This is a genomic window from Homoserinibacter gongjuensis (genome assembly GCF_030161875.1).
GTDB lineage: Bacteria > Actinomycetota > Actinomycetes > Actinomycetales > Microbacteriaceae > Homoserinibacter > Homoserinibacter gongjuensis.
Genome location: NZ_BSVA01000001.1, coordinates 1,741,744 through 1,798,406 on the forward strand (window position 1 = coordinate 1,741,744; position 56,663 = coordinate 1,798,406).

At 70.5% G+C, this 56,663-nt stretch carries 48 protein-coding genes, 1 tRNA gene and 7 pseudogenes (3 of these 56 cut by a window edge); 34 read left to right on the plus strand and 22 right to left on the minus strand.

Annotated elements, in window-relative coordinates; translation table 11 throughout:
* Together QQK29_RS09440 and QQK29_RS09445 are read left to right on the plus strand one after the other, a co-directional pair.
* Window positions 1–767: the 3' portion of an RCC1 domain-containing protein gene (locus QQK29_RS09440; protein WP_284299771.1), read on the plus strand. The gene continues 571 nt to the left of window position 1, outside the view; 767 of the gene's 1,338 nt are visible here — the last part of the coding sequence; its start codon lies beyond the left edge, outside the window; the stop codon is at window positions 765–767.
* A 5-nt stretch (window positions 768–772) separates the two neighbouring features.
* Window positions 773–1,135, plus strand: a complete 363-nt coding sequence (locus QQK29_RS09445; RefSeq protein ID WP_284299774.1) for a hypothetical protein — start codon at window positions 773–775, stop codon at window positions 1,133–1,135.
* Between the two features lie 36 nt (window positions 1,136–1,171).
* On the opposite strand, the pseudogene QQK29_RS09450 reads toward QQK29_RS09445, so the two are convergent.
* Window positions 1,172–2,907: pseudogene (locus QQK29_RS09450) on the minus strand (FAD-binding protein).
* Between the two features lie 77 nt (window positions 2,908–2,984).
* Here QQK29_RS09450 and QQK29_RS09455 point away from each other — a divergent pair.
* From QQK29_RS09455 to QQK29_RS09470, 4 genes and pseudogenes are all read left to right on the plus strand, one after another.
* A pseudogene (locus QQK29_RS09455) lies at window positions 2,985–3,925 on the plus strand (LysR family transcriptional regulator).
* Window positions 3,926–3,980: 55 nt separating this feature from the next.
* The gene (locus QQK29_RS09460) at window positions 3,981–4,388 is read left to right on the plus strand and encodes a nitroreductase/quinone reductase family protein (protein WP_284299776.1); all 408 of its coding nucleotides are present in this window, start codon (window positions 3,981–3,983) and stop codon (window positions 4,386–4,388) included.
* A complete protein-coding gene (locus QQK29_RS09465; protein ID WP_284299778.1) occupies window positions 4,385–4,816 on the plus strand; it encodes a MarR family winged helix-turn-helix transcriptional regulator in 432 nt (143 codons plus the stop codon). Before QQK29_RS09460 ends, QQK29_RS09465 begins: the two co-directional genes overlap by 4 nt.
* A 23-nt stretch (window positions 4,817–4,839) precedes the next feature.
* A pseudogene (locus tag QQK29_RS09470) lies at window positions 4,840–5,286 on the plus strand (DUF3817 domain-containing protein); the annotation flags it as partial.
* A gap of 32 nt (window positions 5,287–5,318) precedes the next feature.
* Here the strand turns inward: QQK29_RS09470 and QQK29_RS09475 are convergent.
* From QQK29_RS09475 to QQK29_RS09490, 4 genes are read right to left on the minus strand one after another with little or no spacing between them, the layout of a single operon-like run.
* Window positions 5,319–5,756: a hypothetical protein gene (locus QQK29_RS09475; protein ID WP_284299780.1), complete on the minus strand. Its 438-nt coding sequence runs from the start codon at window positions 5,754–5,756 to the stop codon at window positions 5,319–5,321.
* A complete protein-coding gene (locus QQK29_RS09480; RefSeq protein ID WP_284299782.1) occupies window positions 5,696–6,751 on the minus strand; it encodes a hypothetical protein in 1,056 nt (351 codons plus the stop codon). The genes QQK29_RS09475 and QQK29_RS09480 overlap by 61 nt, the downstream gene beginning before the upstream one ends.
* Entirely contained in the window at window positions 6,741–7,505 is a 765-nt protein-coding gene (locus QQK29_RS09485; protein WP_284299784.1) for a TIGR03943 family putative permease subunit, read from the minus strand. Before QQK29_RS09485 ends, QQK29_RS09480 begins: the two co-directional genes overlap by 11 nt.
* Window positions 7,498–8,550, minus strand: a complete 1,053-nt coding sequence (locus tag QQK29_RS09490; protein ID WP_431308678.1) for a permease — start codon at window positions 8,548–8,550, stop codon at window positions 7,498–7,500. The genes QQK29_RS09485 and QQK29_RS09490 overlap by 8 nt, the downstream gene beginning before the upstream one ends.
* Before the next feature lie 253 nt (window positions 8,551–8,803).
* Between QQK29_RS09490 and QQK29_RS09495 the strand changes: the two genes are divergently transcribed.
* Entirely contained in the window at window positions 8,804–9,700 is an 897-nt protein-coding gene (locus QQK29_RS09495; protein ID WP_431308786.1) for a metal ABC transporter solute-binding protein, Zn/Mn family, read from the plus strand.
* A 48-nt stretch (window positions 9,701–9,748) separates the two neighbouring features.
* On the opposite strand, the gene QQK29_RS09500 is transcribed toward QQK29_RS09495, so the two are convergent.
* From QQK29_RS09500 to QQK29_RS09515, 4 genes are all read right to left on the minus strand, one after another.
* Window positions 9,749–10,378, minus strand: coding sequence for a hypothetical protein (locus QQK29_RS09500; RefSeq protein ID WP_284299787.1), 630 nt, complete (start codon window positions 10,376–10,378; stop codon window positions 9,749–9,751).
* Window positions 10,379–10,572: 194 nt separating this feature from the next.
* The gene (locus QQK29_RS09505; RefSeq protein ID WP_348533844.1) at window positions 10,573–11,157 is read right to left on the minus strand and encodes a carbohydrate kinase family protein; all 585 of its coding nucleotides are present in this window, start codon (window positions 11,155–11,157) and stop codon (window positions 10,573–10,575) included.
* Window positions 11,158–11,401: 244 nt separating this feature from the next.
* Window positions 11,402–12,139, minus strand: coding sequence for a FadR/GntR family transcriptional regulator (locus QQK29_RS09510; RefSeq protein WP_284299788.1), 738 nt, complete (start codon window positions 12,137–12,139; stop codon window positions 11,402–11,404).
* A 221-nt stretch (window positions 12,140–12,360) separates the two neighbouring features.
* The gene (locus tag QQK29_RS09515; protein WP_284299790.1) at window positions 12,361–12,870 is read right to left on the minus strand and encodes a hypothetical protein; all 510 of its coding nucleotides are present in this window, start codon (window positions 12,868–12,870) and stop codon (window positions 12,361–12,363) included.
* A gap of 115 nt (window positions 12,871–12,985) precedes the next feature.
* On the opposite strand from QQK29_RS09515, the gene QQK29_RS09520 reads away from it, so the two are divergent.
* The 10 genes from QQK29_RS09520 to QQK29_RS09565 all read left to right on the plus strand — a co-directional run bounded on the left by QQK29_RS09520 (window position 12,986) and on the right by QQK29_RS09565 (window position 26,371).
* Entirely contained in the window at window positions 12,986–13,987 is a 1,002-nt protein-coding gene (locus QQK29_RS09520) for a LacI family DNA-binding transcriptional regulator (protein ID WP_284299792.1), read from the plus strand.
* A 135-nt stretch (window positions 13,988–14,122) separates the two neighbouring features.
* Entirely contained in the window at window positions 14,123–15,073 is a 951-nt protein-coding gene (locus tag QQK29_RS09525) for a class II aldolase/adducin family protein (RefSeq protein ID WP_284299794.1), read from the plus strand.
* On the plus strand, window positions 14,973–16,103 hold the full coding sequence (gene chvE, locus QQK29_RS09530) for a multiple monosaccharide ABC transporter substrate-binding protein (protein WP_431308679.1): 1,131 nt from the start codon (window positions 14,973–14,975) through the stop codon (window positions 16,101–16,103). The genes QQK29_RS09525 and chvE overlap by 101 nt, the downstream gene beginning before the upstream one ends.
* 94 nt (window positions 16,104–16,197) lie before the next feature.
* On the plus strand, window positions 16,198–17,727 hold the full coding sequence (gene mmsA, locus QQK29_RS09535; RefSeq protein ID WP_284299799.1) for a multiple monosaccharide ABC transporter ATP-binding protein: 1,530 nt from the start codon (window positions 16,198–16,200) through the stop codon (window positions 17,725–17,727).
* 26 nt (window positions 17,728–17,753) lie between these two features.
* Window positions 17,754–18,998 (plus strand): multiple monosaccharide ABC transporter permease, encoded by a 1,245-nt coding sequence (gene mmsB / locus QQK29_RS09540; RefSeq protein ID WP_284299801.1) that lies wholly within the window; start codon window positions 17,754–17,756, stop codon window positions 18,996–18,998.
* Between the two features lie 19 nt (window positions 18,999–19,017).
* Window positions 19,018–19,992: a LacI family DNA-binding transcriptional regulator gene (locus QQK29_RS09545; protein WP_284299803.1), complete on the plus strand. Its 975-nt coding sequence runs from the start codon at window positions 19,018–19,020 to the stop codon at window positions 19,990–19,992.
* 92 nt (window positions 19,993–20,084) lie between these two features.
* Window positions 20,085–21,374 (plus strand): MFS transporter, encoded by a 1,290-nt coding sequence (locus QQK29_RS09550; protein ID WP_284299805.1) that lies wholly within the window; start codon window positions 20,085–20,087, stop codon window positions 21,372–21,374.
* Window positions 21,371–24,379 carry a glycoside hydrolase family 3 N-terminal domain-containing protein gene (locus tag QQK29_RS09555; protein WP_284299806.1) on the plus strand — a complete coding sequence of 1,003 codons (3,009 nt, stop codon included), beginning with the start codon at window positions 21,371–21,373 and terminating at the stop codon, window positions 24,377–24,379. Before QQK29_RS09550 ends, QQK29_RS09555 begins: the two co-directional genes overlap by 4 nt.
* Window positions 24,264–26,267, plus strand: coding sequence for an alpha-L-rhamnosidase (locus QQK29_RS09560; protein WP_284301941.1), 2,004 nt, complete (start codon window positions 24,264–24,266; stop codon window positions 26,265–26,267). The genes QQK29_RS09555 and QQK29_RS09560 overlap by 116 nt, the downstream gene beginning before the upstream one ends.
* A complete protein-coding gene (locus QQK29_RS09565; RefSeq protein ID WP_284299807.1) occupies window positions 26,258–26,371 on the plus strand; it encodes a hypothetical protein in 114 nt (37 codons plus the stop codon). Before QQK29_RS09560 ends, QQK29_RS09565 begins: the two co-directional genes overlap by 10 nt.
* Window positions 26,372–26,548: 177 nt before the next feature.
* On the opposite strand, the pseudogene QQK29_RS09570 reads toward QQK29_RS09565, so the two are convergent.
* The 4 genes and pseudogenes from QQK29_RS09570 to rhaI all read right to left on the minus strand — a co-directional run bounded on the left by QQK29_RS09570 (window position 26,549) and on the right by rhaI (window position 32,262).
* A pseudogene (locus tag QQK29_RS09570) lies at window positions 26,549–27,908 on the minus strand (rhamnulokinase).
* A gap of 196 nt (window positions 27,909–28,104) precedes the next feature.
* A pseudogene (locus QQK29_RS09575) lies at window positions 28,105–30,156 on the minus strand (bifunctional aldolase/short-chain dehydrogenase); the annotation flags it as partial.
* A gap of 80 nt (window positions 30,157–30,236) precedes the next feature.
* Window positions 30,237–30,878 (minus strand): dihydrofolate reductase family protein, encoded by a 642-nt coding sequence (locus tag QQK29_RS09580; RefSeq protein WP_284299809.1) that lies wholly within the window; start codon window positions 30,876–30,878, stop codon window positions 30,237–30,239.
* Between the two features lie 217 nt (window positions 30,879–31,095).
* Window positions 31,096–32,262, minus strand: a complete 1,167-nt coding sequence (rhaI, locus tag QQK29_RS09585) for an L-rhamnose isomerase (protein ID WP_284299811.1) — start codon at window positions 32,260–32,262, stop codon at window positions 31,096–31,098.
* 116 nt (window positions 32,263–32,378) lie between these two features.
* Here rhaI and QQK29_RS09590 point away from each other — a divergent pair, with 116 nt between their 5' ends.
* The 3 genes from QQK29_RS09590 (at window position 32,379) to QQK29_RS09600 (ending at window position 36,268) form a co-directional block, all read left to right on the plus strand.
* Window positions 32,379–33,383, plus strand: coding sequence for a LacI family DNA-binding transcriptional regulator (locus QQK29_RS09590; protein ID WP_284299813.1), 1,005 nt, complete (start codon window positions 32,379–32,381; stop codon window positions 33,381–33,383).
* A gap of 69 nt (window positions 33,384–33,452) precedes the next feature.
* Complete coding sequence (locus QQK29_RS09595; protein ID WP_284299816.1) at window positions 33,453–34,541, plus strand: hypothetical protein; 1,089 nt, start codon at window positions 33,453–33,455, stop codon at window positions 34,539–34,541.
* A gap of 8 nt (window positions 34,542–34,549) precedes the next feature.
* Window positions 34,550–36,268 carry an InlB B-repeat-containing protein gene (locus tag QQK29_RS09600; protein ID WP_284299818.1) on the plus strand — a complete coding sequence of 573 codons (1,719 nt, stop codon included), beginning with the start codon at window positions 34,550–34,552 and terminating at the stop codon, window positions 36,266–36,268.
* Window positions 36,269–36,614: 346 nt separating this feature from the next.
* Here QQK29_RS09600 and QQK29_RS09605 read toward each other — a convergent pair whose 3' ends face one another.
* Window positions 36,615–38,048 (minus strand): helix-turn-helix transcriptional regulator, encoded by a 1,434-nt coding sequence (locus tag QQK29_RS09605; RefSeq protein WP_284299821.1) that lies wholly within the window; start codon window positions 38,046–38,048, stop codon window positions 36,615–36,617.
* Between the two features lie 107 nt (window positions 38,049–38,155).
* Here QQK29_RS09605 and QQK29_RS09610 point away from each other — a divergent pair, with 107 nt between their 5' ends.
* From QQK29_RS09610 to QQK29_RS09625, 4 genes and pseudogenes are all read left to right on the plus strand, one after another.
* A complete protein-coding gene (locus QQK29_RS09610; RefSeq protein ID WP_284299823.1) occupies window positions 38,156–39,994 on the plus strand; it encodes a phosphoenolpyruvate carboxykinase (GTP) in 1,839 nt (612 codons plus the stop codon).
* A pseudogene (gene glpX, locus QQK29_RS09615) lies at window positions 39,991–40,967 on the plus strand (class II fructose-bisphosphatase). Before QQK29_RS09610 ends, glpX begins: the two are co-directional and overlap by 4 nt.
* 123 nt (window positions 40,968–41,090) lie before the next feature.
* Window positions 41,091–41,744 (plus strand): GntR family transcriptional regulator, encoded by a 654-nt coding sequence (locus QQK29_RS09620; RefSeq protein WP_284299825.1) that lies wholly within the window; start codon window positions 41,091–41,093, stop codon window positions 41,742–41,744.
* Window positions 41,745–41,793: 49 nt separating this feature from the next.
* Complete coding sequence (locus tag QQK29_RS09625) at window positions 41,794–42,984, plus strand: alpha-hydroxy acid oxidase (protein ID WP_284299827.1); 1,191 nt, start codon at window positions 41,794–41,796, stop codon at window positions 42,982–42,984.
* 12 nt (window positions 42,985–42,996) lie between these two features.
* Here the strand turns inward: QQK29_RS09625 and QQK29_RS09630 are convergent, their stop codons facing one another.
* The 3 genes and pseudogenes from QQK29_RS09630 to QQK29_RS09640 form a co-directional block, all read right to left on the minus strand.
* Entirely contained in the window at window positions 42,997–43,944 is a 948-nt protein-coding gene (locus tag QQK29_RS09630; protein WP_284299829.1) for a permease prefix domain 1-containing protein, read from the minus strand.
* On the minus strand, window positions 43,941–44,276 hold the full coding sequence (locus QQK29_RS09635; protein ID WP_284299831.1) for a PadR family transcriptional regulator: 336 nt from the start codon (window positions 44,274–44,276) through the stop codon (window positions 43,941–43,943). The genes QQK29_RS09630 and QQK29_RS09635 overlap by 4 nt, the downstream gene beginning before the upstream one ends.
* 53 nt (window positions 44,277–44,329) lie before the next feature.
* A pseudogene (locus tag QQK29_RS09640) lies at window positions 44,330–44,766 on the minus strand (MarR family winged helix-turn-helix transcriptional regulator).
* A 38-nt stretch (window positions 44,767–44,804) separates the two neighbouring features.
* On the opposite strand from QQK29_RS09640, the gene QQK29_RS09645 reads away from it, so the two are divergent.
* The 3 genes from QQK29_RS09645 (at window position 44,805) to QQK29_RS09655 (ending at window position 46,982) form a co-directional block, all read left to right on the plus strand.
* Window positions 44,805–45,038 carry a hypothetical protein gene (locus QQK29_RS09645; RefSeq protein ID WP_284299832.1) on the plus strand — a complete coding sequence of 78 codons (234 nt, stop codon included), beginning with the start codon at window positions 44,805–44,807 and terminating at the stop codon, window positions 45,036–45,038.
* 115 nt (window positions 45,039–45,153) lie between these two features.
* Window positions 45,154–45,711 (plus strand): OsmC family protein, encoded by a 558-nt coding sequence (locus QQK29_RS09650; protein ID WP_284299834.1) that lies wholly within the window; start codon window positions 45,154–45,156, stop codon window positions 45,709–45,711.
* A 17-nt stretch (window positions 45,712–45,728) separates the two neighbouring features.
* Window positions 45,729–46,982, plus strand: coding sequence for a flavin-containing monooxygenase (locus QQK29_RS09655; protein WP_284299836.1), 1,254 nt, complete (start codon window positions 45,729–45,731; stop codon window positions 46,980–46,982).
* A gap of 5 nt (window positions 46,983–46,987) precedes the next feature.
* On the opposite strand, the gene QQK29_RS09660 is transcribed toward QQK29_RS09655, so the two are convergent.
* The 3 genes from QQK29_RS09660 to QQK29_RS09670 form a co-directional block, all read right to left on the minus strand.
* The gene (locus QQK29_RS09660; protein ID WP_284299838.1) at window positions 46,988–47,257 is read right to left on the minus strand and encodes a hypothetical protein; all 270 of its coding nucleotides are present in this window, start codon (window positions 47,255–47,257) and stop codon (window positions 46,988–46,990) included.
* A 122-nt stretch (window positions 47,258–47,379) separates the two neighbouring features.
* Entirely contained in the window at window positions 47,380–47,964 is a 585-nt protein-coding gene (gene msuE / locus QQK29_RS09665; protein WP_284299840.1) for an FMN reductase, read from the minus strand.
* 133 nt (window positions 47,965–48,097) lie between these two features.
* A complete protein-coding gene (locus QQK29_RS09670; RefSeq protein WP_284299842.1) occupies window positions 48,098–49,045 on the minus strand; it encodes an oxygenase MpaB family protein in 948 nt (315 codons plus the stop codon).
* Between the two features lie 69 nt (window positions 49,046–49,114).
* Here QQK29_RS09670 and QQK29_RS09675 point away from each other — a divergent pair, with 69 nt between their 5' ends.
* Window positions 49,115–49,939 (plus strand): hypothetical protein, encoded by an 825-nt coding sequence (locus tag QQK29_RS09675; RefSeq protein WP_284299844.1) that lies wholly within the window; start codon window positions 49,115–49,117, stop codon window positions 49,937–49,939.
* Window positions 49,940–49,960: 21 nt separating this feature from the next.
* On the opposite strand, the gene QQK29_RS09680 is transcribed toward QQK29_RS09675, so the two are convergent.
* Window positions 49,961–50,452, minus strand: coding sequence for a MarR family winged helix-turn-helix transcriptional regulator (locus tag QQK29_RS09680; protein ID WP_284299846.1), 492 nt, complete (start codon window positions 50,450–50,452; stop codon window positions 49,961–49,963).
* A 54-nt stretch (window positions 50,453–50,506) separates the two neighbouring features.
* Between QQK29_RS09680 and QQK29_RS09685 the strand changes: the two genes are divergently transcribed.
* From QQK29_RS09685 to QQK29_RS09710, 6 genes are all read left to right on the plus strand, one after another.
* Window positions 50,507–51,508, plus strand: a complete 1,002-nt coding sequence (locus tag QQK29_RS09685; protein WP_284299847.1) for a nucleoside hydrolase — start codon at window positions 50,507–50,509, stop codon at window positions 51,506–51,508.
* Between the two features lie 16 nt (window positions 51,509–51,524).
* A tRNA-Gln gene (locus tag QQK29_RS09690) sits at window positions 51,525–51,596 on the plus strand.
* 1,347 nt (window positions 51,597–52,943) lie between these two features.
* Window positions 52,944–54,110 carry a helix-turn-helix domain-containing protein gene (locus tag QQK29_RS09695; RefSeq protein WP_284299849.1) on the plus strand — a complete coding sequence of 389 codons (1,167 nt, stop codon included), beginning with the start codon at window positions 52,944–52,946 and terminating at the stop codon, window positions 54,108–54,110.
* Between the two features lie 106 nt (window positions 54,111–54,216).
* Window positions 54,217–54,789 carry an ImmA/IrrE family metallo-endopeptidase gene (locus QQK29_RS09700; RefSeq protein WP_284299852.1) on the plus strand — a complete coding sequence of 191 codons (573 nt, stop codon included), beginning with the start codon at window positions 54,217–54,219 and terminating at the stop codon, window positions 54,787–54,789.
* Between the two features lie 73 nt (window positions 54,790–54,862).
* Entirely contained in the window at window positions 54,863–55,294 is a 432-nt protein-coding gene (locus QQK29_RS09705) for a DCL family protein (RefSeq protein ID WP_284299853.1), read from the plus strand.
* Between the two features lie 527 nt (window positions 55,295–55,821).
* A protein-coding gene (locus QQK29_RS09710) for an IS5 family transposase (RefSeq protein ID WP_431308788.1) occupies window positions 55,822–56,663 on the plus strand; the annotation gives its coding sequence in 2 pieces (ribosomal slippage) (window positions 55,822–56,127 and window positions 56,129–56,663; 846 coding nt in all); it runs 5 nt beyond the window's last position.
* Window positions 56,649–56,663, minus strand: the 3' portion of a protein-coding gene (locus QQK29_RS09715; RefSeq protein ID WP_026095586.1) for a hypothetical protein. The gene runs 315 nt beyond the window's last position; 15 of the gene's 330 nt are visible here — the last part of the coding sequence; its start codon lies off the right edge, out of view; it ends in the stop codon at window positions 56,649–56,651. The two genes, QQK29_RS09710 and QQK29_RS09715, sit on opposite strands and share 20 nt — an antisense overlap.

Sequence of the window (56,663 nt, forward strand, 5' to 3'; positions counted from 1 at the left end):
TGCCGGCGCTGCCCGGCGGCATGAGCTACATCGCGGCCGCCGCGGGCACCGATCACAGTGTGTTGCTGCGCTCCGACGGCACCGCGATCGGGCTCGGTGACAACGGGTCGGGGCAGCTGGACTTCCCCGCACTGCCTGCCGGTGTCAGCTATATCGATGTGGCCGCGGGCAGCGCACATACCGTGCTGTTGCGCTCGGACGGCCAGGTCGTGGCCGTCGGCGAGAGCATCGACGGCCAGCTCGCAGTTCCCGCCCTGCCCGGCGGGCTGAGCTACACGGCTGTTGCGGCGGGTGAGCTGCACACCGTGTTGCTGCGCTCCGACGGCACCGCGGTCGCCTTCGGCCTCGCGGCCGCCGGTCGCACTGCCGTGCCCGCGCTGCCCGCCGGTGGTCGCTACTCGGCCGTCGCCGCGGGCGGAGAACACACCGTGCTGCTGCGCGCGGCCGCACCCACGACGGTCGCGGTGAGCGGCGACACGGCCGCGGCGCTCGGCGACACGGTTGCGCTGATCTTCGCCGTGTCGTCGGCGCCACCCTCGGTCTGCCGTTCACGGGGTCGGTCGTGGTCGACTTCGGTGACGGTACGACGCAGACGCTTCCCGTCGACGCGACGACCGGCATCGCGGCGGCCTCCCACAGCTACGCCACGACCGGCACGATGTCGGTCACGGCGAGCTACAGCGGTGCGACCGACGGCGCCTACCGCGCCTCGCCCGTCTCGAGCGCTCACGAGGTCGAGATCGCGGGCGGTCCGGCCGTCGCCCTGACGTTCGTGCCGGCCGCGCCGACCGTCGCGGTCGGCGATCCCGTCACGCTCCTGGTGACAGGCGAAGACGCCTTCGGCACCGACCTCGGCGACCTCACCGCCGACGTCTCGTTCAGCATCGGCGGAGTGCCCTTCGTCAACGGCAGCGTGCTGCCGGCGGGAACCCACACGATCACCGCGACCCTCACGAGCAACCCCGCGGTCACAGCGGATGCGGTGGTCACCGTGGTCGCCGCGGGTCCGGCGGCGATTCCCGACACCGGGATCGACGCCGCGGGGCCGATGCTCGCGGCTGTCGTGCTGCTCGCACTCGGCGGCGTGCTCATCGGCATCCGCGTCCGTCGCGCGGCGCGCCCGGCCACTCGCTGACGCAGGCCGAGCCGGGCCGGGAGCGAGCCGCCCCCGTCACTCCACGAGCTTGCCCGCGACCGCCGTGTCGATGTCGGCGTAGGCGAGGTCACGGAACGACTCCGGTGCCTCGGCGACCGGCTCGAACGTCACCCCCGTGGTCGGGCTCCAGACGAAGCTGCCGCGCAACGCGTCATCCTGCTCGGGGAAGTCGGAGCGGTTGTGGGCCCCGCGGGTCTCGCGCCGCTCGAGCGCGCACTCGAGGGTCGCACGGGCCGCGAGCAGCGATCCGTACAGGTCGAAGGCGTGTGCCAGGTCGTCGAATCCCGCGATGTCGGGGTGCACGCCCAGGTGCGTCGCGCGCTCCTCGAGCTCGGCGAGCTTCGCGAGCCCCGCGCGCAGTCCTCCTCGCTGCGCACGACGCCCGCGTGCTCGGTCATGACGTTGCGCACCTGGCGCTGCAGCATCCGCGGCGTCTCGGTGCCCCGGTCGCCGAGCAGCTTGGCGACCTCGGCGCGCGCCTCGGCCACCGCCTCGGGAGAGCGCCGGATGCTGGTGAGGCCGGTGGCGTACCCGGCCGCCTCCTCGCCCGTGATGCGGCCGTAGACGAGCAGTTCGATGAGCGAGTTGCCGCCCAGCCGGTTGGCGCCGTGCAGACCACTGGATGCCTCGCCGATCGCGTAGAGACCGTCGACGCCGGTTCCATGGTCGTCGGCACGCACCCACACGCCGCCCATCGAGTAGTGGGCGGTCGGCGCGACCTCGATGGGCTGCTCCGTGATGTCGAGCATCTGCAGGTCGATGAGCGTGCGGTAGACGCGCGGCAGCTTCTCGAAGATCGTCTCGCGGGGCAGGTGGGAGACATCCAGCAGCACGCCGCCGTTCTCGGTGCCGCGGCCCTCCGCGATCTCGGTGTAGCTCGCGAGCGCGACCCGGTCGCGTGTCGAGAGCTCCATGCGCTCGGGGTCGTAGCGCTCCATGAAGCGCTCGCCGAGCGCGTTGCGCAGGATGCCGCCCTCACCCCGCGCGGCCTCCGAGACGAGCGTGCCCGCGGCATCCGCCGGCTCGAGGATGCCGGAGGGGTGGAATTGCACGAGTTCGGCGTCGCGGATGCGGGCGCCCGCGAGCGCGGCGAGTCGGAACGAGTCGCCGGTGTTCTCGTCGCGTCGTGACGAGGTGTTGCGCCAGATGCGCGTGTGACCGCCCGCGGCGAGGATCACGGCATCCGCGTGGATCAGCACGGGCGTGCCGTCGACGATGTCGAAGCCGTAGGCGCCGAAGATGCGGCCCTCGTCGACGAGCAGCCGGGTGATGTAGATGGAGTCGACGATCGGCACCTCGAGCTCGCGCGCCCGGCGCAGCAGGGTGCGCTGGATCTCGAGGCCCGTGTAGTCGCCCGCGTAGGCGGTGCGGCGATAGCGGTGCGCACCGAAGAAGCGCTGGCTGATGCGGCCGTCGGCCTCGCGCGCGAACGGCATGCCCCAGCGCTCGAGGTCGTCGATGCCGCGGGCGGCGTTGCGGGCGACGACCTCGACGATCGCCGGGTCGGCGAGGAAGTACGACTCACGCAGCGTGTCTGCGGCGTGCTGCTGCCAACTGTCTTCCGGGTCCATGGTGCCGAGCGCCGCGTTGATGCCGCCCGCCGCGAGCGTCGTGTGCGCGTCGTGCTTGCGCCGTTTACCCACGGCGAGCACCTGGATGCCGCGCTCGGCGAGTTCGATCGAGGCTCGGAGTCCCGCGCCGCCCGTGCCGATCACGAGCACGGAGGTGGAGAGCAGTTTTTCGTCACGCATGCTGCCCACGCTAGGCACGTGGCGATGATTACTCCAATGAATAGTTTGCAACGTAGCGATGCAGTTAGGCTATGGCTGTGAACCTGGAGCAACTGCGGGGCTTCGCGGAGATCGCGGCGACCGCGAACTTCACCCGGGCGGCCGAACGGCTGCACATCGCCCAGCCCACGCTGAGCCGTCAGATCTCCACGCTCGAGACCGAGCTCGGGGTCGAGCTGCTGCATCGAGCCCGGGGGCACGTCGCGCTCACGGCGGCGGGGAGCGGCTGCTGCCGCTCGCCCGGCGGATGCTCGCGGATGCCGACATCGCGCGCACCGAGATGGCGGAACTGGCAGGGCTGCGGCGGGGCCGCATCCGACTGGGCGCCACACCGACGCTCTGCACGAGCCTCGTGGCCGAGGTGCTCGCGGAGTTCCACGCGCAGTACCCCGGCATCGACATCGAGATCCTCGAGAGCGGCTCGCGCACGCTGAGCGCCGCCCTGCTCGAGGGCGCGCTCGATCTGGCGCTCGTGGTGACGAGCGAATCGTCGGGCACCGCCCGCGCAGTGCTCGAGCTCGAGCCGATCCTCACCGAGCGGCTCGTGGCCGTCTCGGCAGCCACGGCACCCGATCCGTTCACGCACACCCCGGTGCGACTCGAGGAGCTCGCCCGGGTGCCCCAGATCGCCTTCCCCGAGAACTACGAGCTGCGGGTCGCGGCCGACGCGGCATTCCGCGCCCGTGGGTTCACGCCGCAGATCGTCGTGCAGGGCGCGGAGATGGATGCCGCCCTCAGTTTCGCGGAACGCGGGATCGGCGTGGCGATCGTGCCCGCGATGGTCGCGGCGCTGCGCCCCGCCCTGCGCGCCGCTCGGCTCGCGGAGCCGGCCCTCGCGCGCACGGTGAGCATCGCGCGCCGCTCCGACATGGCGCCCGCGCACGCCAACGCGGCGCTGCAGGCGCTCATCCGTGGGGTGGCCGACCGGCTCGCGGCACCGGACAGCGCGACGGCATCGCTCGTCACCCGCGTCGGCTGACGCAGCCAGCCGGCGCGAGACGCCGCGGCTAGGCTGGCGCGGGGAAAGGGGCGCGGTGACCGACTTCAACCAGCGCATCATCGGCGAGTTCCGGGCGAACGGGGGCACGGTCGAGACGGCAGGCTTCGGACGCAGCCTCGTGCTGCTGCACCATCGGGGTGCACGCTCGGGCGTCGAACGCGTGACGCCGGTCATGGGCATCCCGAGCGAGGCCGGATGGTTCATCGCCGCGTCGAAGGGCGGTGCCCCCGAGAACCCCGCGTGGTTCGGCAACCTGTCGGCGCATCCGGAGACCGTGATCGAGACGCCCGACGAGGGCGAGGTCGCCGTGCGGGCGGTCGAGCTGCACGGCGACGATCGTGACGCCGCCTGGGCGCTGTTCACGAGCCGCAGCCCCGGGTTCGCGGAGTACGAGCGTCGCGCGAACCGCACCATCCCCGTGGTGGAGTTGCAGCGACGATGAGCGACGCCCCGCGCGCCGGGGTGAGCCCCGTGGTCACCCTGCTCGCTCTGGCTGCCGAGTGGGAGTCGCGGCTGGATCGGGAGCTGCGCGAACTGGGGCTCACGACCCGCAAGTACGGTCTGCTCGCCCACATCGACGTCACGCCGGGCATCTCGTTCTCGGAGCTCGCGCGGCGCTCGCGCATCACCGTGCAGTCGGCGCACGCGGCAGTGCACGCACTCGTTGACGCGGGTCTCGTCGCGGATGCCAAGGCGCACGCGGGTGCGGCCTCGGTCTTGGAGGTGACGCAGGCGGGCGCGCGGGTGCTCGCCACCGCTCAGGCGGTCCTGGACCGCTTGGATGACGAGCTCCGTGCGGAAGCGTCGTCGCTGAGCACGGCGCTCACCACGCCCCACGAGGGTGCGCTCGCGGACGGTCAGCGCGCCTGAATTCCTTCAGCTAAACTGAAGGTGTGTTCCGCACCCCCGCATCCCTCTTCCGTGTGCTCGCGATCGCGGAAGCCGTCTCGTGGACCCTGCTCATCGTCGGCCTCATCCTGCGCGCGACCGCCGGGCTGGCGATCGCCACCACGGTCGGTGGTTCGATCCACGGATTCGTGTTCCTCTCCTACGGCGCAACCGCCGTGCTCGTCGCCCTCAACAACAGGTGGCGTCCCTGGCCGACCGTCGTGGCGATCGTGAGCGCGATCGTGCCGTACGCGACCGTGCCGGCCGAGCTGTGGCTCGCACGCACCGGCCGCCTCGCGGGCGGGTGGCGCACGGAGGCGGTCGATGCGGCCGGCGATCTCTGGTACGACGGCCTGCTGCGCTGGTTCCTGCGCCGTCCGTGGGTGCTCGCCGTGCTCATCGCGGTCGCCGTGGCCGCGATCTTCACCGCGTTGCTCGTCATCGGGCCCCCGGCGGTCGGTGAACCGGTGCGCTCCTCACCGCGTCAGTGGCTGCACCAATCGGCCGACATGCCCGTCACGCCACGTGACGTGGCGCCGGATGCCGCATCCACGTAGTAGATCGTCGTGCCGCTCCAGCCCGGTGCGCTCCGGTAGTCGTCGCGCACCGCATCGCCCGGCACCACCTCCACGGCCAGGTATTGACCGTTCGGAGAAAGGCACACGGTGCCGATGCGGCTCGTCGCCGTCGCGGGCCGGAAGAGCTCGCGCGTTCCCGTCGCGTTGACGGCGTACAGGATCGACCGGGCGCCGACCTCCGCAAATCCCATCGGATCATTGTAGAGCTCGACGTAACTCGCGGGCGAGGTGAGCACGAAGGCGTCGGGGTAGAGTCCCGGAGGCACCTCGGCTACGGGCAGCTTCAGCTCCGTCGTCGTGCCGTCGGCGAGGTCGATGACCGCTCCGCGGTCGGGGTCGGCCACGACAGTCCGCAGCGTGCCGGGCAGGAAGCCGCGCAGCTCGGTGTGCTGTCCGAGGGGAGTCGCCTCCGTGCCGGCGACGGGGTCGACGAGGTAAAGCTGCTGGTCGATCGCCTGGACGACGAGGAGGTCGTGCCGGGCACGAACGTCCAATCGAGCGCGGCGAGGGGCGTCTGCGCGGGCCCCCGCACCTCGAACGGCACCCATGAGGCATCTGTGAGATCGAGCACGTAGAGCGTGGCCGTTCCTGCGGTGACCTCGCCCTCCACGAGGTAGCCGAGGAGGTCTCCGCCCGACGCGAGCCCGAGGGCGCGGATGCCACGCGCCGGCGGCACGCTCACGGGCGTCGGCGTTCCGTCAGGAGCCACGAGGACGAGCGACGGCACGTCGCTCTCGTCGAGTACGACCGCCGCGATCGCCTCGCCGACCGGCACGTACTCCTGGATGCGCGGAGCCTCGAGCATCGTGGCATCCGCGGTGTCGCCGGAGAGGCTGTGCCGCACGATGCGATCCGTGCCGCCGTCGCCGGGGTGATGCCGTACGAGCGAGAAGGTCGCGACATCGGGCGTCGCGAAACGGTAGTCGAGGCGACTCTCCGCGCCTGTGGCGGCGCTGCGCACCGCGACACGCACGCGGTACTCGGTGGCATAGCGCAGCATCCCGGTGAATCGCACGGTGAGCCGGGCGCCCTCGGAGCTCAGCTCGACAGGCGCCTCCGGCTCGACGGTCACGGCATCCGCGTCGACAGTCACGAGCGGCTGGTCGGCCTGCAGTACGAGGCGCTGGCCCGAGCGCTCGACGGCGGCGCCTGCGTTGAACGCGGCCGAGGACAGCCGGGGCCCCTGGGTGACGCTCGCGACGCCGAGCGCGGCGGCCGCGACCGCGAGTGCCGCGACGACGGTGAGCCAGGTGCGCTGGAAGCGGCGGCGCTCGGCGCGCTCGCGGAATGCCGCACGCGCATCCGCCGGCGTCGACCGGACTCGGGGTTCAGTAGACATAGGGATCCGTCGGCTGATCGATGGGCGCCACCCTCGTCGGGTCGATCGCGAGCGGCTGCATGCTCGTGGCCGAGGGGTTGGGCACGAAGCGGCCCGAGACCTGAACCCAGCTGTCGACCGGATGGTCCTGCTGCCATCCCGGCAGGTACACGGGAACTCCTACAGGTTGCGCATCGACGGCACAGCAGGTGACGACGAAGCGCGCGACGTAGAAGACATTCTCGGGATCGTCCGGATCGGGCGTGACGAAACCGGTGAGGTCGGGCTGTGCGTCGGCGAGGTAGCGCTCGTCGACTCCCTGACGCAGCAGCCCGGCCCAGTCCTTCACTGAGAAAGCGCTGCCGTCGCCTGCCACGAGCGCGGGGGCGTCGCCGGCATCCGCCGCGCCGGCCGCGCTCGAGTTGATATCGCGCTGGGCGACGGTGCTGCTCGTGAGCGTCGACGGCGGCACGACGAGCAGCGCAGTCGTCGTCGCCATGAGGAGCACGATCGAGCCGACCGTGAGCCACCTCGCGCGACGACCGGACGATGCCGCATGACCGTGGTCGTCGTCCTCGGGGCCGATCTGCGGCACGAACGCGGCTGCGACGATCGCGACGACACCCGCGAGCACGGCCATGATGACGGTGAACTCGAAGTATCGCGGATGGATGTAGAGGCCTAGTCGCCCCGAGGACGCGAGCCAGACGATCGCGGCGACGCCCACGAGCACGAGCAGCAGCCCGCGGCCATGAGACAGGAACCGGTCACGCAACGAGGTTCACCCCGAATCCGAGCACAAGGCACGCGAGCGCGACGACGGCCGTCATACGGGCGAGTGCGGCTGTCGCGAATGTCGTGCGCAGCAGGGCGAGCATCTTGACGTCGACCATTGCACCGAAGACGAGGAAGGCGACGATGCCGCCCGGCATGAAGGTAGAACCGAACGACAGGATGAAGAAGGCGTCGACGTTCGAGCAGATCGCGATCACGAAGGCGAGCACCATGAGTGCGAGCACCGACCAGACCGGGTTCGAGCCGAGCGCCACGAGCACCTCGCGCGGCACGCCCACCTGGATGAGGCCCGCGAGGAACGAGCCGATCACGAGCGCGGGCAGCATCGCGGTCGACTCCTCGGCGAAGCCAAGGGCGCTGCGCCGCATCCGGTGACCGTGCGCCGGGTGATCGTGGTGGGCGCGGCAGCTCGCCTCGAAGCGCGGGGTGAGCAGCTCGCCCGGTCGCGGGTGGCGACTGAAGAGCCACCCGACGAGGTTGGCGATCACGAAGCCGCCCACGATACGGCCCACAAGGATGCCGTGATCCCAGCCGAAGGCCTGGTAGGTCGTGACGATCGTGACCGGGTTGAGGATGGGTGCCGCGAGCAGGAAGGTCATGGTCTCGGGCATCGTGAGGCCGCGCATGAGCAGCCCGCGTGCGAGGGGCACGTTGCCGCACTCGCACACCGGCAGCAGCACGCCGAGCAGTGACATGACGGCGCGACGCAGCAGGGGTGTGCGTGGCAGCAGGCGCTCGAAGACCGAGGTCGGCACCCACACCTGCACGAGCACCGAGAGCAGCACGCCGAGGAACACGAAGGGCAGCGACTCGATGAGAACACTCACCGCGAGGGTCAGGAGGTCGCGCAAGGCGTTCGGCAGCGCTTCGACGGGAAGCGATCCGGTGGCAACGCGCAGCCCGAGCAGGGCCGCGAAGAGACCGGCTGCGAGCAGGATCCACCATGCGGGGCGCGAGCCGGCTGGCCGCGACGGGGCGAGATGCGGCGGGGTCGGGCGCGTCGGGGCGGGCGTGCGGGTGTCCACCGGGTCAGCGTAGGCGGCTGTCGTGTACGGGATGCGTCGACCGCGCCGGCTTATTCGTTTTGACAATCATTATCAATAAGGTCTAGCGTCTCCTCATGACCTTCCGCTCCTGCATCGTCCTGCACGTCTCGGTGATCGCCGCCGCATCCTCGCGCTCACCGGTTGCGCGACCGACGACGGGGGCGGCGGTGCCGACGACGCGATCCTGCGGATCGTCGCGTCGACCAACGTCTACGGCGACATCGCCGCGACCATCGCCGGCGACGCCGCCGAGGTGACCTCGATCATCCACGACGCTGCGCAGGACCCCCACGAGTACGAGGCGACGCCGCGCGACGCTCTCGCGATCGCGGATGCCGACCTCGTGATCGTGAACGGCGGCGGCTACGACGAGTTCATGCACACCCTGCTCGAGGCGCACGACAACGACGCCGTCGTGGTCGACGCGGTCGGGCTCTCGGGCCTCGCACCGGACGACCACGACCACGAGGATGGCGGCGAGGGCGAGGGCGAGGACGCCGACGAACACGACCACCACGACCATGGCGAGTTCAACGAGCATGTCTGGTACAGCCTCGATGCCATGGCGTCGCTCGCCGAGGAGCTGGCAGTCCGACTCGGTGAGCTCGACCCTGCCGACGCCGACGCATTCGTCTCCAACGCTCAGGCCTTCACGGCGGCCCTCGGCGATCTGACCGCACGCGCCTCGGGTATCGCCGAGGCGCGGAGCCACACCCACACCCACATCGCCATCACCGAACCCGTCCCGCTCTACCTGCTCGAGGCGGCCGGGCTCGAGAACGCGACGCCCGAGGAGTTCAGCGAGGCGGTCGAGGAGGGCACGGATGCGCCGGCGCTCGTCGTGCGCGCCGTGATCGACCTCGTCACCGGGCCCGGCATCGCGCTGCTCGCCTACAACGAGCAGACGGTCGGTCCGCAGACGGAGCAGGTGCTCGCGGCCGCGCAGGACGCCGGCACACCCGTCGTGTCGTTCACCGAGCTGCTGCCCGAGGGGAGGACTACCTCGGATGGATGGCGGCGAACCTCGACGCGATCGAGGCGGCGCTCGCGGGGTGATGGGGGCGCCGGTTTCGAGACGCGAGTCGCTGCGCGACGCGCTCCTCAACCAGCGGAGCGTCAAGCGGGTTGAGGAGCGCCGCGGAGCGGCGCGTCTCGAAACCAGCGCCGCCGAACCGACTCAGCGACCCCAGGCCGAGGCGGGAGCCTTGACGACCGGCACCGGGTTGTAGTGCCAGTGGGAGCCGTTGGCGTAGTGCCCGGAGGCCCAGGGCGATGCCCAGATCGCGGCCTCGATCGTGGCCGTGTCGGCACCCTCCTGGAAGGCCGCCCGCATGCCCGCGTACCCGCGGTTGGTGAGCAGCGCATCCGCGGCATTGCGGGCCGCAGCCACGAGGTCGACGTTGCTGCCGGTGCCGCCGGGGCCATAGCTCGCGCCCCAGCCGTTGTTGAGCGGGTTGTTGCGGTTCCACCAGGAGTCGGTGTAGTTCTCCTGGCGCATCCAGCGGGTGATGACCGTGACGTTCGCGTCGCTCATCGGGAAGCCCGCGAACAGGCACACCATCTTGGCCCAGTCGTGGTTGGTGCCGGATGCGATGAGCGATTCGAGTCCCTGGCTCGCGCCGTAGTCGTCACGAGCGAGGGCGTCCGTGGCCTCCAGATGCGCGACCGTCTCGGCGGTCGACACGTCGACATCCTGCGCGTTCTCGGTGGCGTAGGCCGCGAGCGCCGCGGCCTCGGTCGGGGGAGCCGGCGGCGCGAAGGCGAACGGCACGGTGAGCGCGAACGAGGCTGCGACCGCGAAGATCATGAGGCTCACGCGGGTGCGACGGCTCGCACGGGAGGCATCGAACCTCTCGCGAAGCGTGCGATAGACCGGGGAAGTTGCGTCATAAGCGTTCCGGCGCCGCCGCGAAAACGGGCGAACGACGCTCGTCCAGGGTACCAGCGCAGGTGTGAGCGACCTGGGAGCGCGACCCCCGTGCGAGGGTCGTGATCATGGGTTCAGAGCGCCGGATGCAGGTGCCGCGTCTCGAGTGCGACGACGGCCTGGCGGGCGCCCGCGTGAAGCGCCGGGGCGAGGTCGGCATCCCGCAGCCACGCGTCGAGGAAGCCCGCGAAGAACGCGTCGCCCGCGCCGTTGGTGTCGACCACCGCGGCGGGCTCGGCGGGCGTCGAGGCACGCCGCCCGTCGGCGTCGAGTGCGATCGCCCCCTCGGCACCGAGCGTGCAGACGGCGAGGCGCGGGCCCGCCTCGAGGCAGCGCGCCAGAAGTCGCCAGGGGTCGTCGGTGCGGTCGGCGTTCATGAACACGACCTCGGCGGCCTCGAGGAACGGCCGGTGGAAGGCGCTCTCGCCGTCGTAGTCGTGCAGGTCGGTCCAGATCGGGATGCCGCGCTCACGTGCCGGTGCGAGCAGGTGCGCCGAGCGCGGGGCCAGGTCGAGCACCGCGAGCTCGACCCCGTCGAGCACCTCGGGGGCGGTCGCGGCGGCATCCGGGTGCTCGGGGGTCGCGAGATAGAGCGAGAGGCGCGCCCCTCGGGTGTCATGAGATTGAGGTGCTGCTCGCTGCGTGCGGCGGAGTGCCACCGCGTGACGACCCCGGCGCGGGCAAGAGCCGTGCGGATGTGGTCGCCCGCCTCATCGGCCCCCACGAGCGCGTCGAGCACGACCTCGCGCCCGAGGGCGTGCAGGTGCAGGGTCTTGCCCGCCGAGGTGCCGCCGAGAGTATCGAACCAGTCACGCGCGAACTCCATGTGCGGGCGCGGCTCGGGCAGCGCATCCAGCACGACCATGCGGTTCCAGGAGGCGGCGCCCGCGACGAGGATCCGGGTCACGCCGCCGCACCACCGCGCAAGAGCGAGGCGGAGGTGCGCATGTGCAGGCGCATCGCCTCGGATGCGGCGTCCGCGTCGCCCGCCGCAACGGCAGCGTGCACGCGCTCGTGCTCGACGACGGCGAGCTCGGCGTGGCGGCGAGAATCCGGCTCGGTGGCGACGCGGCGGCGCAGCAGCCCGTGGGTGATGTCGAGCAGATCTTGCAGGGCCGTGTTGCCGGTCGCCTCGGCGAGCTCCCGATGGAAGGCCTGGTCGGCCTCGATGAAGGCCTCGAGGTCGCCGAGACTCGCGCGCATGCGGTCGAGGTGGTGGGCGAGGCGCATGCCGACCGCGGCATCCTGCCGCTCGGCCGCGAGCCATGCGGCATGGATCTCGAGCGCCGTACGCAGCTCGAGGAGCTCCTCGAGCTCGCGCTCGCCGATGAGCATGTTCCAGCGCACGTTCTCCGACAGCACCGCGGTGCGGGTGGCCCGCAGGAAGGTGCCGGCTCCGGGCCGGGCCTCCACGACCCCCAGGGTCTCGAGGGTCGCGAGCGCCTCGCGCACGGCGGAGCGGCCCACGCGCAGCACCTCGGCGAGGCGGCGCTCCGGCGGCAGGCGCTCGCCGAGCGGCACCGAGCCGCTCGCGAAGAGCTCCAGCAGGGCGGTGGTGACGTCGGATGCCGTGCTGCCGGCGGGCAGCGCGACGAGCGCATCGCAGATGGGATGCACGTCGCTGCGGGGGTACGCCGGCATGGCGACACGCTAGCAACAGCGTGCGACGTGCGGCATCGCCCGATCGGGGAGGACCGCTGGGGTGCTGGTTTCGAGACGCGTCGCGCTGCGCGCGGCGCTCCTCAACCCGTGGGGGTGCGAATGCGCTGGGGGTGGCGCTTCTCAACCCGCGGGTGTGCGTATGCGCTGGGGGTGGCGCTTCTCAACCCGCGGGTGTGCGTATGCGCTGCGCGCGGCGCTCCTCAACCAGCGGGGGTGGCGGGCGGGGCGGGCGGGGCGGGCGCGCGCAGGCTGCGGCCGCGCAGGAACTCCAGCAGCGCGACGGCGGTGTCTTCGAGCACGGGTCCGCGTCCGAAGCTCCAATCGGCGTCGGTCGCGTGCAGGGCGTGCCCCGCGATCACGGCGCGGATCTCGGTCGGTGCTGCGGCGGCACGGCCGAGCGCGACGGCGCCCGAGGCGCGGGGCGGCAGCTGCGGCTCGACGCCGAGTCGCGCGCAGAGGTCGAGATAGGCGTACACGGCGCGATCGAGCTCGGCGAGCTTCACCGGGCGCGGGCGGCCAGCTCGCCGGGGACGCGGCGTGCGCAACGCGACCTCGAACTCCGCAGCTGCCACGGCATCCGGATGCGACGCGAGCGCCCGGGAGGCCGCCTCGCGCACCGCCTCGAGTTCGGCCCGCCAGCCGCCGCCGACCCCCGACTCGTCGAGGCGCGCGCGCCCGGAGAGGGGCAGCTCGCGCCAGAGATCCGACATGCGCCGAGCATAGGGTGCTCCGAATGTGACTGTCACATTCGCTGCCGATCGTGTGGGATCATGGCCGCACGGCATCCCGCGCCCGCCCGTGCCGACACCCGCGCGAGGGGACCACGTGACGCTCGAACCGGCCCCCGGCCGTCCGCCCAGCATCCGTGATGTCGCGCGCCTTGCGGGTGTCTCGCATCAGACCGTGTCGCGCGTGCTCAACAACCATCCGAGCATCCGCGACACGACCCGGCAGCGCGTGCTCGACGTGATGGCCGAGCTGCAGTACCGCCCCAACCGGGCCGCTCGTGCGCTCGCCTCGAGCCGCTCGCGCACCATCGGCATCCTCTCCGCCATGAGCACCGACTACGGCCCGGCGTCGATCATGACCTCGGTCGAGGCGGCGGCGCGGGCGAGCGGCTACTGGGTGAGCATCGCCAACATCGACCCGAGCGTCGACGGCTCGGTGCCGGATGCGCTCGACCAGCTTCGCGCGCAGGCGGTCGAAGGCATCGTGGTGGTGGCCCCACAGAAGCGCGTGTTCGAGGCGCTCGCGACGCTGCCGTTCGAGGTGCCGTACGTGACGCTGCAGGCGACCGGCGACGACGGGCATGCGCTCTTCTTCGACCAGTACGCGGGTGCGCGCCTCGCGACGCGGCACCTGCTCGAGCTCGGCCACCGCAGCATCTACCACCTCACCGGCCCGCAGGACTGGATCGAGGCCGACGCGCGCATGCAGGGCTTCCTCGACGAGATGAACGCCTGGGATGCCGCCACGACCGCGCCGATCCTCGGCGACTGGACCGCCGACTTCGGCTACTTCGCGGGCCAGGAGCTGCTGCGCATCCGCGACTTCACGGCCGTGTTCGCCTCGAACGACCAGATGGCGCTCGGCCTGCTGCACGCGTTCCGCGACGGGGGACTGGATGTGCCGGGGGAGGTGAGCGTCATCGGCTTCGACGACATTCCGGAGGCGGCACACTTCTGGCCGCCGCTCACGACCGTGCGTCAGGACTTCGCCGAGCTCGGCCGCCGGGCGGTCGCCTTCCTCCTCGGTGAGCTCGACGCCGAGGCGCGCACGATCGCGCCGCAGCTGCTCGTGCGCGCATCGACAGCACCGGCCCCGTGAGGGCCCCGCTTCTCGTTACCGTCTCGAGACCTTCGCCGACTTGACACGTCGCGCCCGAACTCACGTATAGTGCTCGGATGTTACCGGTCACAGTGACCGGTCACATCTGAGGGACGACGGAGTCGGGAGGATCGCGTGAACCGCTTCGAGCCGCGCATCGAGGTGGCAGTGGCGCGCGTGCGCGCCGACGTCGCCCGATTGCACAAGCTGCTCGTGCGCGGCGGTCTCACGAATTGGACGAGCGGCGTCGTCTCGGGCCGCGTTCCCGGCGCCGACCTGTTCGTGATCAAGCCCGGCGGGCTCGACCACACCGACCTCGCCCCCGACAACATGGTGCTCGTCGATCTCGACGGCTCGGTCGTCGAGGGCACCCCCGGCAGCGAACGGCGCCCCTCGCGCGGCGTCGCACTGCACGCTCAGCTCTACCGGCACTCGGATGCCATCGGCGGCATCGTGCACACCCACTCGCCCTACGCGACGGCGTTCGCGCTGCGCGGCGAGCCCGTGCCCGTGCTGTCCACGACCGTCGCCGACGAGTTCGGCGGCCCCGTTCCGCTCGTGCCGTTCGTGAACGCGGAAGCGGATGTCGCATCCGCCATCGCGGGATCGCTCGACGCCCAGCCGAGCCGCGCGGTGCTGCTCGAGCGGCACGGCGTGTACGCGGTCGGCGAGCGACCACGCGATGCCGTGCGGGCCGCCGTGCTCGTCGAGGACGCCGCACGGGCGGTGCAGCTCGCCCGTGCGACAGGGGCCGACATCCGCCCCCTCGACGCGCACGACGTCGAGACCATCCGCGCCCGGCGTCTGCACGCCGACGCCGCGCGTCGCCGCGTGCAGCGCGACGCCGAGTCCGCACCCGCGGGCTCCTACCCGACCTCCCGACCGGGAAATGCCCGGTCTGGCGGCGAGACCGGTTCATGGACGACACCGGGATCGACCAGCTCCACCCCGACAACCACGTCCGCATCCAGACACAGTGAAAGGAATGACCGTGAAGACGAAGAAGTTGGCTCTCGCCACGATCACGGCCGGCGCGATGCTCGCGCTCGCCGCATGCTCCGGCCCCGCGGGCGGCGGTTCCGGTGACGGCTCCGGCGACGGCGGCCTCATCGGCGTCGCCATGCCCACCAAGAGCTCCGAGCGTTGGATCCAGGACGGCGACGCCGTCAAGGCCGCGCTCGAGGCCGAGGGCTACTCGGTCGACCTCCAGTACGCGGAGGACGACATCCCGACCCAGGTCTCGCAGATCGAGAACATGATCACCAAGGGCGCCGAGGCCCTGATCATCGCGTCGATCGACGGCACCACGCTCTCGGAGGTGCTGCAGACCGCTGCCGACTCCGACATCCCGGTGATCGCCTACGACCGCCTCATCAAGGGAACCGAGAACGTCGACTACTACGCGACGTTCGACAACTTCCTGGTGGGTCAGCAGCAGGCCTGGACCGTGCTCAACGGGCTCGGCCTGACCGACCTCGAGGGCAACCCCGCCGCGGACGCTCCGGAGGGCCCGTTCAACATCGAGCTCTTCGCCGGATCGCTCGACGACAACAACGCGTTCTTCTTCTGGAACGGCGCGATGGATGTGCTGCAGCCGCTCATCGACGACGGCACGCTCGTCGTGAAGTCGGGTCAGACCGCGATCGAGCAGGCCGCGACGCTGCGGTGGGACGGCGAGACCGCGCAGAGCCGCATGGAGGACCTGCTGACGGCGAACTACTCCGACGGCAGCAAGGTCGACGCGGTGCTGAGCCCGTACGACGGCATCTCGCGTGGCATCATCTCGGCCCTCACCGACGCCGGCTACTCGGTCGGTGACGAGTGGCCGATCATCTCCGGTCAGGACGCCGAGGTCGACTCGGTCAAGGCGATCCTCTCGGGTGAGCAGTTCGCGACCATCTTCAAGGACACGCGTGAGCTCGCGAAGGTGGCCGCCGGCATGGCCATCTCGGTGCTGAACGACGAGGAGGTCGAGGTCAACGACACCGACACCTACGACAACGACGTGAAGGTCGTGCCCTCGTACCTGCTCGCGCCGGTGCCGGTCGTGAAGGACAACGTGAAGGAAGCGCTCGTCGACACGGGCTACTGGACGGCTGAGGACCTCGGTCTCTAAGCAGCCCTGTTTCTGACACGGATGGTGGGGGAGGATGTTGTCCTCCCCCACCATCTCCGACAGACGACGACAGACGACGAGGAAGACGGCGATCGTGACTGACAACATCCTGGAGATGCGCAGCATCACCAAGACCTTCCCCGGCGTGAAGGCCCTCTCCGACGTGACCATCGAGGTCGCCCGCGGCGAGGTGCACGCCATCTGCGGCGAGAACGGCGCCGGCAAGTCGACCCTCATGAAGGTGCTCTCGGGTGTCTACCCGCACGGCACCTACGAGGGCGACATCGTGTTCGAGGGCGAGCCGGTCGCGTTCCGCGACATCTCCGACTCGGAGGCCAAGGGCATCGTCATCATCCACCAGGAGCTGGCCCTCAGCCCCTACCTCTCGATCGCCGAGAACATCTTCCTCAACAACGAGCAGAAGGGTGCGCTCGGTCTCATCGACTGGAACACCACGAACCTCGAGGCCCGCAAGCTGCTCGAGCGCGTGGGGCTGCGCGAGAACCCGACCACGCCCATCCGTCAGCTGGGCGTCGGCAAGCAGCAGCTCGTCGAGATCGCGAAGGCGCTCTCGAAGGAGGTCAAGCTGCTGATCCTCGACGAGCCGACGGCCGCGCTCAACGACGAGGACTCGGATCACCTGCTCGGCCTGATCCTGCAGCTCAAGGAGCAGGGGATCACGTCGATCATCATCAGCCACAAGCTCAACGAGATCAAGAAGATCGCCGACTCGGTCACCGTCATCCGCGACGGCAAGACGATCGAGACGATGCCGCGCTCCGCCATCTCCGAGGAGCGCATCATCAAGGACATGGTCGGTCGCGACCTCGAGCACCGCTACCCCGACCACACCCCGCACATCGGCGAGGAGCTGCTGCGCGTGGAGAACTGGACCGCGCACCACCCGCAGGATGCCAGCCGGGTCGTCGTCGACGACGTCTCGCTCACCGTGCGTGCCGGCGAGATCGTCGGCATCGCGGGGCTCATGGGCGCGGGCCGCACCGAGTTCGCGATGAGCCTCTTCGGCCACTCCTACGGCTCCCGGATCTCGGGCCGTGTCTACCTGCGCGGCAAGGAGATCCGCACCCGCACGGTGGCCGAGGCCATCCAGAACGGCATCGCCTACGCGACGGAAGACCGCAAGACCTACGGACTCAACCTCATCGAGGACATCAAGCGCAACATCTCGGCGGCCTCCCTCAGGAAGCTCGAGAAGTGGGGCCTCGTGCACGACAACGAGGAGTACAAGGTCGCGGACGAGTTCCGTCGCTCGATGAACATCAAGGCCCCCAACGTGCTCGTGAAGACCGGAAAGCTCTCGGGAGGCAACCAGCAGAAGGTGGTGCTCTCGAAGTGGATCTACGCGGATCCCGAGGTGCTCATCCTGGATGAACCCACGCGCGGCATCGACGTCGGCGCGAAGTACGAGATCTACACGATCATCAACCGGCTGGCGGCCGAGGGGAAGGGCATCATCGTCATCTCCTCGGAGCTGCCCGAGCTGCTGGGCATCTCCGATCGCGTCTACGCCCTCTCCGAGGGCCGCATCACGGGCGAGCTGCCCATCGAGGACGCCACACCCGAGGCCGTCCTGACCCTCATGACCATGGAACGTCCCCGCTGAGCCGCGGGCCAAGAAGAGGAACAGCAATGTCCAACCCCACCTCTCCGACCCCGACGGAGTCGCAGGCTGTCGGCGGCAACATCAACCCGACCGAGAACAGGTTCACCTCGTGGCTCTCGCACGTGATCGCCGACCTCGGTAAGAACGGCATCTTCATCGCCCTCGTGGCGGTCGTCGTGCTGTTCTCGATCACGACCAACGGCATCCTGCTGCGCCCGCAGAACATCTCGAACCTCATCGTGCAGAACGGGTACATCCTCGTGCTCGCGATCGGCATGGTGATGGTGATCATCGCCGGCCACATCGACCTCTCGGTCGGATCGGTCGCGGCCTTCGTCGGCGCGTGCTCGGGTGTCTTCGCCGTGCACTGGGGGCTGCCATGGTGGCTCTCGATCGTGCTCTCGCTGCTGATCGGCGCCCTCGTGGGCGTGTGGCAGGGATTCTGGATCGCGTTCGTGGGGATACCCGCGTTCATCGTGACCTTGGCGGGCATGCTGATCTTCCGCGGTCTCGCCCTCGTCGTGCTGCAGAACCAGAACATCGGCTCGTTCCCCGCCGAGTACCGCGCGCTCGGCAACGGGTTCCTCACCAACGTGTTCGGCGAGTTCGAACTCGACCCGCTCACCCTCGCGATCGGCGGGCTCGCGATCGTGCTCATCGTGATCCAGCAGTTGCGCACCCGCAGCGGTCGCCAGAAGTACGGGCAGGAGGTCGAGCCCGTCGTCTGGTTCGTCGCGAAGCTCGTCTTCGTGTCGGTCGCGATCGCCTTCTTCGCCTACGCGCTCGCCTCCTACAAGGGCATCCCGGTGACGCTCATCGTGCTCGCCGCGCTCGTGCTGATCTACGGCATCACCATGAACCGCACGGTGTTCGGGCGTCACGTGTATGCGATCGGCGGCAACCGCCACGCGGCCGAGCTCTCGGGCATCAAGACGCGCCGCGTGGACTTCTGGCTGTTCGTCAACATGGGCGTGCTGTCGGCGCTCGCGGGCCTCATCTTCACGGCGCGGCTCAACCTCGCCGGCCCGAAGGCGGGTGACGGCTTCGAGCTCGAGGCGATCTCGGCGGCGTTCATCGGCGGCGCGGCCGTGCAGGGCGGCGTGGGCACGATCGGCGGCGCGATCATCGGTGGTCTCATCATCGGCGTGCTCAACAACGGCATGTCGATCATGGGCATCGGCATCGAGTGGCAGCAGGCCGTGAAGGGTCTCGTGCTGCTGCTCGCGGTCGCCTTCGACGTGTACAACAAGCGGCGCTCGGGCGGGTCGTAGCGCGCGCTAGGGTGACGCCATGAGCAAGCGGGTGACGGCAGCGGATGTCGCCCGCTCGCTCGGCCTCTCGCGCGCAACCGTCGGGTTCGTCCTCAACGACACCCCGGGGCAGACGATCTCGGAAGCCACCCGCGCGCGCGTGCTCGCGGAGGCGAAGCGACTCGGGTACCGCCCGCATTCCGCGGCGCGTGCGCTCGCGAGCGGGTGCAGCCACCTCGTGCTGCTGCTGCTGCCGGACTGGCCGATGGAGTACAGCATGCGGGCCCACCTCGACGAGGCAGCGCTCGTGCTCGATCGGGCCGGGTACTCGCTCGTGACCACGACGCCGCATCCGGGTGGGCAGGCCGCGCCGCTCTGGGAGGTGCTGGATCCCGACGTGGTGATCGCGCTCGCCCCGATCTCCGACGCGCAGTTCGCGGCGATCTCGGCGACGCGTGCCCGAACGATCATCCCGGGTCGCGACGAGCTCGAGACCGGCGAGGAACTGCACTTCGCCGACGGCCCGCGCCTGCAGGTCGAGCACCTGGTGGCGCGCGGCAGCAGACGCATCGCGTTCGCCGGGGCGACGGATGCGCGACTCGCGGGCCTCGTGGCCGAGCGCCGCGAACTCGCTGCGGCGACGCTGGGTGAACTCGCGGGCGCGCCGTTGGCGGCGTCGGCGAACGTGGACGCCGACGGCGTCGCCGAGGTCGTGGCCGGCTGGCTGGCCGACGGCGTCGACGGGGTCGTGGCGTACAACGACGACGTCGCCGCACTCGTGCTCGGCGCGGCGCTGCGCCAGGGCATCGAGGTGCCGGAACGGCTCGCGATCGTGGGCCATGACGACACCCCGCTCGCGCGTCTCATGGTGCCGGCGCTCTCGAGCGTGCGCATCGACGCGGCCGGACTCGGTCGGTTCGTCGCCGAGCTCGCACTGAGTCGTGCGACGGATGCGGCCCCGCCGCTCGCGGGACCGGTCGCGAGCACGACGCTCGTGCGGCGCGAGACGAGCTGAGGCCGTCGCGGGTTGCGGTGGAACGTTTCATCGCCTAGCCTCCTCAGGTAGCGCGCGCTAGCTATGCGCCGAACCCGACAATGGAGTCACCCATGACCATCGAGAACGAGTCCCCGATCCCCGCCGCGGTCGCACCGGTCGCGCCGCCCGCCGCGCCCGAACCGGAGAAGAAGGTAGGCGGTCTCTTCCTGACCCTGTTCGGCCTCGTCAACTTCGGGCTCTACCTGACCGTCATGATGCCGGCGCTGTTCAGCCTGCCCTACAAGGTGGGCGTGCTCGCTCCCGACGACAAGGTCGCCCTGCTGGGGGTCGTCGCAACCGTGGGAGCGGTCGTGGGACTCATCGCGGGCCCCGTCGCCGGAGTGCTGAGCGACCGCACGCGCACCCGCATCGGTCGTCGTCGCCCGTGGCTCATCGGCGGCGTGGTCGTGCTCGCGCTCGGTTCGACGCTCGTCGCGCTCTCCGACTCGATCCCCGCCCTGCTCGTCGGGTGGATCGTCGTGTCGCTTGGCGGCGCGGCCAGCGCAGCGGCGATCACCCCCATCGTGGCCGAGCGGGTTCCCGAGGCGCAGCGCGGAACCGTCGGCGCGATCGTCGGTGTGGCGACGCAGCTCTCGGGCGTACTCGGCTACACCCTCGGCAGCGCCCTCACCGGCAGCATGCTGCTGCTCTTCCTCGTGCCGGTGATCGCACTTGCCGTGTTCGGGGTCGTGTACATGGTGGTCGTGCGTGAGCCGATCGTCGAGCTGCCGCGCACCACCGTGGCGCAGACCTTCCGCAGCCTCGTGTTCAACCCGGCACGGCATCCGGACTTCGCCCTCGTCTGGGTGGGCAAGCTGTTCATGCAGATCGCGCTCGCCTTCCTCACCACCTACCAGCTCTACTTCGTGATCGACCGGCTCGGGTTCACCGCGGAGGAGGCGGGCGGCAAGCTCGCGCTCGTGGGCGGGATCGGCATCCTGGTCACGATGACCTTCGCCGTCGTGTCAGGCATGCTCTCCGACAAGCTGCGGCGTCGCAAGATCTTCATCTACCTCGCCTCGGCGCTCACGGCGGTGGGGCTCGTGCTCATGTCGTTCACCGACGGGTTCGGGCTCTTCATCGCGGCCGTGCTGTTCATCCTGGGCGCGGCAGGCATGTTCGGCTCGGTCGACGTGGCGATGGCGAGCGACCTCGTGCCCGAGCGCGATCAGGCGGGCCGCTGGATGTCGATCTACAACCTCGCGGCGACCCTCTCCACCGCGCTCGCGCCCGTGTTCGGCGCGGCCCTGCTCGTGCTCGGTTCGAGCGACAGCACCAACTACACGGCGCTGTTCCTGGTGGGGGCCGGCCTCGCGCTCATCCCGGGCATCGCGGCGGCGTTCGTGAAGGGTGTGCGGTGACCGCCTCCGCACCTGCCCACGCACCGCTGCAGGGGCAGCTCGCCGAACTCACCCTCGAGGAGAAGGTGCGGATGCTCGAGGGCGTCTCCTCGTGGCGCACCTTCGGCGTCGAGCGGCTCGGCATCCCCGCCCTGTTCCTCACCGACGGACCGCACGGGGTGCGCAAGTCGCGGGATGCTGACGGGGCGTTCGGGGTGGCCGACAACGTGCCCTCGACGGCGTTCCCGACCTCGGCGACGCTCGCGAACTCCTGGGATCCCGAGAACGCGCGGCGGGCGGGCGCCGCGATCGGGCGCGAATGCGTCGACCTCGGGGTCGACGTGCTGCTCGCACCCGGGATCAACCTGCAGCGCAGCCCGCTATGCGGCCGCAACTTCGAGTACTACTCCGAGGATCCGCTCCTCTCGGCCGCATTCGGCACCGCGTTCGTGCGGGGCGTGCAGGCGCAGGGGGTCGCGGCCTCCGTCAAGCATTTCGCGGCCAACTCGAACGAGGACTACCGCTTCGTGGGTGACTCGCTCGTGGACGAGCGGGCGCTGCGCGAGCTCTACCTGCGGCAGTTCGAACGCGTCGTGCGGGAGGCGAAGCCGGCGACCGTGATGTGCGCCTACAACGCCGTCAACGGCACGTTCAGCTCTGACAATCGCGAGCTGCTCACCGATATTCTGCGCACCGAGTGGGGTTTCGACGGGCTCGTCATGACCGATTGGGGCGCCACCCACGACCGCGTCGCGAGCCTGCATGCCGGGTGCGAACTCGACATGCCGGGCGACGCAACGCACAACCGCGAGGCGATTCTCGCGGCGGTGCGGGAGGGGCGCCTGCCGATGGAGACGCTCGACGAAGCGGTTCGTCGTGTGCTCGCCCTCGTGGACTGGTGCCGCACCGCCGAGAAGCCGACCGAGCCGCACGACCCTGCCGCGCACGCGGCGCTCGCGGTCGAGCTCGCGATCGAGGGCGCGGTGCTGCTCGCGAACGACGGCGCCCTTCCGCTTTCCGCGGATGCCACGGAGCTCGTCGTGGTCGGCGAGTTGTTCGAGCGGATGCGGTTCCAGGGCGCGGGCTCGTCGCTCATCACGCCGAGCGCGCTCGTCACGCCGCGCGACGCCTTCGAGGCGCGCGGCATCCGCTACCGCTACGCGCGCGGCTACCGGGCACTCGCCGAGGAGAGCGACGCCGACCTCGCTCGGCAGGCGATCGCCGCCGTCGATGCGGGCGACACCGTGCTCGTCTTCGGCGGCCTCACCGATCTGGAGGAGAGCGAGGGCTTCGACCGCACGACGATGGCGCTGCCGGCGAGCCAGGTCGAGCTCATCGAGCAGCTGCTGGCGACCGGCGCGCGCGTGGTGCTCGCGCTCTTCGCCGGATCTCCCGTGGAGCTCCCCTTCGCCGATCGGCTCGCGGCCGTGCTGCACCTCGGGCTGCCGGGCATGCAGGGCGGGGAGGCGGCCGCGGCGCTGCTGTTCGGCGAGGCGAGTCCTACGGGCAAGCTCGCCCAGAGCTGGCCACGCACCGCGGCGGAGCAGAGCGCGCTCGACTACAACACGGGCTACCGCGCGCGGTACGCCGAGTCGATCTACGTCGGCTACCGGTACCACGACGCGGCGGGCACGCCGCTGCGCTACGCGTTCGGCCACGGCCTCACGTACACGCGCTTCGCGTATCGCGACCTCCGGGTCACCGTGCGCGACGGCCGCGTCGAGGCGCGGGTGACCGTCGAGAACACGGGCGGGCGCGACGGCGCCGACGTCGTGCAGCTCTACGTGCGCACCAACCGCGGCGAGGTCTTCAAGGCCGAGAAGGAGCTGCGCGCATTCGCCAAGGTGCGCGTGCCCGCCGGGGGTAGCACGGATGCCGTGCTCGCCTTCGACCTCGCTGACCTCGCGTACTGGGACGTCGACGCGCACGACTGGGTGCTCGAGAACGGAACGTACGAGCTGCAGGTGGCGGCATCCGCATCCGACATCCGCCTGCGAGCGCCGCTCGAGGTCACGACGGGGCGGGAGTCGCGTTCGCCGTACCCCGCGGAGGTGGATGCGGCCTACGCGACCCCGCCGCGGGAGGTGCCCGCGGCCTTCGGTGCGCTGCTCGGCCGGGAGCTGCCGCGGGCGGCGCCGCGCAAGGCGGGCCGTCACCGGCTCACCATGGAGACCCGGCTGGTCGACGCCCGACGCACCCTCGTCGGCGCGATCATGTATCGGGCCGTGCTCGCCCGCGTCGAGAAGGACTACCGTGCGGCCTTGCGCATGCCCGACGGGCCCGAGCGCGACGCCCGCGTCAAGAACACGCACTTCCTCGTGCGGATGATGCCGTTCCAGTCGCTGCGCAGCCTGGCGATGTCGTCGTCGGGGGCGCTGCCCGGTCACGCGGCGGCGGGCATCGCGCAGCTCGCGGCCGGCCACCCCTCCGGGCGCTGCGGACCCTGCGGGGAGCACGACGGGGGGCGTCGTCGTGAGGGTCACCTCGCTCACCGTGCAGGGGCTCGCCACCGGATGCGTTACCGACGAGGCCCCTCGGATCGCTTTCGCCCTCGCCTCCGACCACCCCGGGGAGGCTCTCGCGACGGCCCGCATCCGGATCGGAGACGACACGATCGAGACGAGCGAGCAGCTCGGCATCGTGTACGACGGGCCCCTCGCACCGTTCACGGAGTACGAGGTCGAGCTCGAGGCGACGGGCACGAGCGGCGCGGTCGCCCGGGCGCAGACGAGCTTCCGCACGGGCCGCCTCGGCACCCCGTGGACCGCACGCTGGATCACGGATGCCGCCTCCGTCACCCCGAAGAAGCTCTCGCCCGTGCCCATGGTGTTCCGCACCCGGGTGCCGACGCGCGCGGGGCTCGTGCGGGCCTGGCTCGAGGCGACGGCGCTCGGCGTGTACGAGCTGACGATCGACGGCGTCAAGGTCGGCGAGGACTACTTCGCACCCGGCTTCACCTCCTATCACCACCACATCGCCTACCAGAGCTACGAGGTGACCGAGCAGCTCGTCGGGCATCCGGATGACGGCGCCGAGCTCGTCGCGACGGTCGCCGGAGGATGGGCGGTCGGCTCGTTCACCCACAAACGGGTCAACCGGATCTACGCCGACCGGCAGGCGTTCCTGTGCGAGCTGCACCTCGAGTACGCCGACGGCACGGTCGAGGTGCTCGGAACGGGCCCCGACTGGCAGGTGAGCACCGACGGTCCGTACCGCATGGCGGAGTGGTACGACGGCGAGATCTACGACGCGCGCGTCACGCCCGAGCAGCAGAGCTGGAAGCCGGCCGACGTGACCCGCCCGAAGGGTGATCCCGTGCTGTCGGCCGCCGTCGGCGCACCCGTGCGGGCGCACGAGGTGCTGCGGCCCGTCGCGCAGACGGTGAGCCCGAGCGGCGAGCTCGTCTACGACCTCGGACAGAACTTCGCGGGCGTCGTGCGCGCCCGCATCCGGGGCACCGCGGGGCAGGAGGTCGTGTTCCGGCACGCGGAGGTGCTCGTCGACGACGAGCTCTTCACGACCTCGCTGCGCACCGCGAAGGCGACGGCGACGTACACGTGCGTCGACGGCGCGCAGGAGTACTCGCCGCGCCTCAGCTACATGGGGTTCCGCTACGTCGGCGTGACGGGCATCGACGCCGCTGATCTCGAGCTCGAGGGCGTCGTGCTGCACTCCGCGGTGCCCGAGACGGGCGAGTTCGCCTGTTCCGACGAGCGCCTCAACGCTCTGCAGTCGGCCATCCGCTGGGGTGGCAAGTCGAACTTCGTCGACATCCCCACCGACTGCCCGCAGCGCGACGAGCGCGAAGGCTGGACGGGCGACTACGCCGTCTTCGCATCCACCGCTTCGTACAACTTCGACATGAGCCGCTTCCTCGACAAGTGGCTGCGCGACATCAACGCCGAGCAGTCGCGCGGAGGCGGCATCCCGATGGTCGTGCCGCGCGCCGGCAACCCGTTCCCCGTCGTCGCGACGGCCGCGTGGGGCGACGTGTGCGTGCTCGCGCCGTGGGCCGAGTACCTCGCACGCGGCGACCTCGGGATGCTGCGGCGCCAGTATCCGACGATGCGGCGCTTCCTGAAGGCGGCCGCGTGGTGGGCGAGCCTGTTCTCGGTGCGCCCGGACCGGCGGCGCATCTGGCGCTTCCTGTTCCACTTCGGCGACTGGACGGCCCCCGACACGGATGTGAAGGGCTGGCTGCGCCGCGGACGGTGGGTCGCGACGGCGTACCTCGCGAACTCCTACGGCATCGTCGCGCGCATCGCGGAGCTGCTGGGGGAGCATACGGATGCCGTGCGCTACCGCCGCGAACGGGAGCGCGTCATCCGCGCCTACCGCAATGTGTTCACCGACGGCGCGGGAACCCTGCGCGAGGAGTTCCAGACCGGCTACGTGCTGCCGCTCGCCTTCGGGATGACGGAGGGGGCGGAGACGGAGCGCATGGTCGACAACCTCGTGCGGCTCATCGACGAGGCGGGAGGTCATTTGCAGACCGGTTTCACCGGCACGCCCTTCATCCTGTTCGCGCTCTCGGACAGCGGTCGCCTCGACGAGGCCTACCGGCTGCTGCTGCAGACGGGATACCCGTCGTGGCTGTACATGGTGGAATCCGGCGGCACGACCATCTGGGAGCGCTGGGACGCCCTGCGCCCCGACGGCACCGTCAACACCGCCGACCTGCAGACGGGTGAGGACACCGGCGGCATGGTGTCGTTCAACCACTACGCCGCCGGCGCGGTCGGCGACTGGATGTATCGGCGGATCGCGGGGCTCGAGCCGCTCGAGGGCGGCTACCGGCGCTTCCGCGTGCGGCCGCTGCCCGGCGGCGGGCTCAGCTGGGCGCGGGGAGCGTGCGCACGCCCTACGGACGGGCGTCGTCGTCGTGGAGGATCGAGGGCGAGCGGATGCTGCTGACGGTCGAGGTGCCCGTGTCGACCCGCTGCGAGGTCGAGCTGCCCGACGGCACGGTGCACCTCGTGGAGAGCGGCGTGCACGAGTTCGCGTGTGCGGTCGGTTGAGGGTGCTCAGCGGGTTGAGGAGCGGTGCGCGGAGCGCGGCGCGTCTCGAAACCAGCGCCGCGTAGTGCAGGGCGACGGCGGTTTCGAGACGCCGCTGCGCGGCTCCTCAACCACCTCGTCACTCAGCGGGTTGAGGAGCGGCCGCAGGCCGCGTCTCGAAACCAGCGTCGTGGCGCCCTACGGCTCGAAGCGCGTCACCGGGAACGACCGCGCCACGAGCGCCCGCAGTGCCTCGAGGTCGCCCGAGACCAGCCCGTGGGCGCGCGCCTGCACGAGCACGTTGCCGATTGCTGTCGCCTCGACCGGGCCCGCGACGACCGGCAGCCCGGTGGCCTCGGCGGTGAGTCGGCACAGCAGAGTGTTCTGCGATCCGCCGCCCACGAGGTGCACGGTGCGCACCGGCACGCCCGAGAGCTCGGATGCCGCGCGGATCGTCGACGCGTACGCCTCGGCGAGGCTCACCAGGATCGAGCGCACGAGCTCGGCCCGCGAGCCGGGCGCGCGGAGGCCGCGCTCGCCGAACCAGGCCGCGATGCGATCCGGCATGCCGCCCGGGGCGAGGAACACCGGGTCGTCGGCGTCGAATACGGGCACCTCACTCGTGACCGCCTCGGCGGAGGCGAGCAACTCGGCGAGATCGACCGTCTCGCCGGACTTCTCCCACTCGCGCACCGATTCCATGAGCAGCCACAACCCCATGACGTTGTGCAGGAAGCGCACCCGCCCGTCGACGCCCCCTCGTTCGTGAAGCCTGCCTTGCGGGCCGCCTCTGACACGACCGGGCGGTCGAGCTCGACTCCGACGAGCGACCACGTGCCGCACGAGATGTAGGCGATGTCGCGGTCGGTCGACGGCACCGCCACGACCGCGGATGCGGTGTCGTGCGATCCCACCGTCGTGACCACGGCATCCGTCGCCCCCGTTCCGCGCAGCGCACTCGGCAGCAGGCGGCCGAGCACCGTTCCGGGATCGACGAGGCCGCGGGCGAGGTGCGCGGGAATGTCGAGGCGCTCCATGAGCGCGGTATCCCACTCGCCCGTGCCCACCTCGACGAGGCCCGTCGTGGAGGCGTTGGTGCGCTCGGCGACCTGGCGTCCCGTGAGCCAGAAGGCGAGCAGATCGGGGATGAGCAGGAAGGTGTCGGCCCGCTCGAGCGCGCCCGCAAGCCGGTCGGCGGTGAGCTGGAAGAGGGTGTTGAACGGCAGGTGCTGCAGGCCGTTGCGCGCATAGAGCTCGGCTGCCGACACGCGCTCGTGCACGACGTCGACGGCCGCGAGGTTGCGGTCGTCGCGGTACGAGTACGGCTCGCCCAGCATCCGTCCATCGCGCAGCAGCGCGTAATCGACGGCCCACGAGTCGATGCCGATCGAGACGAGACCGGGGAGCGGCGCACGGCATCCGCGAGCCCCTCGACGATGTTCCGGTACAGCTCGGTGACCGACCAGTGCAGGCCGTCGGGGGTGCGCACGGGGGCGTTCGGAAAGCGCGCGACCTCCTCGAGACGCAGCTCGCCGTGCGTGAGGTGGCCGAGGATCACGCGCCCGCTCGTGGCGCCGAGGTCGACGGCGGCGACGGTTCCGTGGCGCGGAGGTGCGGGGGTGACGGCGGTGTCATGGTTGTCTCCTTTTCGCGAGCGCTACCCGTTTCGGCGAGCGCTGCCGGTAGACCGGTAGCGCTCGCGGATCTCGGTAGCGCTCGCGGCTGGTCGGCGGCTGGGGGCGGCTGGGCGGCAGCTAGCGCAGGAACGCCGCGGCGACGCCCGCGTCGACCGGGATGTGCAGGCCGGTCGTGTGCGAGAAGTCGGGCCCTGTGATGGCGGCGACCGCGTTCGCGACGTTCTCGGGCAGCACCTCGCGCTTGAGGATCGTGCGCTGGGCGTAGAACTCGCCGAGCTTCTCCTCCTCGATGCCGTAGGTCTTGGCGCGGTTGGCGCCCCAGCCGGAGGCGAAGATGCCGGAGCCGCGCACCACGCCATCCGGGTTGATGCCGTTGACCCGCACGCCGTGCTCGCCGAGCTCGACCGCGAGCAGCCGTACCTGGTGGGCCTGGTCGGCCTTCGTGGCCGAGTAGGCGATGTTGTTGGGGCCGGCGAACACCGAGTTCTTGGAGGCGATGTAGACGATGTCGCCGCCGAGGCCCTGCTCGATGAGCACGCGGGCGGCGGCCTTCGACACTAAGAAGCTGCCCTTGGCCATGATGTCGTGCTGGAGGTCCCAATCCTGCTCGGTCGTCTCGAGCAGCGGCTTGGAGAGCGACACGCCGGCGTTGTTCACGACGAGGTCGACCCCGCCGAACGCGAGGATCGCCTCGTCGAGGGCGCGCTCCACCTGCGCCGAGTCGGTGACGTCGACCTGCACGCCGATCGCGACGTCGGTGGAGCCGAGTTCGGCCGCGGCGGCCTGCGCCTTGGCGAGGTCGAGGTCGGCGATCACGACGCACGCCCCGTCTGCGGCGAGGCGTGTGGCGATGGCCTTGCCGATGCCGGATGCGGCGCCCGTCACGAAGGCGACGCGCGTGGCGTGCGACTTCGACTTCGGCATCCGCTGGAGCTTCGCCTCCTCGAGCGCCCAGTACTCGATGCGGAACTTCTCGGCATCCGAGATGGGCGTGTAGGAGGAGATGGATTCGGCGCCGCGCATGACGTTGATCGCATTGAGGTAGAACTCGCCGGCCACGCGCGCGGTCTGCTTGTTGGCGCCGAAGCTGAACATGCCGACTCCCGGCACGAGCACGATCGCCGGGTCGGCGCCGCGCATCGCCGGGGAGTCGGCGGTCTTGTGGGCGTCGTAGTACGCGGTGTAGTCGGCGCGGTAGACCTCGTGCAGTTCGTTCAGGCGCGCGATCGACTCCTCGACGGAGGCATCGGCCGGCAGGTCGAGCAGCAGCGGCTTGACCTTGGTGCGCAGGAAGTGGTCGGGGCAGCTCGTGCCGAGGGCCGCGAGGGCGGGCGCCTTCTCGGACGCGAGGAAGTCGAGCACGCGCGGGTCGTCGCTGAAGTGCCCGACCATGGGCTTGTCGTGGGATGCGATGCCCCGGATGGTCGGGAACAGCGCCGCGGCCTTGTCACGGCGGTCGGCATCCGGAAGCGACGCGTTCTGCTCGACGGTCGCGCCGAACGGATGCTTCGCGCCGTGCTCGTCGAGGTACGCCTGCGCGGTCTCGATGATCCAGAGGCTGTTCTTCTCGGCCTCGTTGCTCGTGTCGCCCCACGCCGTGATGCCGTGGCCGCCGAGAATGCAGCCGATCGCCTGCGGGTTCTCGCGCTTGATCGCGGCGATGTCGAGGCCGAGCTGGAAGCCGGGGCGACGCCAGGGCACCCACACGACCTTGTCGCCGAAGGCTTGCTTCGTGAGCTTCTCGCCGTCTTTCGCCGTGGCGAAGGCGATGCCCGAGTCGGGATGCAGGTGGTCGACGTGAGCGGCGTCGACGAGGCCGTGCATGGCCGTGTCGATGCTCGGCGCCGCCCCGCCTGTGCCGAACAGGCAGTAGTCGAACGCCGCGACCATCTCGTCCTCGCGCTCGACGCCGGGGTAGACGTCGACGAGCGCGCGCATGCGGTCGAGGCGCAGCACCGCGAGGCCCTTCTCGGTGAGGGTGCCGAGGTCGCCACCCGAGCCCTTGACCCACAGCAACTCGACGGGCTCGCCGGTGACGGGATCCGTGGCTGTGCCCTTCGCGGAGGTGTTGCCGCCGGCGTAGTTGGTGACCTTGGGGTCGGACCCGAGGCGGTTGCTGCGTGCGATGAGTTCGGCGGGGGTGGACGTCGTCGTCATGAGGGTCCTCTGCTGGCGGTTCTGTTGCGTGTGTGAATCGTTTCAAAGGGTAGCGGGATGCTCCGCTGCGTGCAAGGCCGTGACACCCCGCCTCAGCGCGCGAAGGTGAGATGCACCGTGCCGCTCTCCGCGGTCTCGGCGGTGACGGTGTAGCCGGCCTCGAGCCCGCGCAGCTCATCCCAGAGGCGGATGCCGCGTCCCAGCAGGATGGGCGCGATCGCCACATGCAGGCGGTCGACGAGGCCCGCCTTCAGGAACGGGCGGATCGTCGTGGGGCCGCCGCCGATGCGCACATCTCCGCCGGATGCGGCATCCGTCGCCCGCGCGAGCGCCTCTTCGGGACTCGCCTCGAGGAAGTGGAAGACGGTGCCGTTGGCGAACTCGATACTCGGCCGCGGACGATGGGTGAGCACGAAGACGGGCACGTGGAACGGCGGTTCCTCGCCCCACCAGCCACGCCATCCGGGGTCGTCGCCGTGCGCGTGCAGGCCGAACATGCCGGCACCCATGATCTCGGCCGCGACATCGGCGAAGTACGCCTGAGCGTAGGCATCGTCGACGCCGGTCGTGCCCGCGCCGCTCGTGTCGTGCAGCACGCGCTCGCGGAAGGTGCGGGTGGCGACGTACGCCTCGGTGAGCCGTCCCCAGTCCTCGCCGAAGGGATTCTCGGGGGTCTGGTCGGTCGTCGTCGCGAATCCGTCGAGCGAGATGTTGAGGTCAACGCGCACGGTCATGTGGCGATTCTGCCCCTCTTCGCGAGCGCTACCGAAATCCGCGAGCGCGGCTGGTCTACGAACAGCGCTCGCGGAATTCGGTAGCGCTCGCGGGAAGGTCAGTCGAGGCGGGCGCCCGGGGGCGCCTCGAAGAGTCCCCTCTCTTCTCGGGCCGCGAGATCGCGCATCCGACGCTCACACCGCGGTTTTCAGCGTCGAATGGGCGGTCTCGCGCTGCTCAGGCTCCCCAGCCTGCCTGGGCGCCGCCGACGCGCGAGGCGGCGATCGAGGAGCCGTAGCCGGATGCGGCGTAGGCGGCCATCGGGTCGGCCGGCAGCCCGCGTGACTCGCGATAGGCGGCCAGGCCGGGGCGCACATCCGTGTAGAAGGCGTCCATGAGGATGCCGTTCGCCGCGAGCACGTCACCCGCGGCCTGGGCTGCGGCGAGGGCCTCGCCGTCCACGAGCAGCGCGCGCGCCGTCATCTCCTGCACGTTGAGCACGCTGCGGATCTGGCCGGGGATCTTGTCTTCGATGTTGTGGCACTGGTCGAGCATGAAGGCGACGCCGGAGTCGGCGCCGTAGCCGCCCCCGCGCACGACCTCGTACAGGATGCGGAAGAGCTGGAACGGATCGGCCGCACCCACGATGAGGTCGTCATCCGCGTAGAACCGCGAGTTGAAGTCGAAGGAGCCGAGCTTGCCGAGACGCAGCAGCTGCATGACGATGAACTCGATGTTGGTGCCCGGCGCGTGGTGGCCCGTGTCGAGGCACACCACGGCGCGCTCGCCGAGGGCGGCCACCTGCGCATACGCGGTACCCCAGTCGGGAACGTCGGTGTGGTAGAACGCCGGCTCGAAGAACTTGTACTCGAGCACGAGGCGCTGCTCGGGGCCGATGCGGTCGTAGATCTTGGCGAGCGAGTCGGCGAGGCGGTCCTGGCGGGCGCGGATGTCATCCTGGCCCGGGTAGTTGGTGCCGTCGGCGAGCCAGATCTTGAGGTCGCGGCTGCCGGTCTCGCCCATGATGTCGATGCACTCGTAGTGGTGGTCGATGGCCTTCTGCCGGATGCGGGGGTCGCTGTGGGTGACCGAGCCGAGCTTGTAGTCGTCGTCTTGGAAGGTGTTCGAGTTGATGGTGCCGAGCGCGACACCGTGGTCTTCGGCGTGGCGGTGGAGCTCGGCGTAGTCGTCGACCTTGTCCCACGGGATGTGCAGGGCGACGGTCGGCGCGAGGCCCGTGACGCGGTGCACCTGGGCCGCATCCGCGATCTTCTCGAAGGGGTCGCGCGGCACGCCCGGCTGGGCGAAGACCTTGAAGCGCGTGCCCGAGTTGCCGAAGGCCCAGGAGGGCAGCTCGATGGCCTGCTGGTCGAGGAGGGGCGCGATCGCGGTGAGGTCGGTCATGGGATTTCTGCAGTCTCCTCGTTGAAACGATTCATTACCCTTCGTAGAGTAAGGGGATGCCGGGCGCGCGTCAAGCCGTCCACTAGGGTCGGACCTGCCCGGCGGAAGGAGCGTGAATGGCGGTCTCGATCCGCGACGTCGCCGAACGCGCCGGCGTCTCCGTCGGCACCGTCTCGAACGTGCTCAACAAGCCCGATCGCGTCTCGGAGGCCGTGGCGACCCGCGTGAGCGACGCCATCCGCGAGCTCGGCTACGTGCGCAACGACGCCGCCCGCCAGCTGCGCGCGGGACGCTCGAGCTCGGTCGGCCTCGTGGTGCTGGATGCCCGCAACCCCTTCTTCACGGATGTCGCACGCGGTGCCGAAGACGCCGCGGCCGAGCACGGGGTCGCGGTGCTGCTCGGTGACAGCGACGAGAAGCCCGAGCGGGAGGCGGCCTACCTCGACCTCTTCGAGGAGCAGCGCGTGCGCGGCGTGCTCGTCTCACCGCTGGGCGACATCCGGGACCGGCTGCAGCGCCTGCGCGCCCTCGGCGCGCCCGTCGTGCTCGTCGACCGCATGGCCGAAGACTCCTCGCTCAGCTCGGTCTCGGTCGACGACGTCGCAGGAGGACGCACCGCCGTCGCGCACCTGCTCGAGACGGGCCGGCGTCGCATCGCCTTCGTGGGCGGACCGCTCGGCCTGCGTCAGGTCGCCGACCGCCTGGCCGGTGCGCAGCACGCGGTCGCCGCGGTGCCCGACGCGCAACTCGAGGTGCTCGAGGGCTCTGCGCTCTCGGTGTCGGAGGGGCGCCGCATGGGGGAGCAGCTCGTGGCGCGCGACCCCGCGGAGCGCCCGGATGCCGTGTTCACCGCCAACGATCTGCTCGCCGTCGGCCTGCTGCAGGCGCTCGTGATGCGCGGCGGCGTGCGCGTGCCCGACGACATCGCGCTCATCGGGTTCGACGACATCGACTTCGCATCGGCCACGATCGTGCCGCTCAGCTCGTTGCGCCAGCCGAGCCGCCTCATCGGGCAGACGGCGCTCGGCATCCTGCTGGAAGAGGCCGACGACCCGACCCTCGCGCCCCGCCAGGTGGTCTTCCAGCCCGAGCTCGTGATCCGGGAGTCGAGCGCGGGGTGACCTGTCGCGTGCGCCGCATGGCCCGCTAGGGTGGCCGAACCGCCCGTTCCGTCACCCGAAGGATCGACCATGCTGTCCCGATCGCACTCCCTCCGTCGCACTCGACTCGCGCGGGCAGCACGTGCCGCCGCCGCGGGGTTCGCCGCCACGGTGCTCGCCACGGCGATCGGCCTCGCGGGCGCGAGCACGGCATCCGCAGCACCCGCGACGCCCATCGGTGACGCGACGCAGCTGGGCTCGCTCTTCGCCTCGGGTGGCACGGGAGTGCTCACCGGCAACATCGTCGTGAACTCCGGGCTGTCTCTCGCGCCGGGGGTGACGGTGGTCCTCAGCCTCGACGGCTGGAGCCTCACGGTGTATGGAGCGGATGCGGCGGGTGCGGGCGGCGCGGGCGGGACCGGCTTCGTGATCCCTGCCGACTCCACGCTCATCATCGATGCGTCGAGCGCCAGCGACGGCTTCTCGGCGTTCGGCGGGGACGGCGGTGACGGTGCGCCCGGCGGCGCGGGCGGGGCAGGCGGCGCCGGAGCGCTCATCGACGGCTCTCTCGTCGGGAGCGGCGTTCCCTTCTGGGCGACGGGCGGCGATGGCGGCAACGGCGGCGTCGGAGCGGGAGGCGCTGGCGGGGTCGGCGCCGCGTCGGCCGGCGGTGCAGGCGGAACGGGCGGCGATGGCGGATCCGGCGGCGCGGGTGGCGCAGGCGGCGCGGGCGCCGTGGTGACGGGCGGCGTGGGTGGCTTGGGCGTCGACTTCGCGGGAATCGGTGGCGCAGGCGGTGCGGGTGGCGACGGAGGTAGCGGCGGCACAGGTGGCGGCGGGGCCGCGGGCATCTCGGGGGCGACCGGCATGGCGGGCGGTGCGGGCGGCGACGGCGGCGACGGCGGAGCCGGAGGTGCGGGCGGCGCCGGAGGCGATGGCGTCGTCGTCACCGGCACGGTCGACCCCGACAGCTCCTCGACGTCGGGGATCGGCGGCGACGGCGGCTCGGGTGGCGCGGCCGGAGCAGGGGTGCCGGCGGCCCCGGCGCTCCCGGCGGCACGGGAAGTTCCGTCGGCGGCGCGGGCGGCGCCGGAGGCGACGGTGGCACCGGCGCCGCGGCGGGCAACGGCGGCGCGGGCGGCTCGGGCATCGCCAACGACGGAACCGTCGGGGGAGTAGGCGGCAACGTGTTCGGCGAGGGTGGCGCGGGCGGCAACGGCGGCGACGCGGGCTTCGGGGGCGTCGGCGGTGCGGGCGGCAACGGCGGCGACGGCACCGACACCCCGGGAGTCGGCGGCACCGGTGGCACCGGCGGCTCCCTGTTCGGCAATGACGGCAACGGTGGCGCCGGCGGCGACGGGTTGGACAACTCGGGCGGCGCGGGCGGCCCCGGCGGCGGCGTGTTCGGCGACGGCGGCGCCGGTGGCGACGCAGGATCGGGCGGCACGGGCGGCTCCGGTGGTCGGGGCGGCGACGGCGGCGGCAGCGAGGGGCCATCCGGCGCCGCGGGCGCCGGCGGCACAGGCGGTAGCGCGTCGAATGGCGGTGCCGGTGGCACGGGCGGCGGAGGAATCGCGAACTCGGGTGGCCTCGGCGGCACGGCCACGGGCACCGCGGGGTCCGGCGGAGGCGGCGGGGTCGCCGGCAGCGGTGGCGCGGGTGGCGCGCCCGGCGCGACCGGTGGCGGCACCCAGGGCGCGCCCGGGGTCGGGGCGTCCGACGGCGCGTCGGGCGCCGCAGGCACGGGCTCGACCGGCCCGAGCAGCACCGTGACCTTCGATCCGAACGACGGCGGTGCGCCCTACGTGGTCGCGGCCGCGACCGTGGCCGCGGCTCAGAGCGCCGTGCCGAACGACTGGCCCGCCCGCAGCGGGTACACCTTCCTCGGCTGGCGCACGGCACCCACCGGGGGAACGGCTCCGGTCGGCACGGATGCGGCCAGCGGTCAGCAGTTCTTCGCGCAGTGGCACCTCGTGCCGGCGGGCCCCTCGGGGCCGAGTCTCGCTGCGACCGGAGTCGAGCCCGCTGGTGCGCTCACCGCAGCGGTGCTCGCGCTGCTGCTGGGCGGCATGCTCGTGGTCGCGGACGGATCGCGTCGGGCTGCCCGGGGAGTCGACCTGGGGCCTGACGCGCGGCATGATGAGGGCGTGAGCGACACGAGCACCCCCGATTCCGTCGAACCGACAGCTGCGGTGCCCCGAGAGCCGGATGCGGTCGAGACCGCGCCGCGCTCCGACGCACCAGAGGCCCGTGCGGCATCCCGCGACTCCGCGGTCGCGCACGACCTCGCGGCTCAGCAGCGGCGCAAGGCGCGCCGGGGCGCGATCATCTCGGGTGCCATCTCGCTGCCGCTCGTGACGCTCGGCGCGGTGCTGCTCGCGGTGCCGCTCGCCGTCTGGTACCTCAGCACCGTCATCCGCACGCTCGTCGTCGTGGTGGCCAACATCGTGAGCGGTGGCGACGCGGCGGGCGACGCGAACTCGACGCTCGGGCGCATCGACCCGGCTGCGCTCGGCGGGGTCACGCTGGGTTTCGCGATCGTCGGTGCCGTGTTCGTGCTGGCCGGATGCCTCATCAGCTTCTTCGTGCTCCGCGCCCACGGGGTAGGTCGCCCCGGCCATGTCACGGGGTTCGGCATCGCCGTCGGGCTCGTGATCTCGGCCGTGCTCTCGGCGACGGTCGGCGCGCTCACCGGGCTCATCTTCGGCACGGCCCGCACGGTCGGGCAGGTGCTCGGCAACGCGGCCCTCGGCATCGCACTCACGACGATCGGGTCGGTCGCCGTCACCGTCGCGACCGGTGTGCTCGTGTGGCTGTGGATGGAGCGCCTGTTCCGCGCCCCCGAGGCGGGCTCCGCTACGGCGTCCGCCACCCCTACGGCGAGCTCCGCCACCCCCACGGATTGAGCGTCTTCGTGCTGGCCGTGCGCCAAACGCTATAGCGCTTGACCTCGCGCACCAGGAGTTGCTGGCGCATGAGGTCGAAACCTGACGCGCGACGCAAGGATGCCGTTCGGATGCGGGACGTGCGGATGCCGAACCTGCGCAGCCAGCCGAACCTGCGCCGCGTGGATGCGGCATCCGAGCGTGTGTGCAGTGTCGCGACGTGAGCGTCGCGCGCCTCGTGTGCGCACCAGTCGGCATCTCGCGCTACACATTTTGCATTCGTGCGCCGGAAACATCTGGTGCGCGTGGTCGACCGCTACAGCGTTTGGCCATCGCCGAGAGGGGCGGAGGGGTGAAGGCTCGCGTCTCAGTCGGAGGCGCCGTGGGCCTCGAGGAACTCGTACAGCTCGCGGTCGTCGACGCCCGGGTAGGTGCCCGACGGCAGCGGCGAGAAGATGTGGGCGTGCACCTTGGCGCTCGTCCAGGCCTTGCCCGCCCAGCGCGACGCAAGCTCTGACGGCGGGCGCCTGCAGCAGCTCGCATCCGGGCACTGCGACCGCTCCCGGCGGCTCGCCTCGCGCCCCCGGAACCACTTCGACTCGGCGAACGGCACGCCGATCGTGATCGAGAACTCCGACGACGCGCTCGTGCCGGTCTGCGTCGACTCGAAGAAGGTGCCCTCAGGAGTGTCGGTGTACTGGTAGAACTCGGTCGTGCGGTTGGTGCGGGCGAACGCGGTGCGCGCCGACCAGTAGCGGCACACGATCTGCCCCTCCACGCCGCCCGTGACATCCGTCGGCAGCCGCAACCCGTCGTTCTCGTACGCCTTCGCGACCGAGCCGTCGTCGCCCACCCGCAGGAAGTGCAGCCGCATGTCGAGGTGGGCGGTGGCGAGGTTCGTGAAGCGCAGCGCCGCGGCCTCGTGCGTCACGCCGAACGCGTCGCGGAAGTCCTCGATGGCGATGTCGCGATCGGCCTTCGCCTGGGTGAGGAATCGCACTGCCTGGGCACGCGGCATGAGGCAGGCCGCCGCGAAGTAGTTGATCTCGAGCCGCTGCTGCAGGAACTCGGCGTAGTCGGCGGGAGCGCGATGCTCGAGCAGGCGGTGCGCGACGGCCTGCAGCGCCATCGAGCGCAGGCCGTGGCCGCCCGGGATGGACGCGGGCGGCAGGTAGATCCGCCCGTTCGCGAGGTCGGTCACCGAGCGTGCCGAGTGCGGCAGGTCGCCCACGTGCACGAGCTCGAAGCCGAGTCGCTGGGCGATGAGGGCGACCATGCGGTGGGTGACCGCACCGCGCTCGTAGCCGACGTCGCGCATGACGTCCTCGGCGAGCTGCTCGATCTCGGGGATGTGGTTGTCGCGTTCGCGCATGCGGGCGCGCAGTTCGGTGTTGGCGCGCCTGGCCTCCTCGGGGGTGGCGATCTTCTCGCGCGAGCGCCGGTCGAGCTCGCGGTGCAGCCCGACGAGCGTCGTGAGCACCTCGTCGGGCATCGAGCGGCCCGGGCGCAGCATCGGCAGGCCGAGCTCGGCGTAGAGCGCTCCCGATTGGGCACGCTCGAGTTCGATCTCGAGGGCAGCGCGCTCCGAGGGCGGGGTGTCGTCGAGCAGCTCCGACACGGGGATCTGGAGATGATCGGCGATCGCCGACAGCAACGAGAGCCGGGGCTCGCGCTTGCCGTTCTCCATGAGCGAGAGCTGGCTCGCCGAGACGCCCACGGCATCCCCCAGCTCGCCGAGAGTGTGGCCGCTTCGGGTGCGGAAGTACCGCATCCGCTGGCCGAGCGTCGTCAGATCGGGCATGAATGCACGTTAGGGCAAAAACGTGTGAAATTTCCACTCTCACCGGGGTGCAGCGCCCCAATCCGTGCACCAAGGTGGAATCAACGCCGATTCTTCAGGAGGTCATCATGGCCGCGTCGCCCACCCCCGTCGCCCCCGTCCGCTCCCTCGACGCGTGGATCGCCGAGAACGTCGAGCTGCTGCAACCCGACCGCGTGGTGTGGGTCGACGGCTCCCGCGGCCAGCTCGATGCTCTGCTGCACGAGATGGTCGAGGAGGGGCGCATCATCCGACTGAACCCCGAGCATCGGCCCTACAGCTTCCTCGCGCGCAGCGATCCGGATGACGTCGCGCGCGTGGAGGCGCGCACCTTCATCTGCTCCGAGAACGAGGCCGACGCCGGCCCCACCAACAACTGGCGCGATCCGGATGCCATGCGCGCCGAGTTGCGAGACCTCTTCGCCGGAGCCATGCGCGGCCGCACGATGTACGTCGTGCCCTTCTCGATGGGTCCCGTCGGAGGCGCGCTCTCGCGCTATGGCGTGCAGCTCACCGATTCCGCATACGTCGTCGCCTCGATGTCGATCATGACGCGGGTCGGCGAAACCGTGCTGGAGCGCATCCGCGCGGGAGCGCGATGGGTCGCGGCGCTGCACTCGGTGGGCGCCCCGCTCGAGCCCGGTCAGGACGACGTGCCCTGGCCCTCCAGCCCCACCAAGTACATCTGCCACTTCCCCGAGGCGCGCGAGATCATCTCGTTCGGTTCGGCGTACGGCGGCAACGCGATCCTCGCCAAGAAGGCGTTCGCGCTGCGCATCGCCTCCGTCATGGCGCGCGACGAGGGCTGGCTCGCCGAGCACATGCTGCTGCTGCGGGTGACCGACCCGAAGGGCCGTCGCTTCCACATCGCCGCCGCGTTCCCGTCGGCGTGCGGCAAGACCAACTTCGCGATGCTGCGCTCGAGCCTGCCCGGCTGGGAGGTCGAGACGCTCGGCGACGACATCGCCTGGCTCGCCCCCGGATCCGACGGCCGCCTGCGCGCCATCAACCCCGAGGCGGGGTTCTTCGGGGTGGCACCCGGAACGGGCTACGGCACGAACCCGACCGCGATCGACACCCTGTGGGGCAACACGATCTTCACGAACGTCGCGCTGCGCCCCGACGGCGACGTGTGGTGGGAGGGGCTCACGCCCACCCCGCCCGAGGGCCTCGTCGACTGGCGCGGGGAGCCGTGGTCTCCGGATGCCGGCGCGCCCGCCGCGCACCCGAACTCGCGCTTCTGCGTCTCGGCCGCGCAGTGCCCCTCGATCGCGCCCGATTGGGACGACCCCAACGGGGTGCCGATCGACGCGATCATCTTCGGCGGGCGCCGCGCGAGCAACGTGCCCCTCGTGGTGGAAGCGCGCGACTGGGAGCACGGCGTGTTCCTGGGTGCCACGATCGCGTCCGAGCGCACGGCAGCGGCCGAGGGCCAGGTGGGCGAGTTGCGACGCGACCCGTTCGCGATGCTGCCGTTCTGCGGCTACAACATGGGCGACTACATGCAGCACTGGCTCGAGGTGGGCCAGCGTCTGCGGCGCACGGGCGGCGTGCCCGCCGTGTACCAGGTCAACTGGTTCCGCAAGGATGCCGACGGCTCCTGGCTGTGGCCGGGGTTCAGCGAGAACGGTCGTGTTCTCGCCTGGATCATCGAACGGATCGCGGGCGAGGCTGCGGCATCCGACACCCCGCTCGGCAAGGTGCCCGCGGTCGGCGCGATCGAGTACCGCGAGGCCGGCGTGACCGACGAGCAGTGGCAGGAGCTGTTCCGCATCGACGAGCGTGCGCTGCTCGCCGAGGCGGATGACACCGCGGCATTCCTCGACGGATTCGGCGACCGGCTACCCGAGGCGGTGCGGCGGCAGCTGGGTGGGCTGCGCGAGCGGCTCGAGCAGAGCGCGGGCCTCTCGCGGAGGGCTGTCGCGTGAGCTTCGTGCTGGGAACCGCGGTGCCCGACCGCAACCTCGCGCTCGAGCTCGTGCGTGCGACCGAGGCCGCCGCCATCCGTGCGTCCGACTTCATCGGGCTCGGCGACAAGAACGCGGCCGACGGCGCCGCAGTGGATGCCATGCGCGCGTTCCTCGGAACGGTCGCGTTCCGCGGCACGGTCGTGATCGGGGAGGGCGAGAAGGACCACGCCCCGATGCTGTTCAACGGCGAGGTCGTGGGCACCGGCGACGGGCCCGAGTGCGACATCGCGGTCGACCCCATCGACGGCACCGCCCTCACCGCTGCCGGGCGGCCGAACGCGATCTCGATGATCGCGGCATCCGATCGCGGCACGATGCTCGACGCCTCGAGCGTGTTCTACATGGACAAGATCGTGACGGGGCCCGCGGGCGTCGACATCGTCGACATCCGGCGGCCGATCGGCGACAACCTCCGCGCGCTCGCGAAGGCCTCGGGCAAGAAGGTGGGCGACCTCGCGGTGGGTGTGCTCGACCGGCCGCGGCATGAGGGGCTCGTGGCCGACATCCGTGCCGCCGGGGCGGGCGTGCGGTTACTGCTCGACGGTGACGTGGGCGGCGGGATCGCGGCGGCGTCGCTCGACGGCGACCTCGACATGTGCGTCGGCGTCGGCGGCAGCCCCGAGGGCGTCGCAACGGCGTGTGCCGTGAAGGCGCTCGGCGGGCTCATTCAGGGGCGACTCGCCCCGCGGGATGACACGGAGCGCGAGAAGGGCGAGGCCGCGGGCCTGCTGTTCGACCACGTCTACGAGGCCGACGAGCTCGTGCGCGGCGAGAACACCTTCTTCGTGGCGACGGGCGTGACCGACGGGGCGCTGCTCGAGGGGTGCGCAAGCTCGGGCCGGTGATCCGCACCGAGTCGATCGTGGTGCGCGGCCGCTCGGGCACCGTGCGGCGCATCACCGCCGACTACCGCGCCTCTCGCTGGGAGTGAGTCCGCGAGAGTACGTGCTTTTGGGCTCGCCGGGCTCGTTTGTGGCCAAAAGCACGTACTCTCGCGGACGCGGATTGTTAGACAATCTGGTATTGTCTGACAATCATGGGCACGGGAGCGACGATGGATGCAGCGATGCGCCCGGATGCCGTCGTCGCCTCCCTGCGCGACGCGATCCTCACGGGCGTGCTCCCGCCCGGTGACGCGGTGACCGAGGCGCTCGTCTCCGAGAGCTACCGCGTCGCGCGCCCGACCGCGCGCATCGCGATCGACCGGCTCGTCGCCGACGGGCTGCTCGAGCGCGAACCGCACCACGCGGCACGCGTGCGGCGACTCGGCCGCGACGACCTCGTCGACCTGTTCGCCGCGCGCGCCGCCGTCGAGTCGGCCGCCGTGGAACTGCTGGCCGGCACCGCCGCAGTTCCGGATGCCGCATCCGCCGCTCACGAGCGGCTGAGCGCGCTCGACGCAGACGCGTCCTACTGGGCGATCGACATCGCCTTCCACCGTGCGCTCGTGCAGGGTTCGCCCTCCACCCGGCTGCCGCGGCTGCATGACCAGCTCATGGGCGAGATCGAGCTCGCGATCGCCCAGGTCGACGCCCATCGCCTGCGCTCGACCCGCGAGGTCGTGGCCGAGCACGGCCGCATCCTCGACGCCGTCGCCGCGGGCGACACGGCGCTCGCCGAGCACCTCACCCGCAGCCACATCCTCGCGTCGCGCGATCGCCTGCTCGCGCACTACGACGCGCATCTCGAAACCCTGCACGAAAGGTGACCCCCGTGGTCAAGCGCCAGTTCCCCGACCCGTCGAGCTCGTCGAGCTCATGCGGTTCAAGAAGCCCGAGTTCAACGGCAGGAAGCGCCGGCTCGCGAAGGCGCTCACGATCTGGGACCTGCGTGACATCGCCCAGCGCCGCACGCCTACCGCCGCGTTCGACTACACGGATGGGGCTGCCGAGGGCGAGCTGTCGCTCGCGCGCGCACGCCAGGCGTTCCAGGATGTCGAGTTCAGCCCCCGCATCCTGCGTCCCGCCACCGACGTCGACACGAACTCCACGATTCTCGGGGGCCCGAGCGCGTACCCGTTCGCGATCGCGCCGACCGGCTTCACGCGCCTCATGCAGACCGAGGGCGAGATCGCCGGGGCGAGCGCCGCGGGCGCGGCCGGCATCCCGTTCACGCTCTCGACGCTCGGCACGACCTCGATCGAAGACGTCAAGGCGGCCAACCCCGAGGGGCGCAACTGGTTCCAGCTCTACGTCATGCGCGACCGGCAGATCTCCTACGGCCTCGTCGAGCGGGCGGCCGCGGCGGGCTTCGACACCCTGCACTTCACCGTCGACACCCCGGTCGCGGGCGCGCGCCTGCGTGACAAGCGCAACGGATTCTCGATCCCGCCGCAGCTCACGGCGGGCACGATCCTGAACGCCATCCCGCGCCCGTGGTGGTGGTTCGACTTCCTCACCACGCCCAAGCTCGAGTTCGCCTCGCTCTCCACGACGGGCGGCACCGTGGGCGAGCTGCTCGACGCGGCCATGGACCCGACCATCTCGTTCGACGACCTCGACGTCATCCGCGGCATGTGGCCCGGCAAGATCGTGATCAAGGGCGTGCAGAACGTCGACGACGCGAAGGCGCTCGCCGACCGCGGGGTCGACGGCATCGTGCTCTCCAATCACGGCGGGCGCCAGCTCGATCGCGCGCCGATCCCGTTCCATCTGCTTCCGGATGTGGTGCGCGAGGTGGGCAGGGACGTCGAGATCGGCGTCGACACCGGCATCATGAACGGGGCCGACATCGTCGCCTCCGTCGCACTCGGCGCGAGGTTCACGATGATCGGGCGGGCCTACCTCTACGGCCTCATGGCGGGCGGGCGCGCCGGTGTCGATCGCGCGATCGAGATCCTCACCGGTGAGCTCGTGCGCACCATGAAGCTGCTGGGCGCCTCGAGCCTCGCGGAGCTCGAGCCGGCGCATGTGCGCCAGCTCGAGCGTCTCGTGCCGCGGGTGCGGTAGGCCGCGCGGCCGTTAGGCCCGCCGCACCGAGCGGATGTTCTCCCACGCCGAGGTGGCGATCGCGAGCGCACCCACCACGATCACCACGATGTTGGTGACCCCGATCACCGACTGCGGCCATCCGGCGGCGTCGAAGAAGGCCGGGTTCAACAGGTGGTCGGTCGCGCCGAGCACGATGATCGCGATCGCGCCGGCGACGTCGATGAGCGTCGCGGCCACCGCATACGGCATGGTCCAGTGGCCGCGCAGCTTGAGCGCGCCCGCGCCCACCTGCAGCAGCGGAACGAGAACGAGCACGATCAGGATGCCCGACTGCCAGATCCACGGGTCGAACAGCGGCACCACGGCGCCTGCGGCATCCGTGAACGGGCTCACGAACGGAGACAGCACGAAGGCGGTCAGGAAGAGGGCGGCGAGCACGGTCTCGACGATGAACTCCGTGCGGCTCGTGCGCTGGGCGGCCGTCTCGGGGAGCATGTCGGGCGTCCAGATCATGAGTTTCTTCGCCGCCATCGAGGGGCTGCGCTCGATGAGCACGAACGTCACCGTCACCCAGAAGGCCAGGTGCACGCCCACCGAGAGGCCGGTCCAGACCGCGCCGCCGACGATGCCTCCGAAGGTGTCGCCCTTGACGGCGCCGACGATCACGAGGGTCGCCACCACGATCGGCACGATGATGAACTCGAGCACCGTGAGCAGGCGCCGCCAGTCGGCGTATAGCTCGGGCCCCACGAGGTGCAACGGACGGCCGGCGTAGCGCGCGGCGAGCACGATGGGGTCGCCGAGTTCGACGATGGCCTCGCGCTCGGCGGTCTTCGCCTCGGCGCCGCCCTCGACGCGCGCGTCGATGTCGTCGGCGAGGGATGCGCGCAGCTCCTGCTCGAGGTCGGCGCGCTGGCGATCGGGCACGCCGCGCACGACGGCGGAGACGTAGCGGTCGGTGAGAGTGCTGGTGGTCATGGCTGGTCCTTGAGGGTGTCGAATGCGGTGTCGATGGTGCGCCACTCGGCGCTGAGGAGCTCGGCGAGACGGGCTCCGTCGTCGCTCGTGCGGTAGAACTTGCGCGGCCGCGCCTCGGCGGTGTCCCACTCCGAGACGAGCAGGCCCTGCTTCTCGAGTCGGCGCAGCAGCGGGTAGAGAGTGTTGGCGTCGGTGGCGAACCCGCGCTGCTCGAGGGTCTCGATGAGCGCGTAGCCGTAGCCGGGGTTCTTCAGCAGCAGCAGGCACGCGAGCACCACGGTGCCGCGGCGCAGTTCCTGCAGGTGGGTGGCGAGCACCTCGTCGTCGTACATGTGTCACACCATACTGTGTGGCACACACTAATGCAATAGAACCGGATATCGTCCTAGCGGGCGGCCTCGATCACGCGGTGCAGAGAGCCGCGCAGGGCATCCAATTCGTCGAGTCCCATGCCCAGCCGCTCGATGATGCGCGGGGGCACGGTCTCGGCCTGCGCACGCAAGGCGGCGCCGGCATCCGTGGTGGTGATCTCGAGCACGCGCTCGTCGGAGGTGCTGCGGTGGCGGGCGACGTAGCCGAGCGCCTCGAGTCGCTTGAGCAAGGGGAGAGGGTGGCGGGATCCAGCTGCAACTCCTTGCCGAGGTCGCGCACCGAGCGGGGGCTGCGCTCCCAGAGGGCGAGCATCACGAGGTACTGCGGATGCGTGAGCCCCATCGGTTCCAGCACGGGCCGGTAGAGCGCATTGACACTGCGCGATGCCACCGCGAGTGCGAAGCACACCTGGTTCTCGAGGGCGAGCAGGTCGACGGGTTGGTGGGCCATGGCCTCAGCCTAGCGAATTAGTTAGTACACTAATGGTTATGGCACGTATCGGCAGCGACTTCCATCGTGGCAATGACTTCGCGAAGGGTCGCGGCTTCGTGAACCGGCTCAACCGCATCCTCTTCCCGTGGATCGGGCCGCCGCCGCTCGGCCCCTACGACCAGGCGGCGCCGGCGCCCGCACCCCAACGCGCGTGCCCGCTGTGCGGCACCGCGATGACCGGCCACACCAAGGCTCTCGCCGACGGCCGCACGATCCTGCACTGCCCCTGAGCGCGCATCCGGCCGTGCGGGGGCTGCCGCCGATTGTCATGTTTCGCAATGCAAGGGGCTCAGACGGAGTCACGGGGCTACTCTCACGATGTCTTCACCCGAGAGAGGAAACCCCATGACCGACACCGCAACCGTCGACAACGGAGTCAACAGCGACGCGCTCCTGGGCGCCCGTGACGCTCTGCGCCAGGCCCCCGAGGCCGCGCAGTTCACCTGGAAGGCGACCTCGGAGTGGATCCGCGGCACGCACTCCCGCCAGACCATCGAGAGCTTCACGGGCCTCGGCCAGGAGCACCAGCACAAGAAGCCCTTCGTGCTCGAGGGCGACCACCCGGAGCCCTTCGCGTCCGAAGACCACGCCCCGACCCCCGTCGAGACCGTGCTCGCGGCGCTCGCCGGGTGCCTCACCGCGGGCGTTGCCGCCGTCGCGCAGAACCGCGGCATCCAGCTCAAGAGCGTCAAGGCGACCGTCGAGGGCGACCACGACATCCTCGGCATCCTCGGCGGCGACCCCGAGGTGCGCAACGGCTTCAACGAGGTGCGCGTGACCTTCGACATCGACGCGGATGCGAGCGACGAGGACATCGCGGCGCTCGTGGCGCAGTCGCAGAAGCGCTCCGCGGTGTTCGACGCGCTCACGAACCCCACGAACGTCACCGTCTCGGTGGCGTAAGGGGCACGTCGCTCCACGTGCGCACCGAGGTCCTGATCATCGGGGCCGGTCACTCCGGCCTCGCCATGAGCCGTCGGCTCACCGAGCACGGCGTCGAGCATGTCGTGCTCGATCGCGGCGAGCCCGGGAACGCCTGGCGCACCGAGCGCTGGGAGTCGCTGCGGCTGCTCACGCCCAACTGGCAGACCGGCCTGCCCGGTCACGACTACGCAGGCGACGACCCCGACGGGTTCATGGGCTCGCGCGAGGTCGCCGACCACCTGGCGGCCTACGCGCGGGCCATCGGGGCCCCGGTGCGGGCGGGGGTGACCGTCACGAGCGTCGCCCCGCTCGAGCGCGGCTATCGCGTCACGACCGACCACGGGGTGTGGGAGGCGGATGCCGTGGTGCTCGCGAACGGCGGCAGCGGCATCCCGAACGTGCCCGCGCACGCCGAGGGCGTGCCGTCGGGCGTCCTGTCGCTGAGCGCCAAGCACTACCGCTCGCCGGAGCAGCTGCCCGAGGGCGGCGTGCTCGTGGTGGGTGCATCCGCGAGCGGGGTGCAGCTCGCCGACGAGCTCGCACGCAGCGGGCGTGAGGTGACGATCTCGACGGGCGAGCACGTGCGCATGCCGCGCAGCTACCGCGGTCGCGACATCTTCTGGTGGATGGATGCCGCCGGCGTGCTCGACGAGCGCTGGGACGAAGTGGACGACATCGTGCGTGCACGCCACGTGCCCTCGCCGCAGCTCGTGGGCAGCGCCGACCGTGCTGTCGGCATCGGCGCGCTGCACGAGCGCGGCATCCGCATCGTCGGGCGCCTCGGGCGGGTGCACGAGGGCGTCGCCCAGTTCTCGGGCGGTCTCGCCAACACCGTGCGCCTCGCCGACCTCAAGCTCGACAGGCTGCTCGAGCGCTTCGACGCCTGGGCCGCCGAGACGGATGCCGAGGTCGGCCCGGTGGAGCGCTTCGACCCGACCGTCGTCGACGACTCGCCCCGACTCGAGCTCGACCTCGTGGGCGAGAAGGTCGGCACCGTGCTGTGGGCCACCGGCTACCGCCCGGACTACTCGTGGCTCGAGGTGCCCGTGCTCGACTACAAGGGGCGGCTGTGGCACGAGGGCGGCGTGATCCCCGACGCGCCGGGCCTGTATGTGCTCGGCACGAGCCTGCTGCGTCGTCGTCGCTCGACGTACATCAGCGGCGCGGCGCACGACAGCGCGGAGCTCGCCGAGCACCTCGTCGAGTACCTCGGCGGGCGCGAATCGGCGCGCGCCGAGCTCGCGAGCTGAGGGCGTCAGCGCATCGTGTAGAGCCGCGGCGGTGGACCCTCGAGACGCGCGATCGTGATCTTTACGTCGGTGAGTTCGTGGGTCAACGCAGCTGTCTGCCCCTCGAGGCGGTCCATGCGCGATTCGATGCGGTCCATGCGCGCCTCGAGCCGACCTGTCGCGTGTTGCAGTTGTGCGTCGGTGCGGCGGATCGTCCACCCGAAACCGGCGACGATCGCCACCAGCAGCCCAGCGAAGCTGCCGAGCGTGGTGAGCACCTCGATCGACACGTACATCGCCTCCATTCTGCCGGTCTGCCTCCACCGTATCCAGTGCGCCAGCAGCGTCCCGGGCCTGGACGCAGATTCGTGGAGAACACGCCACACGACGGTTTGTGGAGGAAAGGGTTCGCCGAGCCTTACCCGCCTGCGAGCGCCGGCTCCCGCGCCACCGCATTCGCGACGAGCTGACTGCGCACGAGCGGCAGCGCGCGCGAGAGCGAGGTCTCGATGCGCTCGTCGAGGTCGTCGGAGGTCACCTGGTAGTCGGTGAAGTCGCGTTCGTTGGCGAAGATGCCGAGTGGCAGCGTGAGCGCCTGGAAGAACCCGAAGAGCGGCCGCATCTGGTGCTCCACGAGCAGCGCGTGGCGATCCGAGCCGCCGGTGGCCGTCAGCACGATGGGCGTGTCGACGAGCGCGTACTGGCCGACGTAGTCGAAGAACAGCTTGAAGAGGCCGGAGTAGGTGGCGCGGTAGGCGGGCGAGCCGACGACGAGCACATCCGCGGTCTCGACGGCCTCGAGCGCATCCTGCGCGGCGGGACCGAGGCTCGGTCGGTAGCCACCTCCCGCGAGGGCGGGCAGCACGGTCGCGAGCTCGATCACCTGCGTCTCGCCGCCGAGCTTGTCGGCGAACGCCTCCGACACCCGCCGCACGAGGGCGGTGGTGCGTGAGGGGTCGGTGGGGCTTCCGCTCACCCCGACCACGCGGATGGTGTCGCTCATGCAGGTCTCCTTCCGCCGCTGTGGGCGCGGCGCCCTGCCGATCCTGTCACCGTGGTCGGGGACGAGGGGGCTATGCGTCCCGAGGTTGCATTCCGTGACTTCGTGTTGCAGCAGGCGGCCCTGCGGCGGCCGTTCAGCCGTCGGCGGGCTCGCGCACCCACGGCACGGGCTCGGTCGAACGCCCCTCGGCGCGCAGGCGGGTGAGCCGTCGCTGTGCCGCAGCTTCGGACGTGGAGGTCTGTCCGAGGATCCGCTCGACCACGCGCAGCGCCACGCGCGTCGCGGTGATGGCGGGCCACCAGGGGCGACGCAGGCCCAGCATCCGGCGGAACTCCACAGGGAGCGACGCGACGGCACCGCCGAACAGGATCGCGTAGGGCACGCGCATCGAGAGTGCGAGCGGCGGGCGGCGGATGAAGCGCACGATGTCGTCGACGCGGTCGTCGCGCTGCAGCACGCCGGCCCGGCGCAGCGAGTCGAGGCGTTCGCGCAGCTCGCCGGCGGTGCGCGGCGGGTCGACGACGCCGACCAGTTCACCCGCGATCGCCCATTCGGCCACGTAGCGGTCGGCGCCGCCCGGGATGCGCGGTGCCCAGCGCTCGGCGGCACCCAGGAAGGCATCCGTGAAGGCGAGGTGCACCCAGTCGAGCAGCGGGGCATCGTGAGCCGAGTACGCCGCGGTACGGCCCGAGGCATCCGTGTACTCGCCCGACACGCGGTCGTGGAAGCGGTTCACGCGCCCCGACTCGCGGCGGGCCTGTTCGGCCGAGCCGAACGTGACGGTGATGATCCAGCGGATGGTGCCCGAGAGTCGCCCGAGCGGGTCGCTGCGGTAGCGCGACCAGTCGTGCACGCCGGCCATCGCGCCCGGATGCAGCGTCTGCATGAGCAGCGCCCGGATGCCCGCCACGAGCGTGCCCATCGATCCGTGCACATGCCACGCGGCCGAGCCTTCGCCGAAGTACCCGGCGTCGTCGCCCTCGTCGACCTCCCGCACCCACTTCGGCCGTCCGTCGGGTTCGCCCGAGAACATGATGAGCAGGCGCGATCGCCAGGGTTCGATGCCGGGTGTGCGCGCCATGCGCCGAGCGTAACGAGCGGATGCGGTGCGACGCGGGAGCCGAACGTCCCGTGGCGCTATCCTCGCGCCATGCCTGCACGACGCGCTCTCGTCGCTCTCGGGCTCGCGCTCGCCGCGCTGCTGGCCGGATGCGTCGCGGCGCCGCCCGCGCTGCCCGAGGGGGTGACGGTGCTCGTCATGCAGCAGCGCTCCGATGTGGCCGAGCGGATGGCCCAGTTGCGCGTGCACAACGGATCGCATGCCGCGCTCGCGTTCACCGCAGCGCGCCTCGACGACAGCAGGTTCGCATCCGCCGTCGACATCGACCGCGAGGTGCGGCTGGAGCCCGGCGCGACGAGCGACCTGCGCTTCGCGCTGCCGGAGCCGGTGTGCGAGGGCAGCGCGGTGCGGCGCACGCTGACGCTGACGCGCGACGACGGCACCAGGTTCGTGGCCGACCTGCGCTCGGCCGAGGACTTCACGATCGGCCTGCACGAGCGCGAGTGTCTGCTCGTGGAGATCGAGCGCACGTCGTCGCTCACGTGGACGGGCTTCACGGCGTCGCCGCCCGGCGAACCGGCGATGGCCATGCTCACCGCGACGCCGACCGGCGCAGGAGAGCCCGTGTTGCTCGCCGAGCTGCGCTCGACGAACCTCGTGCAGTTCGCCCCGAAAGACGGCGACCGCTGGAGGCTCGGCCTCGCGCTGGATGCTCAGTCTGTCGAGACCTCGATCGAGGTGCCGCTCGTGCCGCAGCGGTGCGATCCGCACGTCGTGCAGGAGGACAAGCGCGGCACGATCTTCACGATCGATGTGGGGGAGCCCCGTGCCGGCACGATCGAGCTGCCGATGCCGCCCGAGCTGAAGTCGCAGGTGCTCACCTGGGTCGCCGAGTGGTGCCGCTTCGGGCAGTAGTCGCGCCGCGACGCCAACGATTCAGTCGAAGTCGAGACTGAGCTTCCGCAGCAACCCCGCGAGCCGCTCCTGATCCGCCGCGGGCAGCGCCCCGAGCAGCTGCGCCTCTCGCGCCACGAGCTCGCCCATGGCGTCGTCGACGGCGGCGCGTCCCGCGTCCGTCATCGCCACCACGACGCCGCGCCCGTCGTGCGGATCGGTGTGGCGCTCCACGAAGCCGCGCTCGACGAGCCGGTCGATGCGGTTGGTCATGGTGCCGCTCGAGACGAGGGTCTGCTGCAGCAGTGCCTTCGGGCTCGCGTGGAACGGCGGGCCCTCACGGCGCAGGGCCGCGAGCACGTCGAACTCCCACGGTTCGAGTCCCGAGCTCGCGAAGGCGTCGCGTCGCGCCCGGTCGAGGTGCTTCGCGAGCCGGGCGACGCGCGAGAGCACCTGCAGGGGCGAGAAGTCGAGCCCCGGATGCGCGCGCTGCCACGCGGCCACGATGCGATCGACCTCGTCGTTCTCGGGCATCTGCCCATTATTGCGAGTGACGGTGCCTTCCCCGTCATCCGCGAGGATGGGTGCATGCCCATCCCGGTGATCCTCGACGTCGACACGGGCGTCGACGACGCGCTCGCCCTGCTGTTCGCGGCCGCCCACCCGGAACTCGATCTCATCGGCGTGAGCTGCGTGGCGGGCAACGCTCCGCTGCTGCAGGTGGTGGAGAACACGTTGCGGGTGCTCGCGCTCGCGGGGGCGACGGATGTGCCGGTCGCCGCCGGTGCGCACCGCCCGCTCATCGAGTCACCGCGCGACGCGAGCCACGTGCACGGCGCCGACGGCCTCGCGGGGGTCGAGCTGCCGCCTGCCGTCCGCACCGCGGAATCGGATGGTGCGGTCGCCTTCCTGCGCCGCCGCATCCTCGCGTCACCCGAGCCGGTGACCCTCGTGGCGCTCGCCCCGCAGACGAACCTCGCGCTGCTGCTGCGCACGCATCCGGAGGTCACTGCCAATATCGGCCGCATCGTCTTCATGGGTGGCTCGGCGAGTGTCGGCAACGCGACCGCGCTCGCCGAGTTCAACGTGTGGCACGACCCGGAGGCCGCCTCGATCGTGCTGGGTTCGGGCGTGCCGCTGTTCATGTACGGCCTCGACGTGTTCAATCACGTGTCGGTGGCGAGGAGACGACCGAGGCGCTCGCGGCATCCGACGACCTGCTGCCGTCGGTGGTGGGGCGCCTGCTGGATCACCGCATCGCGTCACCCGATGGCACGCGCGGCGACTACATCGGGTGGATCGGTGACGCGGGGGCTGTGTGCAGCATCGTCGACCCGGATGCGTTCCAGGTTGCGCGGTTGCCGGTGCGTGTCGAGCTGGCCGGCTACGGGCGCGGGCAGACCGTCGTCGACCGGCGCGAGCACCCGGGAGAGGACGCGGCGCACGGACTCACGACCGAGTGGGCGTCGGTGGATGTGGCGCTCGGCGTGGACGCGGAGCGAGTGGCGCGGCTGTTCCTCAACACGGTGCTGCCCGGGCGCTGAGGCGCGGCTCGCGCCGGGTCGCGGCGCTCGGTCGTGCCAGACTTGACGGGCGCAATGCGCGATCCGCTGTGGTGTAACGGCAGCACGACAGCCTTTGGAGCTGTTAGGTCCAGGTTCGAATCCTGGCGGCGGAGCGTCGAGGGATTCCCGTAACTCGGCGATTTTTCCCGTAACTGAACTAGGCACGAATGGCCTGGTCGCGGGTCAGGTTGGTGTCCGGCGCATCGCTGTCCCCGCGCCAGCGAGACTCGGCGCGGGCACGGGGCGGGACATCGCGCAACCGCAGGGGTCCGGGACATGTCCCTTGTCCGCTACGGCTGAGCCGGTCGGTCCCGACCGCGGCGGCGCGCGTCGCGATGATCGTTGTCGTTGAAGACGTGACGCCGTCACGGCTGGCAGTATGTTCGCCGCGTGGACTTTGAGCTCCTCTATAGATTCTTTACTGAATCCCATGACGCACTGGTTGACGGGCCCGGTGAGCTCGACCTGGCAGTCGCCAACACGGTCGTTTGGGCATGTGCTGTCGACGAGGCGTTGGAAGCCAGTGGCGGCGAGAACTACAAGCTGGCCCGGAGTGCGGACGCACACGGCGCAGTGCTCGTAGGGTTGCGTCTCGCTCGAAACGCGATTCTGCACGGCCAGTCGTTTGCCGTGCGGTATCAGGGGTTGGAGTATCCACTGAAGTACCCGCTTTTCTACGGGCCGCTCGTCTGGAGGAGCTACGGCGACCTGATCGCGAACGCAGGCCTGCGCAAGCCCGGTCGCCCGGCCTCCCAGTCATCCTGGATCGCTTCCTCGGCGTCTACGCGTCGGGTGTGCGCTCCGAGGTCGCAGCCGTCAAGGCTCCTGGCTTCCCAGAAGGCGTGTCGACGTGACCCTATGTGCACGAGTCGCACGGTGCCGATGCGGCGGCCGGTGAGGTCTGTCACTGGTTCTGGCGCGCCCATTCTTCGAATATACGTTCGACTCCCACGCTTGCCAACATCCGTCCGTCGATCCTGGTCCGGCGAACTCGCACCCGGTTCGACGTTCGCGGCATAGGGCGGAGGTGACCAACTCCGAAAACAACCACAGCCCCACGAACCCGCTCGTCTTCGGGCGCGGCTTTGGCCTTCCGGCCGACGCCCCCGGTACGGGCCCGCGCCCTCTTGGCATCCGCCGATGTTGCTGCGCGAAAGCCGCGAGCTCGTCGAAACGTCTGAGCCATAGGACAACCCTTGTGGGGCCATTCCATGTCTGCCGTGTCCGGTAATAAAGGACTGACAGTGCATCGTCCGCGTTCAGCAGGTGGTCGCGTGACGATGCGAGAAGACTCCATCGTGTGGTCGGCTCCATGTTCCCCTCCGGGGCCGCACCGGGCCCCGAGGTGCCTATGCGCGGCATCCAGGGGTTCCCTACGAAGGGGTGAAAGGGGGCGCAAGAAATAGCCGTGAGTAAAAAATCCGTTGCGAAATACTGGCCATAGCGCTACGTTTAGAGTCATGACCGCGCAAGACGACGCCCTGGCCAGCCTGAGCCGCTCTGGCCTACTCGCCGTGGTCGGATGGGCGGCGCCCGTCGGATTCCGGATGACGGCGGATGACTACGACGAAGAGCGTGGCCATGATCAGGCGATCCTCGGGCTCCACAACTTCGTACACATTCGCGACCTAATGGATCGGGCGACGTCGAATGGGCGGTTCGCTCTCTCGGACGACGTCAGCGGCGAAGGGAGGGACGTGGTGCGCCGTGGAATCTCGCCGGCGGCCCTCGCCTCCATGCCGCAGATCCCGAGCGGGGCCATCATTCGCAAGGACTACCACGGCTCACCCGGCTGGGCGGCGGATGGGCACCGCCTTCTGCTGCAGTCGTACAAGTTCGACGGCATCGACAAGATCCAGTGGGGGCAGCGGAGCAATGCAAAGAGGCAGGTCGCCAATCAGCACTACGTGCACGGGGTCACCCTGTTCGACGACGCTGACTACGGCCTCGAGACCCTTCCGGGAATCCCCGATGACGACGACTTCGCCGGCGTCACCCTCGTCGCCGCGCATGCGTACGACCCTGTGACCGGCCGCTACGAGCTCTTCATCGGCCAGAGCAAGAACCCCGCCTACCGTGGGGACGGGTGCTGGTACTGGCGTCAGCTCATCCTTCGCGGCGGCGGCGGCCCCAAGTCGACGCCGCCGATACTCGACCCACACTGCCGGGCGATCCCGCCTCGATCGAGGCGGAGGAGATCGCCGTGCGTCTTCGCCGACCTCGGTCGGGCGAGGCCGCTGGGTCCAACGATGAATAAGAAGACCCACGACTCGCGCCTCGTCGATGCGACCTCGTTCTTCAACGCGCGCCGCCTGACCATGGCCCGTCAGCTGGCCGGCATCAAGAAGTCGAAGCTCGCCGAGCTGATCGGCATGTCACCCGCCTCGGTGACGGGTTGGGAATCTGGGGCGAAGCAGCCAAACCGATCGACCGTCGCGAAGCTCGCTCTCGCGTTGGGTGTCGAACCGCTCTTCTTCGCCGGGGGCCTCCGCCGAGCATCTCTCGTCCGCACTTCAGGTCGCTCCGCTCCACCCCACAGGTCGCTCAAGACGAGGCAGAGGCATACGGTCGCTTCGTGGCCGAGGTTGCGGGCCTGCTCGAGGCGAGCGTTGAACTGCCTGAACTGATGCTGCCCGACCTGCCAGTAGAGCCGGATGACCCCGACGGGCCCGAGCGGGCTGCGCGCCACGCGCGAGAGCACTTCGGTCTTCCCCGGGGCCCGTCCAGCATGTCGTGCGGTTGGCGGAGCGTCATGGTGTCGTGGTCGTCTACAGCGAACCCGGTGTCGCCTCGATCGATGCCTACTCGCTGACCTCCAGCACCCGCCCGGTCATCGTCCTCAACCCCGTCAAGGACGACTACTACCGTCAGCGTTTCGATGTTGCTCACGAGCTTGGGCACCTGATCATGCACCACGATTCCGAGCCAGGAAGCAAAGTGCTCGAGGACCAGGCGCACAGGTTCGCCTCGGAGTTCCTCATGCCCGCTGCCGAGATCCGTCCTCTCCTGCCCGCGACCACTGCTGGGAAGGGGTGGCGCGAGTTGGCGGCACTGAAGGAACACTGGGGTGTGAGTCTTGCGGCCCTCCTCTACCGGGCGCGCACTCTCGGAGTGATGAGCGACGTCACCTACCGAAACGCCATCATTCGGATGTCGCAGAATGGCTGGCGCCGCGCAGAGCCCGGGAAGGTCTCTGTGCTCGAGATGCCGTCGATGCTCGCGCGAGCGAGGAAGCCCTGGCCGACGCAGGCATCGATGACGACCAACTCCTTGCAGGTTCGGGCCTGCAACGTGTGCTCTATCTGATTGCCGTCGCTCGAACTCCTCGACAGTTGTCGTCCAAGTAGCCGCAACATCCGTACCTAGAAGGAGGGCATCAATGCCTGCAAAGCCCGTCGTCTTGGACAGCTTCGCTTGGTCGACCCAAACGGCCGCGGAAGCTGCTTTCCGCGCGATCCTGAGGGACTCCGGCTACGGGGTGGACGATGACATCACAGATCCCGTCCACGACTTGATGCTCAGGGAGGTACTTGAACGACATCCCGACCGAGACGAGAAGGCGGGACCCGGGGTGGAAGCGTTCTACATCGGGCGGACGGTGGACGGCGGACGCTACAACGTCAGGCCCGACGCGATCGGCATATGGATCCGGCGAGTCGACGGGACCCGGGTGGATTTCAGCTACCGCACCGCGATTCTGGGGGCAATGCCAAGACTGACGCAAAGGAAGCCATGCGATTTGCGGTTGAGGATGTCAGGTATGACTTCCGAGACGCTGCATTTGAAGCTGGCGCGGTATACAGCACGCTAACCGGCGAGCAGATCCTTGATCCTTCGGACGCGCAGGTGATCTACGTTGGGCCGACTTGGGGCCAGCTCACCTATCGCTTTGCTGAATCTGAGGGTGGCTGGGCGTCGATCGAGGTGCACTCGGGTTTCGGCCACGCTCAGGTCGGTGGGGCGTTCGTCGATTCTGCAGTGCGTGATCGCTGGCTTGACTTCCACGCAGCGCATGCCCGGTACGGTCTAGCCACCATTACTGAAGCTGCGCGGCGTACCCGAGAGCCCGACACCGGCTGGGCGCCCTAGCGGCAGCGGCAGCGGCTGCGGCAGCGGACAAGACGGCTGAGTGGCAGCCGCTTCGACTTGACTAGTACCTCGGGTCAAGTCCGGCCGGCGTGGCCGGCGCCGATCCTCGGCGCGTCGCTCCTCCCGCCAGAGCGCAGCGTCCGCTCCCTCCTGTCGCGCTAGGGCGTGTTGATCAAGAGGTTCCGCTCCTCGGTGGGTGAGTCTTGAACGGTGACGCGACAGGAGATCTCTGACGAGGTGTGGGCCGTGATGGAGCCGTTGATGCCGACGGTGACCGGTCGGTCGCGGCCGTGGACGGATCACCGGCTCGCTATCGAGGGGATGGCGTGGAAGTACCGGACCGGTGCGCCGTGGCGTGACGTTCCGGAACGGTTCGGGAAGTGGAACTCGATCTACAAGCGGTTCAACCGGTGGGCCGGGGACGGCACCTGGCAGAAGCTGCTCACCGAGGTGCAGAAGCAGGCCGACGCCGCTGGGGAAATCGACTGGGTCGTCTCGATCGACTCCACGATCGCGCGCGTGCATCAGCACGGCGCGACCCTCGCCCGGGACACAGGGGGCTGTGCCGAATCACAAGAATCCGTGGTCCGAGCCGCCTGATCACGGGATCGGACGCTCCCGCGGCGGGCTGACGACCAAACTGCACGTGGTCTGCGACGGCCGCGGCCGGCCGCTGAGCATGATGATCATCGCCGGGAACATCAACGACACCACGATGATGAGCGCGGTGCTGGAGAACATCCGCGTTCCCCGCGACGGGAAGGGCCGCCCCCGCACCCGCCCCGACCGGGTGCTCGCCGACAAGGGGTACCCCTCAAGGGCGAACCGCGCCTGGCTCCGCGACCGGAGGATCGCGGCGACCATCCCCGAGCGGGACGACCAGATCGCGCACCGCCGCAAGAAGCCGGGCCGGCCGATCGCTTTCGGCGACAAGCAGAAGGAACGCTACAAGGGACGCAACGTCGTAGAACGCTGCTTCAACCGTCTCAAGCAGTGGCGCGGCATCGCGATGCGCTCGGACAAACTCGCCCGCAACTACCGAGCCGCCGTCAGCCTCGCCGCGGCGCTGATCTGGATCAAGACCGATCTCC

Excerpts from the sequence above, each read along its gene's own strand:
- QQK29_RS09515 (WP_284299790.1), bottom strand. The coding sequence starts at position 12,870 with ATGTCGGATCTCTGGCGCGAGCTGCCCCTCTCCGGGCGCGCGCGCCTC.
- QQK29_RS09610 (WP_284299823.1), top strand. The coding sequence starts at position 38,156 with ATGGCCGCGTCGCCCACCCCCGTCGCCCCCGTCCGCTCCCTCGACGCG.
- mmsB (WP_284299801.1), top strand. The coding sequence starts at position 17,754 with ATGTCCAACCCCACCTCTCCGACCCCGACGGAGTCGCAGGCTGTCGGC.
- QQK29_RS09545 (WP_284299803.1), top strand. The coding sequence starts at position 19,018 with ATGAGCAAGCGGGTGACGGCAGCGGATGTCGCCCGCTCGCTCGGCCTC.
- QQK29_RS09650 (WP_284299834.1), top strand. The coding sequence starts at position 45,154 with ATGACCGACACCGCAACCGTCGACAACGGAGTCAACAGCGACGCGCTC.
- rhaI (WP_284299811.1), bottom strand. The coding sequence starts at position 32,262 with ATGACCGACCTCACCGCGATCGCGCCCCTCCTCGACCAGCAGGCCATC.
- QQK29_RS09630 (WP_284299829.1), bottom strand. The coding sequence starts at position 43,944 with ATGACCACCAGCACTCTCACCGACCGCTACGTCTCCGCCGTCGTGCGC.
- QQK29_RS09680 (WP_284299846.1), bottom strand. The coding sequence starts at position 50,452 with ATGCCCGAGAACGACGAGGTCGATCGCATCGTGGCCGCGTGGCAGCGC.
- QQK29_RS09550 (WP_284299805.1), top strand. The coding sequence starts at position 20,085 with ATGACCATCGAGAACGAGTCCCCGATCCCCGCCGCGGTCGCACCGGTC.
- QQK29_RS09510 (WP_284299788.1), bottom strand. The coding sequence starts at position 12,139 with ATGCCGGCGTACCCCCGCAGCGACGTGCATCCCATCTGCGATGCGCTC.
- QQK29_RS09565 (WP_284299807.1), top strand. The coding sequence starts at position 26,258 with ATGCTGCTGACGGTCGAGGTGCCCGTGTCGACCCGCTGCGAGGTCGAG.
- QQK29_RS09670 (WP_284299842.1), bottom strand. The coding sequence starts at position 49,045 with ATGGCGCGCACACCCGGCATCGAACCCTGGCGATCGCGCCTGCTCATC.
- QQK29_RS09685 (WP_284299847.1), top strand. The coding sequence starts at position 50,507 with ATGCCCATCCCGGTGATCCTCGACGTCGACACGGGCGTCGACGACGCG.
- QQK29_RS09625 (WP_284299827.1), top strand. The coding sequence starts at position 41,794 with ATGCGGTTCAAGAAGCCCGAGTTCAACGGCAGGAAGCGCCGGCTCGCG.
- QQK29_RS09635 (WP_284299831.1), bottom strand. The coding sequence starts at position 44,276 with ATGTACGACGACGAGGTGCTCGCCACCCACCTGCAGGAACTGCGCCGC.
- QQK29_RS09675 (WP_284299844.1), top strand. The coding sequence starts at position 49,115 with ATGCCTGCACGACGCGCTCTCGTCGCTCTCGGGCTCGCGCTCGCCGCG.
- chvE (WP_431308679.1), top strand. The coding sequence starts at position 14,973 with ATGACCGTGAAGACGAAGAAGTTGGCTCTCGCCACGATCACGGCCGGC.
- QQK29_RS09590 (WP_284299813.1), top strand. The coding sequence starts at position 32,379 with ATGGCGGTCTCGATCCGCGACGTCGCCGAACGCGCCGGCGTCTCCGTC.
- QQK29_RS09465 (WP_284299778.1), top strand. The coding sequence starts at position 4,385 with ATGAGCGACGCCCCGCGCGCCGGGGTGAGCCCCGTGGTCACCCTGCTC.
- QQK29_RS09480 (WP_284299782.1), bottom strand. The coding sequence starts at position 6,751 with ATGTCTACTGAACCCCGAGTCCGGTCGACGCCGGCGGATGCGCGTGCG.
- QQK29_RS09580 (WP_284299809.1), bottom strand. The coding sequence starts at position 30,878 with ATGACCGTGCGCGTTGACCTCAACATCTCGCTCGACGGATTCGCGACG.
- QQK29_RS09620 (WP_284299825.1), top strand. The coding sequence starts at position 41,091 with ATGGATGCAGCGATGCGCCCGGATGCCGTCGTCGCCTCCCTGCGCGAC.
- QQK29_RS09595 (WP_284299816.1), top strand. The coding sequence starts at position 33,453 with ATGCTGTCCCGATCGCACTCCCTCCGTCGCACTCGACTCGCGCGGGCA.
- QQK29_RS09660 (WP_284299838.1), bottom strand. The coding sequence starts at position 47,257 with ATGTACGTGTCGATCGAGGTGCTCACCACGCTCGGCAGCTTCGCTGGG.
- QQK29_RS09500 (WP_284299787.1), bottom strand. The coding sequence starts at position 10,378 with ATGATCTTCGCGGTCGCAGCCTCGTTCGCGCTCACCGTGCCGTTCGCC.
- QQK29_RS09645 (WP_284299832.1), top strand. The coding sequence starts at position 44,805 with ATGGCACGTATCGGCAGCGACTTCCATCGTGGCAATGACTTCGCGAAG.
- QQK29_RS09705 (WP_284299853.1), top strand. The coding sequence starts at position 54,863 with ATGCCTGCAAAGCCCGTCGTCTTGGACAGCTTCGCTTGGTCGACCCAA.
- QQK29_RS09695 (WP_284299849.1), top strand. The coding sequence starts at position 52,944 with ATGACCGCGCAAGACGACGCCCTGGCCAGCCTGAGCCGCTCTGGCCTA.
- msuE (WP_284299840.1), bottom strand. The coding sequence starts at position 47,964 with ATGAGCGACACCATCCGCGTGGTCGGGGTGAGCGGAAGCCCCACCGAC.
- QQK29_RS09605 (WP_284299821.1), bottom strand. The coding sequence starts at position 38,048 with ATGCCCGATCTGACGACGCTCGGCCAGCGGATGCGGTACTTCCGCACC.